This window comes from Microbacterium galbinum (assembly GCF_023091225.1).
GTDB classification, from domain to species: Bacteria; Actinomycetota; Actinomycetes; order Actinomycetales; family Microbacteriaceae; genus Microbacterium; species Microbacterium galbinum.
Genome location: NZ_JAHWXM010000001.1, coordinates 2,315,913 through 2,370,502 on the forward strand (window position 1 = coordinate 2,315,913; position 54,590 = coordinate 2,370,502).

Consider the following 54,590-nt stretch of genomic DNA (forward strand, 5'->3'; position numbering starts at 1 on the left):
TGCTGCCGGTGGTGGGGGCGCCCGGGGTGGTGCCGGTGCCGTTGCCGGTGGTGCCGCTGACGTCGCTGTCTCCGGTGAGGGAGATGGCGTTGCCGGTGACGTCGATGGGTGCGGTGACGGGGGTGGTGATCTGGGTGCCGCCGAGGATGCCGTCGTCACCGGTGGTGGTGCTGCCGGTGGTCGGGGCGCCCGCGGCCGTGCCGTTGCCGGTGGTGCCGCTGACGTCGCTGTCTCCGGTGAGGGAGATGGCGTTGCCGGTGACGTCGATGGGTGCGGTGACGGGGGTGGTGATCTGGGTGCCGCCGAGGATGCCGTCGTCACCGGTGGTGGTGCCGCCGGCGGTCGGGGCGCCCGGGGTGGTGCCGGTGCCGTTGCCGGTGGTGCCGCTGACGTCGCTGTCTCCGGTGAGGGAGATGGCGTTGCCGGTGACGTCGATGGGTGCGGTGACGGGGGCGGTGACCTGGGTGCCGCTCAGAAGTCCGTCATCGCCGGACGTGCTCGTCCACGGTGCCGGAAGCGCCGTGAACTCACCCGGTGCTGCCGGTGCTGCCGGTGCCGCCGGTGCCGCGTCGCCACCCGCGACATCGCTGTCTCCGAGAAGGGAGATCGCGTTGCCCGAAACGTCGACCGGAACCGAGATCGGCGCGATCACCTGGGTGCCGCCGGCGATAGCGTCGTCACCTGAAGTGCTCGGGGCGACGGCATCCGTCGGTGCGGTCGTGGGTGCCGGTGCCGCCGCATCCTGACCCGCGGTTTCGCTGTCTCCGAGAAGGGAGATCGCGTTGCCCGAGACGGTGACCGGCACGTCGACGTGCACGAGCGCCTGGGTGCCCGAGAGCAGACCGTCGACGCCGGTCGTGGTGACCGACGGGGCCGGCGCGGCGGGAGCCGGGGCCGGGGCCGGGGCGGGCGCCGCAGTCTGCTCGCTCGACGAGTCGCCGAGCAGGCTGACGGAGTTGTCGGTGACGGTCACCGGCACCGTGACGTTCACGACGGCCTGCGATCCGGATGCCGTGCCGGAGTCGCCGTTCGTCGTGGCCGCCGGCGCCGGCGCCGGGGCAGGGGCTGGTGCCGGGGCAGGCGCAGGTGCGGGTGCCGGGGCCGGAGCCTGCTGCGCGGAGGAGTCTCCGAGCAGGGAGATCGCGTTGTCGACGATCGTGACCGGGACCGAGACCGGAGCCTCGACCTGGGTGCCCGAGAGGACGCTGTCGTCTCCCGAGGTGTCTGCCGCGTTCGCGGCCGTTGCGCCGAGCAGGGTGATCCCGCCGGCGAGAAGCGTTCCCCACAGGGCCCGCTTGAGGTAAGTACGCATGATGACTTTCTCCTTGACTGGACTGGGGTGTCTGATGTGGGTGCGCGCGAAGATGTGCGCGCGCAGCACGGCATCTGTCGTCCTCGAGGGGACGACGTGACGACCCGTCAGTCGGGGGAGACGTCGGTGTCGGCGACCAGCGACGTCGGCAGGACGTCGTCGGCTGCGCCGGAGGTGCGCTCCTCGGCACGGAGCGCGGGAACTCCCGCGTCGGTCAGACCGGCGGGAGAGACAGCGGATGCTCCGCCGGAAGTGGCGGAGGAAGACGGTGCGAGCGGCCCGCCGAGAGGGGCCGTGGCGGGGCCGGAGGCATGGCCGGACGCGGACGCAGTCGTCACCGGAATAGCGTTCTCGACGGGCGCGGAGAGCGCAGACTCGTCGAGCGGATGCCGGGGCGCGGGCGTGAACGTCGACACGGCGGTGGTGCCCGCAGCATCCGCCGGCACCACGGTCGGAAGGGATGCGAACCCGGGATCGGGGACCACGACGGGCGGAAGCACGACGGGCGGGAGCGACTCGTTCGGGTCGAGCCCGACCAGCACCGGGGGCACCGTGTTCTCGACGACTTCGCCGACGATACCCGTGGTGTCGTCCACGACACCGGTCACATCATCGAGGAGCTTCGTGACGCCGAGGTCGCGGAGCAGCCCGCCGACCACCGGCAGTGCGGCGACGACATCCTGCACGGGATCGACGATCTGCGCCACCGGAGCATCCTGCAGCAGGTCGGCCACCGGTGTGACGACGGCCTGTGCGGTGTCGGTGACGGTCTCGACGACAGGGGTCGAGACATCTCCCACGACGGGCACCTCGGCGACCGTGTCGGTGACGTGTTCGACGACGGCGGGGACGGTCTCGGGAACCGGAGCGACCACCTCGTGCACGACCGGGGCGACGACCTGGTTCACGACGGGCGCGACGACCTGGGTGACGATCGGCTCGGTCACGGCGGTGACGGTGTCGCCGACCGTGGAGACGGTTCCGGTGACGAGGGACGACACTTCTCCGAGAAGGGAGGGGTCTTTCTGCTCGTCGGCCTGAGCGGATCCGCCGCCGGTGAGGACGGTGATCGTCGCCCACGCGAGCGCTCCCAGACCGCCCCACAGGGCGATCGCGGGTACGCCGCGACGGGTTGCTCGAGCGTTCACGTCGACTTCCCCCTCCGAAAGACGATCGTTCCGACGCGCTCTGCGTCGATACCGGGTGACGATACTCCCGGTATATCGCGATGTCCATACCATCTCGCGCCGATCCGATGACACCTTCCGCAGGATTCCGCGCGTGTCGCCGTGTGACGCGCCCGGCGAAATTCCGGCTTGACTTTCCCCAAGTTCTTCACATGTGTCTTCGAGATGAACAAACCTTAAATGTGCAGTTGAAGCCCGTTCTCATCCACAGGGTGGGGAAACAGGAAACCCCCGGTCCAGGCGAAAAAGAAAGTTTGAACTCGGGGTACTCCACCGGGTTATCCACATCCGTTGTGCACAGACTCTCCGGACTTGTTCGCACGCTCTCCACAGAGTTATCCACAGGCCGTGTTGCGTGTGGATAACGCCGCTCGTAGCGTGGGCGAGCGACCCAATGTCGGAAGTCCGTGATGTGCTGCGCAGATGGCCGTTCTCGGCCCGGACGACAGCACGACGCCCCAGGTCCCGGGTGTCGCGGTACCGCAGAACGTCGCAGCGAAGGGAGCAGTGTGTCGATCGCCGACATCTCAGAAGAGCGCATGGGTGGAAGCCCGCGCGGACCGGAGCGCACCCCGCCCCACGACCTCCTCGCCGAGCAGAGCGCGCTGGGCGGCATGCTCCTGTCGAAGGATGCCGTCGCCGACGTGATCGAGACGCTCAAGGGCGCCGACTTCTACGTGCCGAAGCACGAGCTCATCTTCGAGGCGATCCTCTCGCTCTACTCCCACGGCGAGCCGACCGACGTCGTCGCCGTCACCGATGAACTCATCAAGACGGGCGAGCTGGGCCGGGCTGGCGGTGCCGACTACCTCCACTCGCTCACCTCGATCGTCCCCACCGCGGCCAACGCCGGCTACTACGCCGGCATCGTCTCGGAGCGCGCAATCCTGCGCCGCCTGGTCGACGCCGGAACCCGCATCGTGCAGCTCGGCTACGCGGGTGAGGGCGATGCGACCGACATCGTCAACAACGCGCAGGCCGAGATCTACTCCGTCACCGGAACCGAGACCGCCGAGGACTACGTCCCGCTGACGAACGCCGTCGACGCCGCGATCGAGGAGATCGAGGCCGCGAACGGCCGCGACGGTTCGATGACCGGCATTCCGACCGGATTCCGCGAGCTCGACGAGCTCACCAACGGCCTGCACGGTGGGCAGATGATCGTCGTCGCCGCCCGACCCGCCATGGGTAAGTCGACGCTCGCGCTCGACTTCGCGCGCGCGGCATCGATCGGTCACGACTTCCCGTCGATCTTCTTCTCGCTCGAGATGGGTAAGAGCGAGATCGCGATGCGTCTGCTCAGCGCCGAGGGCGCGATCCCGCTCCAGAACATGCGCAAGGGAACCCTCGACCCCCGCGACTGGACCACCGTCGCGGCGACCCGTGGCCGCATCAACGACGCCCCGCTCTACATCGACGACAGCCCCAACATGACGCTCGTCGAGATCCGCGCCAAGTGCCGTCGCCTCAAGCAGCGCGCCGGACTGCGCATGGTCATCATCGACTACCTGCAGCTCATGACCTCGGGCAAGCGCGTCGAGTCGCGCCAGCAGGAGGTCTCGGAGTTCTCGCGAAGCCTCAAGCTCATCGCCAAGGAGCTGCAGGTTCCCGTCATCGCCCTGTCGCAACTGAACCGTGGTCCGGAGCAGCGTCAGGACAAGAAGCCCGCGATCAGCGACCTGCGTGAGTCGGGCTCGATCGAGCAGGATGCCGACATGGTGATCCTGCTGCACCGCGACTCCGTCTACGACAAGGACGTGCGTCCGGGCGAGGCCGACCTCATCGTCGCCAAGCACCGTAACGGTCCGACCGCCACGATCACGGTGGCGTTCCAGGGGCACTACTCACGCTTCATGGACATGGCCCCGGGTGGCGACTTCAACTGATCGGGCGCGCACTCACGGGAACATCTGCCGCAGCAGCTCCCAGTCGCCCGCCTCGAGCGCCCGCGTCGCGATCGTCCGGGCTTCCGGATGGATGCGCGGGCCGAGTTCGGCCCACACCCGCTGAGCCTCCGCGAGGTCCTTCGCGACGACCGCATTGCGCATGAAGTCGATGGCGTCGTAATAGGGCCCGGTCTGCTCGCCGGGCTGGACATCGAACGGGCTGTACGGATCGACCCACGGCAGGGTCGGGTCGGGGCGCAGGTAGAGCACGTCTCCGGGGTTGATGTCGATGCGCACATGATTGTGCGACAGCACCGTCGTGTAGTCGATGCAGAATCGCTCGCCTATCGCGATGGGGCTGTCACCCGGCGCGACCACGTACGCGTAGATCTCGCCATCGTCGTCTTTCAGCACCTCGCCGCGCGCCAGCTCCGATGGCCCCATCTCCACGAGCTCGCCGAGGAGCTTCGAATGGAAGGGCTCGTTGTCCTCGGCCCTGATGTTGATCCGCGCGCTCGCCGTGCACTCGCCCGGTCCGTCGGCGGGCACCGAGATGCCGTCGCCGAGGTCGACCAGACCGTCGTCGGATGCCGGGTCAGCGGTCGGTTTCGGAGACTCGGTCGCGGCGGGAGAGCCCGACCCCGCACCGAACACTCCGGTGACCCAGGTCGTGGCTCCGATCATCGCCGGCAGCGCGAGAACGAGCAGCCCCGTAACGACGGCTGCAGACACGACCATCGTGATCTTCGTCGAACGCTTCATCTTGCTCAGCATCCCATCACCGGCGATAGGGCGCCAGCGCCGGATCGCTGTCGCAGCACCGCCCGCCTACCGCTTCCCCACCCGCACGTACCGATGCTCGGGCCGCCCGGTGGTGCCGTAGCGCAGTCGCACCTCGACCTGGCCTCGCGTCGCGAGGGCCGCGAGGTGGCGCTGGGCTGTCGCGCGCGAGATTCCCACGCGCTCGGCGACTTCGGCGGCGGATGCCTCGTCGTCGTCGCCGAGGCCGTCGAGGATGAGTTGTTCGGTCGCCGAGCGCGAGACGGTCGCGGGCTCGGCACCGCCGGCCATGATCGACATCGCACGGTCGATGCGCTCCTGGGTGAGCGCCGCGTCGCCGCCCAGCAGATTGCGCATGCGGGCGTAGCGGCGCAACCGGTCGACGAGCGCTGCGGCATCGAAGGGCTTGGCGAGGTAGGCGAGGGCGCCGGCGTTGATCGCGCGCCGCACGGTCACGGCATCCGTCGCCGCCGACAGCACGAACGCGTCGCGCTCGGTGTCGGCGACGAAGCGGATGCCGTCGCCATCGGGCAGATACGCATCGACCAGCAGCAGGTCGGGCTGATGCGCGCGCAGCGCCTGGCGCGCGGCGTCGAGCGTGTGCACCGCCTCGAGCGGGGTGAGCCCGGGCACGCTCGCCACCGCGTCGCGGTGCAGGCCCGCCACGCGAAAGTCGTCGTCGATCACGAGCACGCGGATGTCGTCGGTCATTGTTCCTCCAGATGCCGGTCGTCGTCGGGCGGTCGCACCGCAGAAGGGATGCGGGCGCCGAAGACAGCACCATGACCGCCGTCGCCGGAGCCGCCACCACCACCCGGCGAGATCAGCCACACGTCCCCACCGCGCCGACGGGCGAGGTCGCGGGAGAGTGGCAGCCCGTAGCCGTGGCCGTGTACGGGTCCGGCATCCGATGCGTCGGAACCGGAGCGCACGGCGATCGTCTCGGTGGTCGGGGCGAAGGGGTCGCGGTCGGGCGGGGTGATGCCCGCGCCGGAGTCGGCGACCGTCAGCACCAACTCGCTGCCGTCGGTGAGGAGGGTGACCTCGACCCGTCGCGGCTCGACGCCTGCGACGGCGGCACGGATCGCGTTGTCGACCAGGTTGCCCAGCACGGCAGCGACGTCTTCGGCGGCGGTCACCTCTCCGAGCAGGAGCGTGTCGTCGGTGATGACCAGCGCGACACCGCGCTCGCGGGCCGTGACCGCGGTCGCTCCGAGGAACGACTGCAGGAACGGATCGGGCACCCGCTCGATCCCCTCGACATCGCCGCCCACCGACCCGCGGTGCGTGAGCTCGTCGAGGAAGGCGCGTGCCTCACGTCCGCGGTCGGCGTCGAGCAGACCGGAGACCACATGCAGGCGATTGGCGAACTCGTGACGCTGCACCCGCAGTGCCTCGGTCGTCGCGCGCACGGTCTCGAGGCGACCGGCGAGGGCCTCGATGTCGGTGCGATCACGCACGACCACGACCACCCCGAGCGGCCGGGCCTCGCGCACGACCGGGCGGGCATCGAGATACAGCACCCGATCGCCGACCACCGTCTCGGCGCTCGCACCGCGACCGTCGAGCAGACGACGCACGGTGTCGTCGAGGCCGAGTGACGAGACGCGGCGACCGACGGGGGAGTCGAGCTGCAGCATCCGCTCCGCCGCGCTGTTGCAGACGCGCACGACGCCCTCCGGGTCGACCGCGAAGACGCCGTCGCCGACCCCCTCGAGCACGGCGGCCTGATTCTGCACGAGCGCGACGAGGTCTTCGGGCTGCAGGCCCAGCGTCAGCCGCTCGAAGCGGCGCCGCAGCAGAAGCGTGGCCAGGGCGGCCAGGCCGAGGGCCGCGACCCCCGCGACCGCGATCGTCGCGATCAGAGCGGGCAGTTCGTCGAACACGCTCGCGCGCTCGAATCCGACGCTCACCTCCCCGACCGGCGGCTCTCCGGCCGTCGCGTAGATCGGCACCTTCGCGCGCGCCGATTCGCCGAGCGTGCCGACTTCCCAGTCGACGACCTCGGTTCCGCGCAGCACCTCTTCGAACGGGGTCGAGACGACCTGGCCGAGCAGGTCCTGGTTGGGGTGGGCGAGGCGGATGCCGTGATCGTCGGTGATCACGACGAACAGGGCATCGGTGCGATCGGCGACGTCGACCGAGATCTGCTGCAGGGGTCCGCCGCGCAGCGCCGCCGCCTCGGGCGTGCCCGGATCGGCGGAGAACTCGGAGACGAGTTGACGGACATCGGGGTCCTCGGCGAGGGTGCGGGCGATGTTGAGCGCCGTCGCCTCGGACTCGGCGCGCAGCTGCTGCACTCCGAGCCATCCGAAGACGAGGGTGCAGACGGTGACGACCGCGGCGACGGTCGCGAGCTGCACGAGCAGCAGTCGGGTGGCGAAACGCACCGGGGCAACCTCCTCGTCGCGACGTGAGCACAATGCGCAGAACACACGCTACGCGCACAACGTGCAGCAATGCGACATAGCGCGCGCGGCGTCTGCGATCGACCTAGTCTCTCGGGATGCGCCGCACGCGGTGCTCCGCTCTGATGCACGACACGACGAAGGAGTCGATGTGAACGTGGAACCTGGGATCCTGCTCTCCGCCGAGGAGGGCTACGCGACGGCGTTCCTGCCGCCCGAGGGCGTGCTCGTGGCCCTCGGGTTCACGATGGTGCTCGTCTTCATGGCGCTCATCATGACCCGCCGCCTCACCCCGATGGTCGCCCTCATCCTGGTGCCGACGGTGTTCGGGCTCTTCGCCGGCGCCGGTCTCGGCCTCGGCGAGATGATCATCGACGCGATCTCCGACATGGCCCCGACCGCCGCGCTGCTGATGTTCGCCATCATGTACTTCGGCATCATGATCGACGTCGGACTCTTCGACCCGCTCATCCGCTTCATCACCCGGCTGCTCGGCGACGACCCGGCCAAGATCGTGCTCGGCACGGCGATCCTGGCCGGCGCGGTCTCGCTCGACGGCGACGGCTCGACGACCTTCATCATCACCACCTCGGCGATGCTGCCCATCTACCTGAAGCTCGGCATGAACCCGGTCGTGCTCACCTGCGTCGCCGGTCTCATGAACGGCACCATGAACATCGTCCCCTGGGGTGGCCCGACCGTGCGCGCCGCGACCGCACTCGGCCTGCAGCCCACCGACGTCTTCGTGCCGATGCTGCCCTCGCTGGCGGCCGGTCTCATCGTCGCCCTGCTCTTCGCCTGGTTCCTCGGGCTGGGAGAGCGCAAGCGCCTCGGCAGGATCGACCCCGATCGCATCGGCGGCTCGGCGGGCACCGGCTCGAAGGTGTTCCGCGGCGGCAACGCCACCCCCGGCGCCCGGGCCACACTGCGCACCGGCAACATCGTCACCCTCGCCGGTGGCCGCGGAGGCCTGCCGGCGGCGACCGCGCTGCTCGACCGCGAGGACACGGCGATGGCCGACACGATGCTCGACCCGAACCGCGCCACGCTGCGCCCGAAGCTCATCTGGGTCAACCTCGCCCTCACCGCGGCGGTCATGGTGCTGCTCGTCGCCGACATCTTCCCGCTCGCCTACGTCTTCATGGTCGGGGCGGCGGTCGCGCTGGTGATCAACTTCCCGAAGCTCAAGAGCCAGGCCGACGAGATCGTCGCCCACGCCCCGAGCATCGTGGGCGTCGTCTCGATGGTGCTCGCCGCCGGCGTGCTCGTCGGCGTGCTGAACGGCACGGGCATGGTCGACGCGATGGCCGGCTGGATCACGACCGCCATCCCCACCGCGCTCGGACCGTTCCTCGCGGTGATCACCGGCATCCTGTCGATCCCGCTGACGTTCTTCATGTCGAACGACGCCTTCTACTACGGCATCCTGCCGGTGCTGGCTCAGAGTGCCGAGCACTTCGGCATCGAACCCGTCGAGATGGCTCGGGCATCGATCACCGGGCAGCCCGTGCACCTGCAGAGCCCGCTGGTGCCGGCGATCCTGCTGCTGGTCTCGCTCGCGAGCGTCAACCTCGGCGACCACCACAAGAAGGTGCTGTGGCGGGCGTGCGCGGTGTCGCTGGTGATGCTCGCGGTCGGCGTGCTGGTGGGGGCGGTACCGCTCGCGGCGTGACGCCTCGCAGGCAGCGAACCACTCGATCGGCCGGAGTCAAGCCCACTGACTCCGGCCGTTCGAGAGACATAGTGTCGGAGGATCGATCGACATTTCGCGATGAGGAGTACCCGATGACGCTGGAAGTCGTCTCGCCGACGGAGGCTCTGCTCGACGGCCGGTACCTGCTCGAGGACCGCGTCGGACAGGGCGGCATGGCGACGGTCTACCGCGCCGAGGACACGCATCTCGGGCGGACGGTCGCGATCAAGATGATCCATCCGGGAGACGAGGCGAAGGTCTCGGTCGAACGCGCGCACACCGAAAAGGCCCTGCTCGCCTCGCTCAACCACCCGTCGCTCGTGACCCTCTTCGACGCCCAGCTCGACCCGGGGCGGCCGCAGTACCTGGTGATGGAGTTCATCGACGGGCCGACGCTCGCCCAGCGCATGGCGCAGGGGCCGATCCCCTCGCGTGAACTCGCCGCGCTCACCCGTGATCTGGCGCAGGGCCTCGCCGCCGCGCACGCGGCCGGCATCGTGCATCGCGACGTCAAGCCGTCGAACGTTCTGCTGCAGAGGCGTGGGACGCGCAGCGGGGGAGCATGGACGGCCAAGCTCGCCGACTTCGGGATCGCCTGCCTCGTCGACGGATCGCGCCTCACCACGCCCGGCATCGTGCTCGGCACTCTCACCTACATGGCTCCCGAGCAGTTGCGCGACCACGACCCGGGCACACCCGCCGACATCTTCGCGCTGGGCCTCGTCGTGCTCGAAGCGCTGACCGGCGAACCCGGATACACGCCGATCGGCTCGGGCCGCGCCGCCGCGATCGCACGGCTGGCCGGATCGCCGCCGGTTCCGGGCGATGTCGACCCGGTGTGGCGCGATCTGCTCGAGCGGATGACCGCGATGGAGCCCGATCGGCGACCGACCGCCGCGGAGGTGGCCAGGGCGGCGGGCGCGCTCCTGAGCGGGGGCGAGCCGGCGACGAGTCGTGCCGCCGCAGACCGGATTGCTCCGCCCGTGGTGGCCGAAGCGGCGACCGTCGAGGACGGCCGCGCAGGCGCGGATGCCGCGACGGGCCGTACGGCCGTTCTCCCCGCCGAGCGCCCCGCGCGCGTCGGCCGCGGCCGCACGCGCGTCATCGCCGGGGCAGCCGCGCTCGTGGTCGCCGGAGTCTCCGTCGCCGGCGCGATGGCCCTCGCCCCGGACTCGGGCGGCTCGGGAAGTGCGCTCTCGGAGGCCGTGGCCCGTGCGGTCGCTTCTGTCGAGGTCGCGCCCGAGGAGGCTGCACCCGAGGAGGTCGCGCCCGAGGCACCGGTGAGCGACGAGGTCGTCACCGAGCCCGTCGAGCCGTCCGAGTCCGTCGTCGAAACTGACGACGACGGGGAGAACGGCAACTCCGGTCAGGGCGAGAAGGGCACCCCCGGTAACGGGGCCAAGGACAACCCGTCGGATCAGAACGGCAACAAGCCCGACCATGCGGGAAAGCCGGGCAAGGGTTCGGGAGACTGACCTCAGCGCGCGAGCAGCACCACGGCGCCCAGCACCAGCCAGGCGAACATCCCGAGGTAGATGGCGCGCTCGGCGAGGCCGAAGATCGGCCTCAGCGGCCGTACGACCGAGGCGAGGATCGTCACGGCGCTCGCCACGGTCATCACCGAGCCGAGAACGGCCGAGGCGTTCGCAGCGCCGTCGAACCCGGCGGCCGAGAACGCGATGCCCGTCATGAATCCACCGACGGATGCCGCGGCGAACGCCCCGAAGGCGAGCAGGTTGTGTCGGCGCCCCGTGGCGGTGCGGGGTGCGTCCGCGGCATCCATCGGCACCCAGCTGATCGGAGCGCGGGTGAGAGCGAGCGCCGCCAGCGCGATCAGGCCAGGGAGAGTCGACGGGATGCCGGCGGCGAGGAGTGCTCCCGCGAGGGAGACGGCGGCCACCGCGGTCGCGACGGTCTGCGTGCGATACAGGGCGCGCCAGCGCGAGATGCCGTAGGCGCTGACGGGATCGCGCAGGGGAGACAGTCCACTCGGCACGACGTGCAGGGCAACCAGCGCGATGACCGCGACGGCGACCCCGAGCAGGGCGAGCACCGCGAGTGCGGTGGTCATGCGGGCGTGGCCGCCTCGTAGCCGGATGCCGGAACGATCGGCGTGTGCTTCGGCCGCCACACCGACGAATCCCAGGCGAGGATGCCGTACCAGACCGGCGTGAGCAGGATCGCGAGGACGAAGAACACGCCGGGCTTGCCGAACGCCTCCTGGATCTTGAGGCCCGCCATGATCAGGAACACCAGGTAGAGCAGCGTGCCCACGACCGGGATCAGCCCGATCAGCACCCACCAACCCTTCTGCCCGCCGAGTTGCAGCACGCGCCAGGTGTTGAAGAGCGGCACCCATGCGGGCCAGGCCTTCAGCCCGGCCTTGCGGAAGATCCCCATGAGCGCGAATCCGTAGAAGACGTACACGGCCAACCCGCTCACGAGCGACCACACGTACGCCACCGTCAGATCGACGGCCATTGCAGCATCCATCCCTACCCCCCGGTTACCGATATATCGCCTGTGTCGAGCAACAGTATGGCGCAGAACCGCCCGCGGGTCAGCCCTTTCCCGGAAACCCCGTGAGATTCTCTCGCCCACCTCGTCTTCCCAGGTGAGGAACCCCATCGCCTCGCTCGGCTCGTCCCGGAGCCGACCCTGTCGTCCGGCAGGGCCGGGTGAGGGCGGCTTCCCTCCGCCCTCATCCGTCCGGGAGAATCATCGCCATGGATCGTCCGTCGCTTCCCGAGCTCGCCCCAGCCGAGCACCGCGCGCTCAAGGCGCGGCTGACGCCGCTGTTCGTCGAGGCCCTCGCCCCCGAAGACCTGACCGGGATGCCGAAGAAGGCGAAGTTCGTGATGACGGGACTCCGTGGCAAGGCGTTCTCGCTCTCGTCGGAGCGATCGATCGCGATGGCGACGGGGGCCGTGCTCGGCCTCGGGGTCTACGGGCAGACCACGCGCGCGGTGCGGGCAGCCGAGGTCATCACCCGCTTGCCGTTCGCGACGCACCGGGTGCCCGAGGAGATCCACCTCGTGAGCATCGTGCGCTCCGCCTTCTACTTCGCGGTGCGCGACGGGTCGCCCACGGCTTCCCTGCTCGAGGCCGACGTCGCCCGTTCCGTCGCCGTCCGCCCGCACGACAACGTGTTCAACGGTCGGCTGCTGCGCCCGTATCTCGACGAGCCCTTCCCGTACGGCGAACACCGCGACGCCTACCCGGCATGGCATCAGGCCGCGAACTATCTCGACTCGATCCGCGAGTTCATCCGCCTCTGGAGCTACGGCGGGTCGGAGCTCTGGCCGGTCGCGCGGCTCGAGGTCGAGATCGAGCGATACATCGTCGCGATCCACCGCGAGCCCGGACTGGAGCCCGTTCGGGGGTGACCGGCGACCGCCGCCGTGCGGTCAGCTCCGCGTGAGCAGCGTGCGCGCCCAGCCGCGCGCGACGACGAAGGGCTCGGCGAACGTCGCCATGCCGACCGTGACGATCGCCCCTTCGTAGAGGAGCATCATCGCCTGCGCCACGGCGCGGTGATCGCGGATGCCGGCTTCGGCGCAGAGCTCGTCGAACAGGTCGAACAGCCACACCTTCTGGCGAGAGACCTCGGGGAAGACGGGGTGGTCGTCGTTGCCCTCGCCGATCTCGGCGCGGGCGTTGATGGCGCTGCAGCCCTTGGGGCTGTTGTCGTCGGACCAGGTGATCGCGGCGTCGAAGATGGCGAGCACGCGGTCGATGCCCGGCTCGGGAACCCGGGAGAGGTGCGCGGCGACGTGCTCGCGCCAGCGCGCGTCGCGGTGCTGCAGGTAGGCGACGACGAGCGCCTCCTTCGAGCCGAACCGGTCGTAGAGGGTCTTCTTGGTGACGCCGGCGACCTCGGCGATCGTGTCGACCCCGACCGCATGGATGCCGCGCTCGTAGAAGAGCTGCGAGGCGGCGTCGAGCACACGGCGTGCTCCGGGGGTGAGAGGCGCGAGCTCGGGAACGGACGAGGTCATGCAAAAACTATACCAACCTGTATAGTCGGACGCATGAGTAAACAGATCGGTGTACTTCGCGGGCTTCTCACGGCCGCAGCGGCAGCCGCTTTCATCGTCACGTGGAGTTCGGGCTTCATCATCCCGGCCTTCGCCACGGTCGACGTCGCACCGCTCACGTTGCTCGTCTGGCGGTTCGTGCCCCTGGCGATCGTGCTCCTGCTCATCGTCCGCGTCTCGGGGGCCGCGAAGGGCGTCACCCGTCGTGACGTGCGCACGCAGGCGCTGATCGGGCTCTTCGCGCAGTTCGGATACTGCGCCGCCGTCTACGGAGCCGTCGCGACCGGCATCGCCACGGGCACGGTCGCGCTCATCGATGCGGTGCAGCCCCTCATCGTCGCCGTGCTCGTCGGACCGATCCTCGGACTGCGCGTGCGGGGATCGCAGTGGGCGGGCCTCGCCCTCGGCGCCGTCGGTGTGCTGCTCGTCGTGCGCTCGCAGTTCGGGTCGTCGGCCGCACCCCCGATCGCCTACCTCCTGCCGGCCACCGCGATGGTGTGCCTCATCGTCGGCACGTTCCTGCAGCGGCGATCCGCGGTGCAGACGGGGGTGCTCGTGACGCTCGCCATCCACGTCACCGTGACCGCCGTCCTGCTGCTCGTGGTGTCGGCGGCCACCGGGTCGCTCGTGCCCCCGGCATCCGCATCGTTCTGGCTCGCCGTCGTGCTCACCGCCCTGTTCCCGACGCTCGCCGCCTACGGCCTCTACTGGTGGCTGCTGCGACGGGTGGGGATCACCGCCCTGCAGGCGCTGCTGTTCCTCATCGCGCCGGCGACGGCCATCGCCGGCGGCATCCTGCTCGGCGAGCCCCTCACGATCGTGACGTTCGTCGGCTTCGCGCTCTGCGGTCTCGGTGTCGCGGCCGTGCTCCGGGGCGAGGCGAAGACGCGGCGCGAGCAGTCGGCGCTCGCCGCCTGAGGAGCGGCGTCACCTCCGCTCGACCGGCACCAGCTCGACGTCGCGCAGCTCGTCCCCGTCGACGACCGCGGTCATGAGCGTGCAGACGGGCTGGCGCCGACGGTCGGTCGGCGACCCGGGATTGAGCAGGCGGATGCCGCGGGGCGTGCGCGAGTCCCACGGGATGTGGCTGTGCCCGAACACCAGAACGTCGAGTGCGGCGTCCGGGTATGCGAGGTCCATGCGCCGCTCACGGCCCGTGGCCGCACCGGTCTCGTGCACCACGCCCACGGTGAGACCTTCGATCGCCTCGACGGCGAACTCCGGCATCCGCTCTCGCAGGTCGGCACCGTCGTTGTTGCCCCACACCCCGATCAACCGGGCGGCGCGGGCGTCGAGCGTCTCGAACGTCGCGAGGTCGACCCAGTCGCCGGCGTGGATGACGACATCGGCGCGGTCGACCTCACGCCACACGGCGTCGGGCAGGCGCTTCGCCCGCGCGGGCACGTGCGTGTCGGCGAGCAGCAGCAGTCGCGTGGCCACCGGCGGTCAGAGGTCGTTGGGCGAGAGGTCGCCCTCGCCGTCCTCGCCGATCTCGGCGATCACCGGGTCGCCCTCCTGCGTCTCGGGCTGAAGGCCGCTCGACGGCAGGTCCGTCGCGGGGATCTCGTCGTCGTCCGACGGCAGCTCGTCGGGATCGGCTCCGGTGGCCACGACCTCGTCGATGTCGGCACCGGCGTCGAGAGCATCCGTGCGCTCCCACTCGGCCTGGGCCGGGTCGTCGGACGGGTCGGCGAACGAGGTCGCCTCGTCGTCGCGCAGCGGCTGGACGTTCTCGGGGGTCTCGTCGATACGGCTGTCGCTGGAGTCGGTGTTCATGGAGTCCTCCTGAGGGGGCGGTGGTCTGGGTGCTTCCAGCGTGCCGGGGCGGATGCCGCGGCACGACGGGCTTGACGGGCGCGAGCCGTGCGGGGTACCGGCCCTTCGTCTCGCTGCGCTCGCTCAGGAACCGGTGTTCGAGCGCGGTTCCCGAGCGAGGAGCGCAGCGACGAGACGAAGGGCCGCGGCGATCAGGGAGTCGGCATGCCACCGTTCACGTTGAGCGTCTCACCGGCGACATAGCTCGATTCGGCCGATGCGAGGAAGACGTAGGCCGGGGCGAGCTCGGCCGGCTGGCCCATGCGGCCCAGCGGGGTGTCTTCACCGAACTGGTCGATCTTCTCCTGCGGCTGTCCGTCGCTCGGCTGCAGCGGGGTCCAGATCGGTCCCGGGGCGACGGCGTTCACGCGGATGCCCTTCGGCGCGAGCTGCTGGGCGAGGCCCTTCGTGAAGGCGTTGATCGTCGCCTTGGTCGACGCGTAGTCGACCAGGATGTCGGACGGCGAGTACGCCTGGATCGACGTGGTGTTGATGATCGCGGAGCCCGCCGGGAGGTGGGGGAGCGCGGCCTTCGTGATCCAGAACATCGCGTACACGTTCGTCTTGAACGTGTCGTCGAACTGCTCGTCGGTGATGTCGGTCAGCGACTCCTGGTAGATCTGCTTGCCACCGTTGTTCACGAGGATGTCGAGACCGCCGAGGGCTCCGACCGTCTCGGCGACGAGCGTGCGGCAGTACTCGGGATCGCGCAGGTCGCCGGGGAAGGTCGCAACCTTGACGCCCGCTTCGCGCACGATGCCGGCGATCCGGTCCGCGTCCTCCTGCTCCTCGGGGAGGTAGGAGAGCGCGACGTCGGCGCCTTCGCGGGCGAAGGCGATCGCGGTGGCGGCGCCGATGCCGGAGTCGCCACCGGTGATGAGGGCCTTGCGGCCGGTCAGGCGGCCGGAGCCGCGGTAGCTCTCCTCGCCGAGGTCGGCCTTCGGGGCGAGGTCCGCGTCGAGGCCCGGCTCGGGCATGTGCTGCTTCTGCGGCTCGATGTCGGCGTACAGCTCGGCGGGGTTGGTGAAGGTGTACTGGTCACGGGACATGGTGTTCCCCTTCCTTGTTTTCGTGTCGGTCTTTCAGGTGCGGTCGCGCAACAGCTCGTCGGGGACGACGTCGCGGATGGTCATGGCGGCGGTGAGGAACGCGAGGTGACTGAGCGCCTGCGGGGTGTTGCCCCAGGCAGAGCCGTCGTCGGCGTCGATCATCTCGGCGTAGATGCCCACGTCGTTGGCCTGGGCGATGAGTTCGTCCATGAGGGTGAGGGCCTCGTCGTGCCGGCCGACGCAGGCGAGCGCCTCGGCGCGCCAGAACGCGCACGCCACGAACGTCTTCTCCTCGGCATCCGCCCCGCTGTAGCGGTAGAGCAGCGGACCCGCGCCGAGCTCGTCGGCCAGGGCGTCGATCGTCGACGACATGCGCTCCCCGCGATCGAAACCCGACGGCGCGTGCAGCAGCACCGAGGCGTCGAGCTCCTCCGAGCCGGCGTAGAAGACGTACGCCGAGCGCTCGGCGGACCAGCCGTTCTCGTCGATCCACCCGCGGATGCGCTTGCGCTCGGCCCGCCAGCGATCGGCGCTCCCGGGGATGGCACCGGCGTCGGCCAGCGCGACGGCGTCATCGAGGGCCTTCCAGCAGCCCATCTTCGACGAGACGTAGTGTCGCTCCTCGGGGAGTTCCCACATGCCCGAGTCCGGATTGCGCCACAGATCGCACGTACGGTCGGCGATTCCCGCGAGCATCCGCGCCGTGCCGATGTCGAGCACGTTGCCCGCATCGACGTAGGTGCGGCAGATCGCGAGCAGGTCGCCGTAGACGCCGAGCTGCAGCTGGTCGCCCGCGGGGTTTCCGGTCACGACCGGCCCGATGCCTCGCCAGCCCTCGACGTCGTACTCGTGGGGCTCGGGAACGAGCCCGCCGTCGAGCGTGTACATGACGTGGAGCTCGGGGCCGTGGTCGCGGATCGTGCGGAGCATCCACGACAGCGCGGCCTGGGTCTCCTCCCGCAGGCCGAAGCGCACCAGCGCGTGCGCCGTGTAGGCGAGGTCGCGCACCCAGGCGTGACGGTAGTCCCAGTTCTTGCCGCCGGCCGGGTTCTCGGGCAGCGATGTGGTGGCGGCAGCGGCGATGGCGCCCGACGGGCTGTAGATGAGCAGTTTCAAGGCGAGGGCGCTGCGCTGCACCTGCTCGCTCCAGGGACCCTCGTTCGAGAAGACGCGAGACCAGTGCCGCCAGTTCTCGATCGTGCGATCGATGCCGTCGTCGACGTTGTGCGGATCGGGGATGTGGAGGGGTTCGTCGTGCGTGGCCGCGAGGGCGATCAGGTGGCGTGAGCCCGCCGTCGCCGAGAACGCGCCGTCGAGACGCGGCCCGTCGGCTCCGTCGGGATCGGGATGCCGTGGCCCGTGATCGAAGCCCACGACGGCGAACGCCGTGGCGCCGCTGCGCACCACCGGGCCGTGGTCGGTGTTCTCGATCCAGGGTGCCGCCGTGCGCAGCGACGTGCCGGGACGCACGCACCAGCGCATCTCCACGGAACCCTCGATACCGTCGATCCGCCGGGCGAGCTCGGCCCACGGCAGTCGTCCGGCGACACCCGACACCAGGGCGTCCGTGACGCGGACGCGTCCGGCATCCGTCACGAAGGTCGTCTCGAGCACGTTCGTCTCGGGAACATACCGTCGCTCGGTGCGGAACTCGGCGACGGGCCGCAGCTCGAAGCATCCGCCCGTCTCCTCGTCGAGGAGGCGCGCGAACACCGGAAGATCGGTGAGATCGGGCAAGGGGAGCCAGTCGATGCAGCCATCCGAGCCGATCAAGGCGACCGTGCGACCGTCGCCGATCGGAGCGTAGGTCTCCAGGGGGCGACCGAGGGGGGTGGACATATCGCCATCGTGCGCGCGTCGAGCGGATGGGGCAAAAGCCTTGCGTGACGGCCGCTCACTCGCTATCGCGCGGGGGCGGCGTCTGCGCTCGCGATCGCTTAGCAGCAGCGCGTATCGCCCGTCAACGGTCGAGGGCCGATGCGGCCGATTCGGGCGTGGCTCTTAGGCTCGGAGGACAACGAGTCGGCACTGCCGGTTCTGCGTCGGTCGAACCGGACGGCGCGCCTCCTGTTCTCTCTCGGTCAGGAGCGACGCCCCGGGGGGCGGAGCGCTCTGCGCACCTCTCGTCGACTTCGCCGGTCCTCCGTCTCGGGCGACGGAGGACCGGACAGTCTTCCTCCGAGGGGTGATCAGAGTCGATTCGCCCCCGCGTCGAGATCGAAGTCGACGACCCAGTCACCGTCCTCCTCGTCGGCGTCGCCGTCTGCGGCCCGCCGCTTCGGGTAGGAGGGGTGCGAGCGCAGGCGCGCGGCGTGCTCCGAGAAGTCCGGATCGGCGCCCGTGGAGGCGTGCGGTCCGACCAGGACGTCGTTACCCACGCCGACCACGAGCTCGGCCAGATCCTCTTCGTCATCGACGAGGATCGGGATCTGCAGGGCCTGCGATCCTCCCTCGTTCGCGATCTCGGCGGCGAGGATGACCAAGGCGTCCGCGACGTCGTCGGTGGTGACGAGCTGCTGAGCGGCGTAGGAGACGAGTTTCATGGCGTCAGCCTGCCAGGAACCGGGCGAAAGGGGAGCGGGGTTGCGGCGGACGCCGTCGACCGGGTAGCGCCACGGCGACGGCTATTCTCGAACCCATGCCCGCCTACCCCGAGAACCGCACGTTGAACATCGCGGATTCGCTCAACGCGCTGCCCGCGGGGTCGCCGGTGACCGAAGTGGCGCGGCGGCTGCTCGACCTCTTCACCGGGGGCGACATCGCCCCGGGCACGCGTCTGCCTCCCGAGCGCCAGCTCGCCGCGACGCTCGAGGTCGGGCGCTCGGCGGTGCGCGAAGCGCTCGCGGCGCTCGAGATCCTCGGCATCGTCGACGTGCGCCCGGGCTCGGGCACGTACCTGCGGGGATCGGCGAGCGACCTCCTGCCGCAGACCCTGCGCTGGGGTCTGCTCATCGGCGACCGCAACACGGCCGAGCTCATCGAGCTGCGGTCGGGTCTCGAGATCTACGTCGCCCGCCTGGCAGCCGCACGAGCGGATGCCTCGGCCGTCGCCGCCCTGACGACGACCCTCGAGGCGATGCGCGCATCGAAGGACGACTTCTCGGCGTTCGCCGCGGCGGACAGCCGCTTTCACCGCGCCCTCTCGGAGGCCGCCGCGAACGGCACGATCGTCGACATGCTGCACGTCGTGCGGTCGCTGCTGCAGGTGTACTCCGACCGCGCCGTGCACGACACCGAGAGCGTGCTGACCGCGATCGAGGAGCACGATGCGATCCTGCGGGCGGTCGCGGCATCCGATGAGAACGCCGCTGCCGCCGCGATGGCGACGCACATGTCGACCGCGCTGCTGCGTCTGAGCGGCGACGCCGCGGGCTGAGCCGGTTCTGCGGGGCGTCGCCGGCATCGCGCCCGGCTCACGGCGGCACCACTGCGCGTTTGCAATTGGTCAACCGGTTTGCCAATATAGACCCGGGTCCGTACGGCGACCCGACCGACGGCCACCGACAGAGGAGTCACCGTGGACAGCATCCGCACGACGAAGGCGAGCGCGCGATGACCCGACTCTGGAATGCCCCCGCCGACTTCGCCGACGAGATGATCGAGGGCTTCGTCGCCGCCAACCCCCGGTCGGTGCGCCGCGCGAGCGGCGGCGTCATCCGTAGCACCGTGATCCCCGACGGACAGGTCGCGGTCGTGATCGGTGGGGGATCGGGGCACTACCCGGCCTTCGGCGGACTGGTCGGACAGGGCTTCGCGCACGGCGCCGCGATGGGCAACCTCTTCGCCTCGCCCTCGGCCCAGCAGGTCTACGCCATCGCGAAGGCTGTCGACCGCGGCGCCGGGGTCTTCCTCAGCTACGGCAACTACGCCGGCGACGTGCTCAACTTCGATGCCGCGCAGGAGAAGTTGCGCTCCGAAGGCATCCCCACCCGGACCGTCACCGTCACCGACGACATCTTCAGCGCCCCTCCCGCCGAGAAGCACAAGCGCCGCGGCATCGCCGGCGACCTCACCGTCTTCCGCACCGCGGCCGCCGCCGCCGAGGCGGGCTACGACCTCGACGGCGTCACTCGCGTCGCCGCCCTCGCGAACGAACGCACCCGCTCGTTCGGTGTCGCGTTCACGGGCTGCACCCTCCCCGGCGCCCCCGCGCCCCTGTTCGCGGTGCCGAGCGGGCGCATGGCGATCGGCCTCGGCATCCACGGCGAACCCGGCGTCGACGAGACCGACATCCCCACCGCCGACGGCCTGGCGCAACTGCTCGTCGAACGTCTGCTCGACGAGATCCCTGCGGGCGTCTCGGTCGAGGGCGCGCGCGTCGTGCCGATCCTCAACGGACTCGGCTCGCTCAAGTACGAGGAGATGTTCGTCGTCTACCGGCGCATCGCCCAGCTGCTCGAAGCGGCGGGCCTCGTCCTCGTCGACCCGCACGTCGGCGAGTACTGCACGAGCTTCGACATGGCCGGCACCTCGCTCACGCTCTTCTGGCTCGATGAAGAACTCGAACGTCTGTGGGACACCCCGGTCGACGCCCCCGCCTACCGCCGCGGGTCGGTCGTCGCGGCCGCGCAGTCCGACGCGCAGGAGGAAGCGGTCGAAGCGCACGAGATCACGCCCGGTGACAACGCCTCGCAGCAGGCGGCGCGCACCGTGAGCGCGGCGCTGCGGGTGATCGTCGACACGATCGACGCCCACGCCGACGAGCTCGGACGCATCGACGCGATCGCCGGAGACGGCGACCACGGCATCGGTATGCAGCGCGGATCGCACGCCGCGCTCGCCGCGGGGATCGCCGCAGCGGATGCCGGGGCCGGCGCGCGGACCACCCTCGCCGCCGCGGCCGACGCCTGGGCCGACAAGGCCGGTGGCACCTCGGGCGCGCTCTGGGGCGTGATCCTCAATGCCGTCGCCGCACGCCTCGGCGACGCGGGAACACCGGATGCCGCGGCCGTCGCCGCCGGTGTCGCCGAGGGGCTGCGCGGGGTGCAGGAGTACGGCAGGGCCGAGGTCGGCGACAAGACCCTCGTCGACGCGCTGGTGCCGTTCGCCGCGACACTGCAGGCGGGCGCCCGCGAGGGGGAGCGGCTACGGGATGCCTGGGCCTCGGCTGCGGCATCCGCCACCGACGCCGCCGCCGCGACCGCCGACCTGCTGCCGCGGATGGGCCGCGCACGCACCCACGGCGAGCACTCCGTCGGCACCCCCGACCCCGGTGCGATCTCGCTCGCACTGATCGCCACCGCTCTCGGCGAGCTCCTCGCCACCCGGGACTCCGCCCGGGATCTCGCCGTACAGGACTGAAGGAAGACGACATGACCGACCAGCTGCGCCTCGTCATCGGCTGCGATGACGCCGGATTCGACTACAAGGAGATCCTCAAGGGCGACCTCGAGCAGAACCCCGGCGTCGTGTCGGTGGTCGATGTCGGCGTCGACGCCGACGGGCACACCGCCTACCCGCGCGTGGCGATCGCCGCCGCCGAACTGGTCGCTGCGGGCGAGGCCGATCGCGCGCTGCTCATCTGCGGCACGGGTCTCGGCGTGGCGATCGCCGCCAATAAGGTCGCCGGCATCCGTGCCGTCACCGCGCACGACTCGTTCTCGGTCGAGCGCGCCGTGCTCTCGAACAACGCCCAGGTGCTCACGATGGGCCAGCGCGTCGTCGGCATCGAGCTCGCGCGTCGTCTCGTGCGCGAGTGGCTCGGCTACCGGTTCGACACCACCAGCGCGAGCGCCGAGAAGGTCGCCGTCATCGACGCGTACGAGACCACCGGCGCCTGCTGATGCCGCAGGTCACGGTCGGGGTGAGCCTGAAGACGTACTTCGGGCACGAGCGGGCACGCGCCTGGTTCGACGACGTCGCCGCGCGCGTGCGCGACCACGACGCCGTGCGCTCCGGTGCGGTGACGTTCTTCGTGACTCCGACCTATCTGCAGGTGCTGCCCGCGCTCGCCGCCTTCGCCGGTACCCCGGTGCGCGTCGGTGGGCAGGACGTCTCGGCCGAAGAACCCGGTGCGTTCACGGGAGAGGTAACCGCCGCCGAGCTCGCCGAGGTCGGTGCCACGATCGCCGAGATCGGGCACGCCGAGCGGCGCCGCCTCTACGGCGAGACCGATGAGGTCGTCGCCGCGAAGGTCGCCGCCGCGCTGAGGGCCGGGCTGACCCCGCTGCTCTGCATCGGTGAGAGCGAGCGGCAGCTTCCGGCGGATGCCGCGGACGTGGCCGTCGCCCAGCTGCACTCGGCGCTGACGGATGCCCCCGCCGGCGCCGTGATCGTCGCGTACGAGCCGGTCTGGGCGATCGGCGCCCCCGAACCCGCGCCCCACGTGCACGTGCGCGTCATCGCGTCGGCGTTGCGCGCGGCGCTCGACGCCGATGCCGCACGCGACGGATCGGTCGTGATCTACGGCGGCGCGGCGGGACCGGGGCTCCTCACCGCTCTCGGCGATGCGGTCGACGGGGTGTTCCTCGGGCGCTTCGCGCACGACCCCGATGCCCTCGTCTCCGTGCTCGACGAGGCATCCGTCCTGGCCCGTCGTCGCGAAGGCGGCGCCGCATGATCGGCCTCGGCACCTACGCGTACTTCTGGCAGCACTCCGATCGTGCGCCCGAGCAGCTCGGCCTGATCGGCGCCTTCGAAGACACCAAGGCCCACGGCGTCGACCTCTTCCAGATCTGCGACTTCGCGCCGCTCGACACGATGAGCGATGTCGAGGTGCGCGATGCGGCCCGGGCCGCGCGCGAACTCGGCCTCACGATCGAACTCGGCACCAAGGGCATCGTTCCCGAGCACCTCACCCGCTACCTGCGTCTCGCCGAGGTCTTCGACGCGCGACTCGTGCGCGGCATGCTCTACGGCCCCGACTCGCGCCCGACGCTCGCCGAGGCCGAGACCTCGCTGCGCAGCAGCATGCGCGCCTTCGAACGCGCGGGCGTCAGCCTCGCCCTCGAGACGTACGAGCAGGTCGCCACCGCCGACCTCATCGGCGTGATCGACCGGGTCGGCAGCCCCCGGCTGGGCATCTGCCTCGACCCCGCCAACGTGGTCGCCCGGCTCGAGCATCCGCAGACCTGCACCGAGCAGACCGCGCGACTCGTGAAGAACGTGCACGTGAAGGACTTCGCCTTCGCCCGGCAGGACGGCTGGGTCGGGTTCACCTACTCGGGCACCGCCATGGGAACGGGCCTTCACGACTACGCCCACCTGCTCGAGACCGTGCGTCCGCGCGAGCGAGGCATCAACGAGATCGTCGAGCACTGGCTGCCCTGGCAGGGCGACGCCGCGACCACCATCCGAACCGAGCGGGAATGGACCCGCATCACACTCGAACTGCTGAGGAGCACTCCATGACCGACACTTCGACAGCCGCGGCGACCGAGACCGCGACCTACCGGATCGCCGTGATCGGCGCCGGCGGCAAGATGGGCATGCGCGTCTCGAACAACCTCGTGAGGACCGACCACACGGTCTGGTACGTCGAGAACTCGTCGGCCGGCCAGCAGCGCACGCTCGACGCGGGACGCGAACTGACGGATGCCGCGACCGCCGTCGCCGACGCCGACATCGTGGTGCTCGCCGTGCCCGACCTCGCCCTCGGACCGGTGACCGCCGACCTCGTGCCGCAGCTGCGCCCCGGTGCGATCGTGCTCACGCTCGACCCGGCCGCGGCATACGCCGGGTTGCTCACCACGCGCGACGACGTCATCCAGGCCGTCGCGCACCCATGCCACCCGTCGATCTTCCTGCAGCGCGAGACGCCCGAGCAGTGGGCCGACACCTTCGGCGGAATCGCCGCCCCGCAAGACGCGATCGCCGCGATCGAGAGCGACGACCCCGCCAAGCAGGCCATCGTCGAGGCGACCGTGCGCGCGATCTACGCCCCCGTCATCGACGTGCACTGGGTGACGATCAAGCAGCTCGCGCAGCTCGAGCCGACCCTCGTCGAGACCGTCGCCTGCATGATCGGCGCGCTCCTCAACGAGGCGCTCGACGAGACCGTCAAGACCATGGGCGTGCCCGAGGCGGCGGCGCGCAGCATCCTCTACGGCCACACCCAGGTCGCGCTCGCCAACGGTCTGCGCGGCGACAACCCGTTCTCCGACGCCTGCCTGATCGCCATGGACTACGGCCGCGAGTCGATCATCAAGGACGACTGGAAGAAGATCTTCCGCGACGACGAACTCGACAAGAACCTCGCCCGCATGCTGCACCTCGACCACATCGAGCGGTAGGCCGCGGGGCGGTTTCGAAGGGGCGGCCCTTCGTCTCGCTGCGCTCGCTCAGGAACCGGTTCCTGAGCGAGGAGCGCAGCGACGAGACGAAGGGCCGCCCCTTTTCGTGCGCGCACGAGACGAACGGTCGACTCACGCGGAAATGTGACGTCATCGGACGGAACGTCTGTTCACGGTGCGGAACGTCGATAGGCGCCCGGGCGATCTGACGGTTCTATGGGCGTACCCACCGCACGCCCGAGCGATCCAGGAGCCGCCGTCATGTCCGACACCACCGCGCAGAAGCCCGCCCACACCGTCACCACCGAGCCCGCCGCCCATCGCGTGCGCGTGCTCGCCGGAGACGCCGTGCTCGCCGACTCGACCCGCGCCATCGTGCTGCACGAGTCGAACCACGCCGACCGCTACTACCTGCCGCGCGAAGACGTGAACTGGGACCTGCTGCAGGAGACCGCGTCGACGAGCCACTGTCCCGTCAAGGGCGACGCCGACGACTACTGGGCGCTGAAGAGCGACCCCGCCACCGACGTCGCCTGGTCGTACCCGACCCCGTTCGATTACCTGCAGCCGATCGCCGGCCACGTGGCCTTCTACTCCGAGCGCGTCCAGGTGGACGCCGCCGAACTCCTTCCGCAGTAACGCCTCACCCGACCCCAAGGACACCGCCCATGACCGTTCTCTCCTCGCCCCCGACGGCACTTGTGCCGGGGCGCCGCAGGCCCCTGGCGATCGTCGCCGCCCTCAGCGCGACCCTGCTGGCGCTCGCCGGATGCGCGACCGCCACGCCCTCCGACGACACGACGGCGGATGCCGCGTCCGCGGTGTACCGCATCGGCATCAGCGATCCCGGCGCCGAGCTCGACCCGCTGACGGTCGCCGACGGCGACGCGCAGCTGATCACGGGGCTCGTCACGGAGCAGCTCGTGAGCTTCACCGCCGACGGCGAGGCGCTGCCGCGTCTCGCGACCGACTGGGAGGCATCCGACGACGGTCTCACCTGGACGTTCACGCTGCGCGAGGGGGCGACGTTCAACGACGGCGACCCGGTCACCGCCGACGACGTCGTGGCGACGTTCGACGCCCTCATCGGCGACGACAGCATCTCGCCCGCGAAGAGCGCGTTCACCGGCATCCTCGACTCCGTCGCCGCCACCGACGAGGGCACCGTGACGTTCACGCTCGCGCGGCCGTTCTCGGACTTCCCGCGTCTGCTCGCGGGCAACAACACCGGCATCCTGCCCGCCGACTACGAACCCGGCACCTGGCTCGAGAACCCGGTCGGTGCGGGGCAGTTCCTGCTCGAGGACTACGAGGTCGGCCGCAGTGTCACCTACGTCAAGAACCCCGACTACTGGAACGCCGACGAGATCGCCCTCGACGGCATCGAACTGAAGGTCTACAAGGATCCGCAGGCGATCGTGCTCGCGTTCCAGGCGGGGGAGATCGACCGCATCACCGTGTCACCCGAGGTGCTCGCGACCGTGAACGTCGACGACTACGACACCCTCTCGGCGGGATACAGCCACTTCTACGGCATCCACCTCAACGTCACCGAGGCCCCGTTCGACGACGTCACGATCCGGCAGGCGCTGGCCTGGGCGATCGACCGCGATGCGATCGTCGACCTCGTCTTCGGGGGTACGGCCACACCGGGCAACGACTTCCCCGTGCTGCCGGACTACCTGCCCCAGCCGCTCGACATCGAGCAGCGTGCGCAGGATCTCGACAAGGTCGCCGATCTGCTCGACGGGCGCACGGTGTCGTTCACGATCACGACGTCGTTCCAGCTCTACGGCGAGGTGCTGCAGCAGCAGCTCAACGCGATCGACGGCTTCGACGTGCAGCTCGAGGTGCTCTCCGACGAGCAGTACTACGCCGAGGGCGACGACTCTCCCTGGCTGAACGCTCCGCTCACCATCACCAGCTGGGGCAAGCGCGTGCCCTCGCAGTACTACTCGCTCTTCTACGCAGAGGGCGCGGCGTGGAACGCCGCGCACTACGCCAACCCCGACCTGGGGACGCTCGTCACCGACTTCGACGCCACGACCGACGAAGCCGAGCGCGAGCAGCTCATCACCGAGATCTCGCAGACGGAGTGGACGGATGTTCCGACGATCATCCCCGCCCTGGTGCGCTCGGAGGTGCTGCAGAACAAGCGGGTCACGGGCGACTTCATCGCCCCGATCGACTTCTGGTCGGGCTACAACTTCGCCGGCATCTCGATCGCGAGCGAGTGACCCATGACCGTCAGCTTCTCGTCGGGCGGGAACGCCGCGACGGCGTCGTCCGCCCGACGGGGGCTGGCGGTCCTCCGTTCCCGGCACAGCCAGGTGCCGCGACTGATCGGGCAGCGCCTCATCCAGGTGCCGCTCGTGCTGCTCGTGGTGTCGTTGCTGGTGTTCTGGCTGATCGAGGTCGTACCCGGTGATCCCGGTCGCAACGCCCTCGGCCAGTACGCGACCTCCGAGCAGGTGCAGGCATGGAACGAGGCTCACGGGCTGACCGGCTCGCTGGTCTCCCGCTACTTCGCCTGGCTGTTCGGTTTCGTCAAGGGCGACTGGGGCACCAGCCTCATCTACGGCGCTCCGGTGCGAGAACTCGTGCTGGGGCGCCTCGGCAACTCGCTCTTCCTCGGGGCGGTGGCGTTCGTGATCCTGGTGCCGGTGGCTTTCGGGCTCGGCGCGATCCAGGCCCGCCGTGAGGGATCGCGCACCGACCGCACGCTCACGATCGCGCTGATGTCGTTGGCCTCCGTGCCGGAGTTCGTGGTCGGCGTGCTGCTGCTGATCGTGTTCAGCCTGTGGCTCAAGTGGTTCCCGATCCAGTCGTCGATCAGCCTCGACGGCCCTCCGGTCGAGGTGCTGCGGGCGCTCGTGCTGCCGGCGGTGACCCTCGCCCTGGGCTACCTGTCGGTGTTGGCGCGCATGACCCGCACGGGCGTGCTCGACACCCTCGACTCGCAGTACTACCGCACCGCCGTCATCAAGGGGGTGCACGGTCCGCAGCTCGCGGTCGGGCACGTGGCGCGCAACGCGCTCATCCCCACGGTGTCGCTGCTGGGCGTCTACGTCGGCACGCTGCTGGGGGGCAGTGCGATCGTCGAGACGCTGTTCGGTTACCCGGGGCTCGGTGCCCTGCTGGTGTCGGCGACGGTGGAGAAGGACATCTTCCTGCTCGAGTCCGGGGTGATGGTCACGGGGGTCGTCGCGCTGCTCGCGCTCCTGATCACCGACATCGCCCTCGTGCTCATCGACCCGCGCGTGCGCTTCGACGAAGGGGAATGACATGGCACTCACCGAAGCGGTGCGCGGTGCCGACCCGGCCGCGATCGACATCATCGAGACGGATGCCGTCGCCACCGGCATCCGTCGTCCTTCTGGATCGCGTTCGCCGCGGCCGCGTCGCTGGGCCGCTCTCCTGCGCCGCCCGACGTTCGTGATCAGCGCGCTCATCGTGCTGTTCTGGGTCGTGGCCGCCGTGGGGTGGCGCCTCGTCGGCCTCGATCCCTTCGCCGACAGCGGCGCCCGCCTGTCGCCGCCGAGCGCCGAGCACTGGTTCGGCACCGACCGCATCGGTCGCGACGTGTTCGCCCGCGTGCTCGCCGGGGCCGAACCGGCGCTGCTCGTCGGACCGATCGGGGCGGCGCTCGCCACCGCTCTCGGGTCGACGCTCGGCCTCATCGCCGGCTACCGCCGCGGCTGGGTGGACCAGCTCTTCATGCGCGGTTTCGACGTGTTCCTCACCCTGCCGACGCTGATCTTCCTGCTCGTGATCGTCGGCGCGTTCGGCGGCAGCGCGCCGACGATCATCGTGGCGGTGGGCATCCTCTTCGCCCCCGGTATCGCCCGCATCGTGCGCGCCGCCGTGCTCGTCGAGATGGGCAAGCAGTACGTGACCAGTGCGCGCGTGCAGGGAGAGAGTGCGGTGCGGATCGTCTTCCGCGAGCTGCTGCCGAACGTCTGGCCGCAGGTGCTCGTGCAGGCGACGTTGAGCGTGGCCGGCGCGATCTTCATCTCGTCGTCACTGTCGTTCCTCGGACTCGCGTCGGCGCCGCCCTCGCCCGACTGGGGGCTCGCGGTCAACGAGAACCGCACCTACCTGCAGGCCGCGTGGTGGACGCTCGCGTTCCCCACCCTCGCGATCGCCTCGCTCGTGGTCTCCCTCAACCTGATCGCAGACAACTTCCGAGAGGTGTTCCGACGATGACCGAACCACTGGTGAGCGTGCGCGGACTGACCGTCGACTACGAGGTCGAGGGTCAGCGGCGGCGGGCCGTCGACGGCGTCGACTTCGACATCGAGCCCGGTGGATCACTGGGACTCGTGGGGGAGTCGGGGTCGGGCAAGAGCACGATCGCCTTCGCCCTGGCGCGTTACCTGCCGGCGGGGGCCCGGGTGAGTGCCGAGCGGCTGACCGTCGCCGGGCACGACGTGCTCGGTCTCGGACCGCGGGAACTGCGCGAGTACCGTCGAGGCTCGATCGGCTTCGTCTATCAGGAGCCCGCGCGGGCGCTCAACCCCACTCGGTCGGTCGGCAGCCAGGTCGCCGAGACGTACCGCTTGCAGGGTCTGCGCTCGGCGGCGGCGCGGGCGGCGACCATCGCCGCGTTCGCCGACGTCGGCCTGCCCGACCCCGCCTCGTTGGTCCATCGATTCCCGCACGAGCTCTCGGGAGGGCAGCAGCAGCGCGTCGTCATCGCGATGGCGCTCGCCGCGGATCCGCGCCTGCTCATCCTCGACGAGCCGACCACCGGGCTCGACAGCCGGGTCGAGGCCGAGGTCATCGCGCTCGTCGGCCGACTGCGCCGGGAGCGCGGGTTCGCCACCCTGCTCATCAGCCACAACCTGCCGCTCGTCGCGAGCCACACCGAGCGGATCGGGGTGCTCGAGCGCGGCATCCTCGTCGAGCACGGTGAAGCCGCGGGCCTCGTCGAGACCCCGCTGCACCCGTACTCGCGTGTGCTGGTGGAGGCGGTGCCCTCGCTCGACGCGCCGTCGCGCCCCGTCGAGCCCGAACACGCGCAGCCGCTGCTGTCGGTGCGCGGTGTCACGAAGCGCTACGGCGCGCACCTCGCGCTCGACGGCGTCGACCTCGACATCGGCCGCGGCGAAGTGCTCGGCCTCGTCGGCGAATCGGGCAGTGGCAAGACCACGCTCGGCCGGGTGATCGCGGGGCTCGCGCGCTCCGAGGGCACGGTGGAGTTGGACGGTTCGGATGCCGCGGACGCGGTGCCCGTGCAGTTCGTGTTCCAGAGTCCCGACGCCTCGCTCAACCCGCGGCGCACCGTGCGGCAGACGCTCACGCGATCGATCCAGCTGCTGCGCGGAGACACCGACGCCGAAGAGCTCGCCCTCTCGACCGGACTCGCGGGCGACGTGCTCGACAAGCTCCCCGACGAACTCTCCGGCGGCCAGAAGCAGCGCGTCGCGATCGCCCGTGCCTTCGCCGGCCGCAGCCCGCTCGTGGTGTGCGACGAACCGACCTCGGCGCTCGACGTGAGCGTGCAGGCGCGCGTGCTCGACCTGCTCGTCGAGCTGCAGGAGCGCACCGGGGTGTCGTACCTCTTCATCACGCACGACCTCGCTGTCGTCCGCCGCATCGCGCATCGCGTCGCCGTGCTCAACGGCGGACGCATCGTCGAGACCGGAGCGGTCGACGACGTGCTCGGTGCGCCCCGGCATCCGTACTCGGCATCCCTCGTGGATGCCGCCCGCAGCCTGCGCGGCGAGACCACGCGGGGGCTCCGCGACGTCATCGCCGCGTAGGCCCGCGAAGGACCGGGCGCGACCTGCGGGAGGTCGCGCCCGGTCGTCTCCTCGGGCCCTGCGTTGCTGAGCGTGGGCCCTGCGTTGATGAGCGTGAGTCCTGCGTTGCTGAGATTGAGCCCTGGGTTGCTGAGCTTGTCGAAGCATCGCGGGGCGGGACCCTTCGACAAGTTCCGGGACCCGAATCCGAGCGGCCCGCGTTCATAACTCCTCAAGAACGCGTCCGCCGGGCCTTGAAACAGCCGAATCCGGCCCGATCTTCCCGATTCTCCGGAGTTATGCGCGGCCCCTGCGTACCCAACTCAGGACAAACCGAGCTCGGCGGACCGAAATCCATTGTTTCTGGCCCGATTCCGCCCGTTTGTCCTGAGTTAGGACGGCGTCCGCCTGTCGCGCGTACACTCGCGGGACGCATCAGAACATCTCGTCCGCACACGGTCCGCTCGCCCGCGCCGATTCCGGGAACAGGGCGTTCGTGTCCCTGGCGGGCTAGTGCGACCAGGTCTATCCGGTCGGGTACCTCGAGGACCTGCGCCGCGAATGGCCTGACTGACCGAGTCGCGCGAGGGCGTCGGCGATCGCCGCGCCCTCGGCCGCGTCGATGCGGCGCCAGAACTCCACGGCGCGCTCGCGCAGCGCCGGGTCGGTGATCTCGGCGAGCTGCGACACGACCACGCCGCGCAACCTCGCTCGGCCGGGATCGTCGAGCACCCGGCGCACGAGGTCACCCGCCTGGCGGAAGTCGTCGGCGGCGTCCCACTCCCGGGCGCGCGCGGCGAGGTCGTCGTCCCAGCCGGGGGCGGATGCCGTGAACGGCGCGACCGCACGACTCGCGACCCCCTCCTGCACGCGGTGCCGGTGGAAGCGCCAGTAGCTGTCGATGCGCGAGAGCAGCATCGGGTCGGGGCTCGGGCCGATGCCGGGAACGAAGCTCGATGGGGCGAACGCCGCCTGTTCGATCTCGGCGACCTCGTCGTCGGGGTTGCGGTCGAGCACGAGCCGGCCGACCTCGATCAGCGGATACGACGCTTTCGGCCAGGTCTTGGTGAGGTCGAACGCGTTGAACGGGGCGCTGCGGGCGTCGTCGTCGGGCATGACCTGCACCGACAGCGTCCACGACGGATGCTCTCCCCGGTCGATCGCGGCGCGCAGGTCGTGCCGCTGATGGTCGACCTCGGTCTCGTCGATCTCGGATGCCTCGTCGTCGGAGAGGTTCGAGATGCCCTGGTCGGTGCGCAGGTGGTACTTGACCCAGAAGCGCTCGCCGGCGGCACTCACCCACTGGAACGTGTGCGATCCGAAGCCGTCCTGGTGCCGCCACGACCGCGGGATGCCGCGGTCGCTCAGCAGCCACGCCACCTGGTGGGCGGACTCGGGGTTGCGGGTCCAGAAGTCCCAGAGCCGGTCGTAGTCGAAGACCGAGCCGTCGCGGTACATCTTGTGGGCGACGACGAGAGAGGCGAACTTCGCCTCGTCACGCAGGAAGAAGACGGGGGAGTTGTTGCCGACGAGGTCGTACTCGCCGTCGGGGGTGAGGAACTTCACGGCGAAACCGCGCAGGTCGCGCCAGGCCTCGCGGCTGCCCCGGTAGCCGAGAGTCGCCGAGAATCGCACGACGACATCGGTGCGGATGCCGGGCTGGAAGAGCCCCGCGTGCGTGAAGGCGCGCACGTCGCCGGTGGTCTCGAAGAAGCCGAGCGCACCCCCGCCCTTCGAGTGGCGGATGCGCACGGGGACCGGTCCGGGGTCGGCGGCCGGGTAGTCGGCGCGACGTGCGGTGGTCCCCGTGCTCACCGGGTCAGGCCTTTGCGCCGGGGCCGTCGCCCACGGGGCGGATCTCGAGGGAGTCGTAGAACGCGATGTGCCCGCCGATGGGCGTGAACGCGCTGATGGGTTCGGGGTACGACCACGCGACGGGCGAGGCATCCGCACCGTCGGCGAGGGCCCAGTAGTCGCTGGCGACGCCCTTGAACGGGCAGAACGTGGTGTTCTCGACGCGGCGCAGCCGGGTGAGGTCGACGTCGCCGCGCGGGAAGTAGAGCCGCGTGGGCACGTCGACCTCGTGCAGTTCGATGACGTTCGAGCTGGTGGCGATGCGTTCGTCGCCGCTCCAGACCTCCACCGTTCCCTCGTGCGCGGTCAGGTGCACGAGGCCGTCGGTGGCGATGCCGGGGGCGTCGAGCACGGCGGAATCGGTCATGGTGTTCCTCCTTCGGGGTGGCCGGGCGCCGAAGAGGAACGTCGCGTGCTGGATCACGAGCGTCGCGGTGGGTTCGAGCATCTTCTCCTCCTCGGTCGGATGACACGCCCATCAAAGCCCCGTCGCCCGGATCGCGCGACGATGGTTCCTCTCGGTGACGACACATGACTCCGGATGACGCGCGCGGTCTCCGCGTGACCGGCGTTGACGCCCCGTGAACCGCACCGTTCCGCTCGTCGAGGGGCCGCTCTAACGTGGCGCCATGTCAACCCCGCACTCGCCCGCCGGCGTCACCGAGTCCCTGCACATCGGTCTGTTCGCGCACCTCGCCGATCATCGCGGCGCGGTCGAGCAGACGTACCTCGACTACCTCGATCTGTTCGTGCATGCCGAGGGGCTGGGCGTCGGGTCGGCGTGGGTGCGTCAGTTCCATCTGGCGAAACCGGATGCCGGTCGGCTGGGTGGCCTGCCGTCGCCGTTCGTGTTCCTGGGCGCCCTCGCCGCGCGCACCTCGACACTGCGGCTGGGCACGGCGGCGATCACGCTTCCGCTCGAGCAGGTGCTGCGGGTGGCGGAGGATGCCGCGGTGCTCGACGCACTCAGCGGGGGCCGGGTGGAGTTGGGGCTCGCGAACGGCGGACAGCCGCAGACGGCATCCGCGTTCGGCATCCCGCACATCGGCGATCGCACGCAGAGCCGCCGGGCCTATCTCGAGGCCGTCGATCGGCTGGCCGCCGCCCTGCGCGGCGAGGCCGTGACCGTCGACGGCGAGGTGATCGCCCCGGCGCGACCGGACCTCGCCGACCGGATCTGGCACGCGACCCTCACCGCGCAGAGCGCGTACGAGACCGGTCAGCGAGGCGAGGGCGTGCTGATCGGCACCACCCAGGTCGTGCCGGCCGAGGCGTACCACCGGGGTCTCGCCGAGGGGGCGGTGCCGCGGCTCGGCTTGTCGACGTGGATCTTCCCCGGCCGCACGCGTGAGGAGGCCCTCGCCCAGGCCGAGGAGGGGCTGATCGCGAAGTGGCAGTGGGCGCGGGACTTCCTGCCCCAGGCCGACTCGACCGCGCAGATCGCCGAGCGCCTCAACCTGCACTACGGCACGGCCGACGACATCGCGGCGTCGATCGCGACCCACCCGGCGTTCGCCCACACGACGCAGATCCAGTTGCAGCTCGATGGCCTCTACCGTTCGCTCGAGCAGCAGAAGGACGCCCTCGAGCTCTTCACCTCCGACGTCGCACCGGCGCTGAACGCGGCGATCCGCCGCGAGGTGGCCGCATGAGCCGCGCGCCCCTCGTCTTCGCGGCCGGCGTGTTCTACCCGGGCGGCGAGCACATCACCGGCTGGAGGTCGGGCGCCGACGCGTCGTCGTACCTCGACCTCGACTACTGGACCCGCTTCGCGCAGACCGCCGAGTCCGGGCGCTTCGCGACACTGTTCCTCGCCGACGAGCTGTACGTGTGGGATCGGTTCCGTTCGGGCATCGAGCACGGCACCAACGTGCGCCTCGAACCGTTCACGCTGCTCAGCGCGCTCTCGCAGCTGACGACGAAGATCGGCCTCGCCGCCACGGTCTCGACCACCTACAACGAGCCGTATCACGTGGCCCGCAAGCTCGCCTCGCTCGACCACCTCAGCCACGGCCGCGCGGCGTGGAACCTGGTCACCAGCGCGAGCGACGAGGAGGCCCGCAACTTCGGCCGCGACACGCACCTCGACCACGGTATCCGCTACGAGCGCGGCGCCGAGTTCGTCGACGTCGTGAACGGTCTCTGGGACGGCTGGGACGACGACGCCTTCATCTTCGACAAGAGCTCCGGGCGTTACGCCGACCGCTCGAAGCTCCACGTGCTCGAACATCGCGGCGAGCACTTCGCCGTGCGCGGACCGCTCAACATCCCTCGCCCGGTGCAGGGGCATCCGCCGCTGTTCCAGGCCGGGGCGTCGGAGGCCGGCCGAGCGTTGGCGGGTCGCACGGCGGATGCCGTCTTCACCCTCGGCGGTGGATCGCTGGCGTCGGGCCAGAGACTCTACGACGACTACAAGCGGCGGGCGCTCGCCGCAGGCCGCGGGGCCGACGATCTGAAGGTGCTGCCGTGGTTCTCGCCGATCATCGGCGACACCGAAGCGGATGCCGAGGAGCGGTTCCGCGAGCTCGCCGAGCTCACACCCGAGCGGGTGCAGGTCGACCTGCTCGCGCACTACCTGGGCGTCGACCTGGGCGAGCGCGACGTCGACGAGACGTTCACCTTCGACTTCGATCACGAGAACTTCAATCAGTCGAAGTCGGGGTACAAGGGGATCGCCGACCTGCTCGCGCAGCGCCCCTACACGCTGCGGGAGCTGGCGTGGGAGGTGCTGCGCCGCCGCTTCACCGTCGGCACGCCCGACACCCTCGCCGCCCACCTCATCGAGCGGTACGAGAACGGTGCGGCCAACGGGTTCATCCTGATGGCGCCGACCCTTCCCGACACCCTCACCCGGTTCGTCGAGCACATCGTGCCCCGCCTGACCGATCACGGAATCTACCCGGGGGAGTACGCGGGCGACACCCTGCGCGAGAACCTCGGCCTCGCCCGCCCCGCCGGAAGGTACGCCGCATGACCCGTCGACTGCTCCTCGCCGCTTTCCTCTTCCACCCGGGAGGGTCGCACGTCTCGGGCTGGCGTCACGACGACGCCGAGCCGCACCGGCACGTCGACATCGACTACTACGCCGACTTCGCGCAGACCGCCGAGCGCGGCATCTTCGACACGCTCTTCCTCGCCGACGGGCTGTACTTCTGGGATCGCTTCCCCTCGGGGGTCGACCACTACGGTCAGACCCGGCTCGAACCGCTCACGCTGCTGTCGGCGCTCGCCGCGCGCACGAGCCGGATCGGGCTCGCGGCCACGGTCTCGACCAGCTACAACGAGCCGTACCACGTGGCCCGCGCGCTCGCCTCGCTCGATCACATCAGCCGTGGACGCGCCGCCTGGAACCTCGTCACCTCGCGCTACCCCGAGGAGGCCCGCAACTTCGGCGGCGATGCGCACCTCGACCACGCGCTGCGGTACGAGCGCGGGCGGGAGTTCGTCGACGTGGTGCAGTTGCTCTGGGACAGCTGGGCCGACGATGCGATCCTCGCCGATCGCACGAGCGGGCTGTTCGCCGACCCCGAGAAGCTGCACGTGACCGATCATCGGGGAGACCATTTCGCGGTGCGCGGGCCCCTCAACATCGCGCGACCTCCGCAGGGGCATCCGCTGCTCTTCCAGGCCGGCGGGTCGGAGGCCGGGCAGGAGCTGGCGGCGGCGACCGCGGATGCCGTGTTCGCCCGCTCGCTGCCGCTCGCCGAGGCGCAGCGGTTCTCCGCCGGGCTCAAGGCGCGTGTGGTCGCTCACGGGCGCGACCCCGGAGACGTCGCGATCCTGCCGCAGTACCGTCCGGTCGTGGGCGAGACGACGGCGGATGCCCGGGCCGAGGCCGCACGCATCCTCGCGTCGACACCCGACGCGTTGATCGTCGAAGACGTCGCGCACTCGATCGGGCAGGTGCTGAGCGCGGATCCGGATGCCGTGATCGCGCTCGAGTCGGACGCCGGTGCCGCGGGCGGTGTCGCCGCCGGCATCGCCAACGAGTCGAAGTCACCGAACCGGCGCCTCGCGCGGCTGCAGGCGGGGGAGCGCCTGACGGCGCGGGAGCTGTACGCCGAGTCGTTCTGGGAGTCGGTGTCGGTGGGTACGGCGTTCGAGATCGCCGACGACATCCAGGAGCGCTTCGAGACCGGCGCCGCCGACGGCTTCGTCGTGCAGGCGCTCACGCAGCCGACCGGGTTCCGCGAGTTCGTCGACCAGGTGGTGCCCGAGCTCCAGCTGCGGGGCCTCACCCGGCGCGCGTACGAGGAGAGCACGCTCGGCGAGCGGTTCGGTCGCGCGCGGCCCGAGCGGCGGGTGCCGGAGTCGGTGCTGTCATGAGCGGCCTCGGATTCAGCACGCGGCAGTTGCACGCGGGGGAGCGGCACGACGGGCCGCACGCGCCACGAGCGACACCCATCCACCTGAGCGCCGGCTTCGTTTTCGACGACTTCGATCAGGCGCATGCGCGCTTCGCGGGCGCCGACGAGGGCTTCAGCTACACGCGCGTGGGCAACCCCACGAACGCTGCAGCGGAACGTCGCATCGCCGATCTCGAATCGGGCTCCGCGGCGCTGCTCGTCGGCAGCGGACAGGCCGCGGTCGCGACCACGATCCTCGCCCTCGTCTCGACCGGCGACCACGTGCTCTCCTCGTCGAGCATCTACGAGGGCACCCGCGAACTGCTCCGCGACGACCTCGCGCGCCTCGGTGTGACCGTCGACTTCATCGCGGAGCCGAACGACCTCGCGGCGTGGGAGCGCGGCATCCGTCCGAACACCCGTGTGGTGTTCGCCGAATCGATCCCCAATCCCAAGAACGACGTGCTCGACGTCGCCGCCCTCGCCCGCCTCACCCGTCGGCACGCGATTCCGTTCGTCGTCGACAACACGCTCGCGACGCCCTATCTGCTGCGGCCCCTCGAAGACGGCGCCGACATCGTCGTGCACTCGGCGAGCAAGTTCCTCGCCGGTCACGGCACGGTGCTGGGCGGGGTCATCGTCGACGGCGGCACGTTCCCGTGGGCGGCGCACGCCGACGCCTACCCGCAGATCGCCCGCACGCCGGGGCCCGACGGACTCACCTTCGCCGAGCGCTCACCGCACACGGCGTTCCTCGACTTCGCCCGCCGCGTCGCGATGCGGTACGGGCCGGTGCCGTCGCCGCTCAACGCCTTCCTCATCCTGCAGGGGATCGAGACGCTGTCGCTGCGCGTGCAGAGGCAGTCCGACTCGGCACTGCACCTGGCGCGCTGGTTGGAGGGGCATCCGCAGGTCGAGTCGGTCGACTACAGCGGGCTGCCGTCGAGCCCGCACCACGCCGTCGCCCGCCGCTACCTCACGCGCGGATTCGGGGCGGTGCTCGCCGTCACCGTGCGCGGTGGGGTCGACGGGGCTCGCGCCTTCACGAACGCCCTGCGCGTCTTCACCCGCATGACCCATCTCGGCGACGTGCGCTCTCTCGTGCTGCACCCCGCCACCACCACGCACGTGCTGCGTGATGCCGACGAGCTCGCCGCCGCCGGCATCCACCCCGGTCTGCTGCGGTTGTCGATCGGGTTGGAAGACCTCGACGACCTCGTCGCGGATCTCGATCGGGCGCTCGGTGAGGTCGCGGGGGTCGCGGGGACGTCATCGGCGCCGGCGGAGGTGCCGGTGGTGGAGGCGGTCTCGCCGCGGCGTCTGCTCGCGGTCTGAGCGGAGCATCCACCCCGCTTCTCGAAGGGTCCCACCGCGTGCGCACCCCCTATCGCCGCCCGAGCGGGCGGGGTACCGTCGCCCCATGGGACGCCTCATCTACTCCATGATCACGTCGCTCGACGGCTACGCGAGCGGTCCGGACGGCGGGTTCGACTGGGCGCTCGACCCGGGCGTGCACGCCTTCATCACCGAACGGTTCGACGACGTCGGCACCTACCTGTACGGCCGGCGCATGTACGAGACGATGTCGTACTGGGAGACCGCGCACCTCGAGCCCGACCAGCCGCAGGAGGGCATCGACTACGCCCTGAGCTGGCAGAAGGCGGACAAGATCGTCTTCTCGCGCACGCTGGCCGAGGTGTCGAGCGCCCGCACCCGCATCGAGCGCGAGTTCGACCCGGAGGCGGTCGCGCGGTGGAAGGACGAACTGCCGCACGACCTCACGATCGACGGCCCCACGATCGCGGCCGAGGCGATCCGCGCGGGCCTGGTCGACGAGTTCCAGATGTTCATCGGGCCCGGCATCGTGGGCGGCGGGCTGCGGTTCTTCCCCGACGGGGTTCGCCTCGATCTCGACCTGATCGACGAGCACCGTTTCGACGGAGGGCTGATGTACCTGAGGTATCAGGTCGCCGGCGCCTGACGGCGGATCGGGTCAGGGGCGTACGCGCACCGTGCGGGCCTCGAACGACACCAGGTCGCCGTCGTGCAGCTGGCGCCCGCGGCGGCGGTCGACCTCGCCGTTGACCTTCACGAAGCCGTCGATGATCGCCTCTTTCGCGTCGCCGCCGGAGTCGATGAGTCCCGCGAACTTCAGGAACTGGCCGAGGCGGATCACCTCACCGCCGATGGAGACGTCGTCGATAGCGCTCATCCCTGCATCGTATCCGCCCCGGCGCGGGCCTCAGTCGTCGAGGTCGGTGCCGACGACGGCGAAGGCGCTGTCGAGGTCGATGTCGATCGAGCGGTTGTCGCTCGTGAGCACCGACACGTCGTAGGGGCTGACGCTGTCGTCGTCGACGTCGAGGTCGGTGATGAGCCCCTCGGCCTCGTCGAGCGCCGCGGCGACGAGCGAGCGGATGGTCGCCTCGTCGAGGGTCAGCGAGGGCCCGGTGTCGTCACCGTCGGCGGCATCCGTCGACACGATGCTGGTCGCGAGGTCGGCGGTGACGCGCACCTCGGACTCGTCACCGGATGCCGTCTCGAGCGTGACCTCCCACGTACCGTCGCGCTTGGCGTCGATCGAGGTGACCTCGCCGTCGGCGGCGCCGCGGGCGGCATCCGCGATCTCGACGATCTCGTCGGCGGAGTCCGAACCGATGCCGGTCACGGGGCCGCCCTGCTGCGGTGCGCCGTCGTCGGAGCGGTCGTCGCCGCGGTCGTCCTGTCCGCGGTCGTCTCCGCGGTCGTCGTCGTGGCGCTGGCCGTCGGACATCGAGGGGCGGTCGTCGTCGTCGCCGAAGTCGTCGCCGATCGCCGCTCCGATGGCGACGCCGCCGCCGGCGAGCACCACGGCCGCGGCGATTCCTCCGCCGATGAGCAGGGCGCGCTTGCGTCCCGGCTTCGGGGCGGGAGCGGCAGGGGCGGCGGATGCTTCGGCCGAGGGTGCGGTCGGTGCGGGCGTCGTGGCATCCGTCGTCGGGGTCACGGGGACCGTCGGAGCGTCGGGCGTGGACTCGGGCGTCTGGTCGGGGTTCGGGGTCTTGTCGTTCATGGCTTCATGCTCCCGCGACACCGCTGAAGCCACCCTGAAGCGTCCTGAAGCGGTCTTCAGGAACGCGGCTCCGTGCCGCTACCGCGCGAGCGGCAGCGTCACGACGAACCGTGCGCCACCCCAGCGGGAGTCGTCGACGGCGACCGTTCCACCCGAGGCCGCGGCGATACCCCGCACGATCGCGAGCCCGAGTCCGCTGCCGCCGGCGTCGCGGCTTCGCGCCTCGTCGAGGCGCACGAAGCGTTCGAACACCCGCTCCCGCTCGTCGACCGGCACACCCGCGCCGTCGTCCTCGACGGTGACGAACACGTACCCGTCGGCGGGCGCGACCCCGATCGCCACGCGGCCCTGCGCGTGCCGGGCCGCGTTGTCGGCGAGGTTGCGCAGCAACTGCCCGAGCAGGCGCGGGTCACCCTCGACGCGGGCGGCGCGGATGCCGGACCCGTCGACCTCCACCCCCGAGGAGCGCAGTCGCCGCAGCTCTCCGAGCGCGATGTCGTCGAGGTCGACCGGCTCGTGCACCGAGCCGGCACCCTCATCGAGGCGGGCGAGCAGCAGCAGCGACTCCACGATGCCCTGCAGCCGCAGCCCCTCGTCCGACACGACCTCGGCCAGTTCGCCGATGCTCGTGGTCGAGGGGTGGGCCTGGGCGAGCTCGGCGTGCTGGCGGATCACGGCGAGGGGCGATCGCAGTTCGTGCGAAGCATCCGACACGAATCTGCGCTGAGCCGTCGCCGACGCGTCGAGCCGATCGAGCATCCCGTTCATGGTCGACGCGAGTGCCGCGATCTCGTCGGCGGAGTCGGGCACCGCCACCCGGTGGTGCAGGCGTTCGGCGGTGATGCCGTCGACCTCCTCGCGGATGCGACTGACCGGCCGCAGCGCGCGTCCGGTCACGAGCCACGTCGTCACGGCGACGAGCAGCAGCAGCAGCGGAACGGCGACGGTGAGCAGAACCGCGACGGTCGACAGTGTCTCGGCGTCGTTCTCGACCGAGACGGCGAGCACGAGGGTCCGGTCGTCGTCGAGGTCGTCCGAGAGCACGAGCATCGGTTCGTCGTCGATGGTCATCGTGATCGCGTCGTCGGTGACGGGCAGAGCGGTCGAGCCGAGGGCATCCCGCGCCTCTTCGCTGGCGGCGCGCACCGATCCGTCGTCGGCGATGATCTGCACGATCTCGTCATCGAGCCCGCCGAGCCCGCCGAGCCCGTCGGCGCCGTCGGGCCCGCGACCGCCCGGCTGGTCGAGCCGCTCGGCGAGCTCGTCGAGGCGCTGCTCGGCGGAGCGCTCGGTCGCCGAATGGATGCTCCCGCTCAGGATGCCGTAGAACGACACCGCGCCGATCGCCAGCGCCACCGCCACGACGACCGTCGCACCGAGCGTGGTGCGCCCGCGCACCGACCGCCAGCCGCGCCTAGCCACCGTCGGCCGCCAATCGATATCCGGCGCCGCGGATCGTCTCGATGGCCTCGCGGTCGAAGGGCTTGTCGACCTTGCGCCGCAGGTGGCCGACGTAGACCTCGACGATGTTCGGGTCGCCGTCGAAGTCGTCGTCCCACACCCCCTCGATGAGGGTGCGCTTCGAGATCACCTGCCCGCGGTGGCGCATGAGGTATTCGAGCACCGAGAACTCGCGGGCGGTGAGGGTGATCGGCGTCTCGCCGCGCCAGACGTCGTGGGCGGCGGGGTCGAGGCGCAGGTCTCCGGCTTCGAGCACGGCCGGGCGCGCGACCGCCCCGCGGCGCACGAGGGCGCGGATCCGGGCGACGAGGATCGCGAACGAGAACGGCTTCGTGACGTAGTCGTCGGCACCGGTCTCGAGGGCCTCGACCTGGTCCCACTCGCCGTCCTTGGCGGTGAGCATGAGCACGGGCGTCCAGTTCTCCTCGGCGCGCAGCGCCTCGCACACCTTCCACCCGCTCATGCCCGGCATCATCAGGTCGAGCACGATCGCGTCGTAGCGGGTCTCGCGGGCGCGCCAGAGCCCGTCGACCCCGTTGTGGGCGACGTCGACCGCGAACCCTTCGGCTTCGAGCCCGCGGCGCACGGCGTCGGCGAGACGCACCTCGTCGTCGACCACCAGAATGCGCATGCCTCCAGTGTGCTGCCTTTCTGCTGAAGCGCGGCTGAAGTCGGGGCGCGAGGGCTGATCGACGAGCACCGAACCGAGCATCGAGATGCAAGCCCTTCGTCTCGCTCCGCTCGCTCAGGAACCGACACGGGGTCGCTGAGCTTGTCGAAGCGTCCCGGCACGAGGAACCCACCTCACCCGAGGAACGAGAAGAACTCCCGGCGCACGGTGCTGAGATCGGTGCCCTCGCGAGTCGGGTGCACGCGGTTGGTGAGCAGCACGCCGAAGGCGCCCGAGCGCGAGACCGCGAACGCGGTGCCCGTGAAGCCGGTGTGGCCGACGGCATCCGCCCCGCCCATCCAGGCCGCGTCACGCACGCGCAGGCCGACCGCCTGTCCGTACCCGGCATCGGCGGTCGCGGCGGGCGTCGTCATCAGACGGATGCCGTCGGCCGACAGCACGCGTCCGCCGGCGCCGACCCCGTCGTCGCGGATCATGCGCGCGAGCGCCGCCACGTCTTCGACCGCCCCGAAGAGCCCGGCGTGCCCCGCGGGGCGGCCGAGGGCGTGAGCCAACTCGTCGTGCACCTCGCCGCGCACGAGCCCGCGATGAGGCTGCACCTCGGTCGCCACCGCGAGGTCCGCCGAAGGCTGCCAGGTCAACGACGATGCGCCGAGCAACCCCGCGATCTCGGCCACGTGCGCCTCCAACGCCCGCCCCGAGACCCGCTCCACGATCTCGCCGACCGCGATGAATCCGACGTCCGAGTAGCGGTGCATCGAGCCCGGCGACGCGACGAGCGGCGACCGGAGCACCGCCGAGCGCAGCTCCTCCCCGGTGAGTCCGGTCCGCCACATCCGCCCCTCGGCCGGCAAGCCCGACGTATGCGTGAGCAGTTGCCGCAGCGTCACGCCATCGGCCTCCGAGCCGACGGGCACGAACGACCGCACGGGCTCGTCCAGCCCCAGCAGCCCGGCGTCGACGAGCCGCAGCACGGCGACGGTCGTGAACGTCTTGGTGAGCGAGGCGAGGTCGAACAGGTGCGCCGGGGTCAACGGCATCCGCTCGTCATCGGCGGCGGAGCCGAGCACCACCGCACCGTCGTCGATCGACCGCAGCGATGCCCACGCCGACCCCGGGGCGCCGTTCACCACGCGCGACTCACTTGCTCATGCCGGAGGTGAGGCCGTTGATGATCTGCTTGGTGGCCAGCAGGAACAGCACGACCAGCGGGATCGTGGCGATCGTGAGACCCGCGAACAGCTGCGGCCAGTCGGTGGAGTACTCGCCGAAGAAGCGGGTGAGCCCGACGGGCAGCGTGTACGAGTCGCGGTCGCGCAGCAGGATCAGCGGGTAGAAGAAGTCGTTCCACACGGGCACGAAGCGGAAGACGATCACGGTCGCGAGCGCCGGACGCACGAGCGGCAGCAGGATCTGCACGAAGGTGCGGAATGGACCCGCGCCGTCGATGCGCGCCGCCTCTTCGAGCTCGATCGGCAGGGCGCGGAAGAAGACCGTCAGCACGAAGGTCGTGAACGGGATGCCGAGGGCGCCGTACACGAGGATCAGGCTGAACACGTTGCTGGTCATCTTGAGCGAGTCGAGCAGATAGAACAGCGGCAGGATCGCGAGGTGCACCGGCAGCATGAGGCCCGAGAGGAACACCGCCTCGATGCCCCGGAAGAACTTCGCCCGCGCCCGGGCGAACGCGTAGGCCGCGAGCACCGACACGACGGTGGTCACGATGACCGAGCCGACCGTGACGGTGATCGAGTTGACGAAGTAGGTGTCGAAGGATGCCGTGATCCACGCGTTCTGGAAGCTCGTGAACGTCGGCGGCACGGGCAGGCCGAGCGGCTCGGTCGCGATCTGCTGCTGGGTGCGCAGCGAGTTGTTGACCATGAGCAGCAGCGGGCCGATCGCGACGAGCGCGTATCCCCACAGGAACACGTTCGCGAACAGGCGTCCGATGAACGGGGTGTCGTTCGTGCGGCTCGACCGGCGTCGGGGCGCGGCGGGGCGACGGCCCGAGACGATGGCCTCGGTGGTCGGCTCCGGGCGGGTTTCGGTGGCGGTGCTCATCAGAACAGCTTTCGTTCGGCGCGACGCATCGTCGAGGTGATCACGACCGAGATCACCATGATGAAGATGAAGAGGACCGTCGCGAGCGCGGAGGAGACGCCGATCGAGTTCGGGTTGCCCGACTCGAAGGCGGTGCGGTAGAAGAGCAGCATCATCACGTCGGTCGACCCGGCCGGGGCGCCGTTGGATCCGGCGAGGGCGAACGGGATCGCCATCGCCTCCATGCTGCCGATGAAGGTGAGCACGGTGATGATGCCGATCGTGGGCGTGAGCATCGGCAGGGTGATGTAGCGGAAGCGCTTGGCGGCGGTCGCGCCGTCGAGCGACGCGGCCTCCTCGATCTCCTCGGGGATGCCGCCGAGCGCCGCGCCGTAGAGCAGGATCGGGAAACCGAGCCACTGCCAGGCGCTCACGAGCACGATCACCCAGATCGCGAGCTGCGGGTCGCCGAGCCACGGCAGGGCGAGGCTCTCGAGGCCCACGCCGCGCAGGATCGCGTTGACCGGACCGAACAGCGGAGACAGCATGAGCGACCACAGGTAGCCGATGACCATCGGGCTCACGAGGTAGGGGAGCGCGAAGATCGTCTGGAAGAAGCGCTTGGTGCGCTTGCGGCGATGCAGCAGCGTCGCGATGCCGAGGCCGAGTGAGTTCTGGAAGACGAGCGCCCCGGCGAACAGCAGCAGGTTGTGCCCGAACGCGTTCCACAGCTCGGAGGCGTACGGCTCCTTCGTGAGGAGCGTGATGTAGTTGGCGACGCCGGCGAAGCCGCCCTGCTTGGTGCCCTGCCAGTCGAAGAACGAGTAGCTGAGCGCGGCGAGCATCGGGTAGAGGATCAGCACCGCGAAGAGCACGGCCGCGGGCAGCACGAACAGCGCCGCCGTGGGGGTGCTCAGCGCGATGCCCGCGCGGGTGCGGCGTTTCGGGGCGCCCGAGGTGGCGGGGTCGCGCCGGAGGGGGAGGGTCAGGGCCATGGTGTGTCTTTCGCTCCGCGAGGGGGCGCCGGATCGACGCCCCCTCGTGTTCGGATCAGGAACCCGGGGTGAACCAGGTGGAGACCCCGGACTGCAGGTCGGCGCCGAGCTGCTCGGGCGTCTTGTCGCCGAGGAACATCGCCTGGATGTCCGGGCCGAGCACTGCGGTGCCGGTCGGGTCGCCGTAGCGGAAGTCGACGAGCAGCAGGTACGGCGCCGGGTTGGCGGTGTACGCCTCGTTCATCTCCTGCATGAGCGGGTCGGAGTAGGTCACGCCCGGGAGCGCCGAGAACTGGTCGACCTCGTCGGCGACGAGCTGGCCGAACTCCGTCGTGGTCATCCAGTTGAGCAGCTCGGTCGCGGCATCCTGGTTCTCGCTCGCGGCGTTGATGCCGAAGCTGCCGTCGGCGTAGCCCGGGGTGACCGCGTGGTCGAGGGCGCTGCCGGGGGCCGGCGGCACCTCGTACACGCCCCACTCGGTGTCGGGCGCCGAGTTCTGGAACGTCGGCAGGTCGAACGAGCCGCCGGGCCACTGCGCGGCCTGGCCCGAGGTGAACTGCAGCACGGCGTCGGCGACGGCGATCGCGTTGACGTTCTTGTCGAGGTACTTCTGCATGTCCTGCACGATCTGCAGCGACGACACGTAGGCGGGGTCGGTGAAGTCGGTCTCGCCGGCGAGCACCTTCTCCTCGAAGTCGGCGCCGCCGTAGTTGGCCGAGCCCACGATGTCGTGGAACATCGGCAGCACCCAGTCCTCGCGGGCGCCGAGCGCCATCGGCGTCACGCCCTCGTCGAGCAGGGTGTCCTGCAGCTCGATGAACTCGTCCCAGTCGGTGGGCTCCTCGAGGCCCATCTCGTCGAACATCGTCTTGTTGTAGAACATCTGCATGGTCTGGTACGCGAAGGGCACGCCGTAGGTGGCCCCGTCGTCCTTGCCCTGAGCGGCGCGCAGCACGGTCGGGTCGAACTGGTCGAGACCGTCGACGATGTCGTCGATCGGCACGATCTGCTCCGACTGGATCGCGGGCTGGATGCCGCCGTAGGCGCGCAGCATGGCGATGTCGGGTCCGTCGCTGCCCTCGAGGCCGGTGGCGAGGATCTGGTTGTACTCGGTGGGCTGGTAGCCCTCGAACTCGATGGTCACGCCGGGGTGCGATTCCTCGTACTTGTCGAAGACGGCTTCCCACTTCGGCGACGAGGATGCCTGCCAGGACCAGATCTTGAGCGTGACCTCTTCGCCGTCCCCGTCACCGCTGGACGCGGCGGGAGCGCAGCCCGCGACGGCGAGCCCGGTGACGAGAAGGCCCGCGGTGAACGCGAGTCGGGTGGTGCGGTGTCGCATGGGAATCCTCTCGGTTGATGAGAGCCGTCGGACGGGACCGGGGCGCTCTGCTGTGAATGCCTCTGCCCTACTTTGGGCAATGAGTTACAGAAGATCAAGGGCTTTCTGAAAATTCCTTTCACTTATTGATTCGAATCTGCAATCCTTTTGGCGTGACCACCAGCGCGATGACCGCCATCCATCAGAGGCTCTCCGTGCTCACGCCCACGGAGCGCCGGATCGCCTCCCATGTGCTCGCCGATCCGCAGAGCGCGGTCGACAACTCCATCACCCAGCTGGCGCTCGCCGTGGGCACCTCGGTCGCCAGCATCGCCCGATTCACGCAGAGCCTCGGCTTCTCCGGCTACCCCGATCTGCGCCTCGCCCTCGCCACCGAGCTCGACCGCACGGCCTCCGAACGCGAGCGCTTCCAAGTGTCCGAGAGCGATGTCAGTCGCCACGACGACGCCCTCACGACCGTGCGCAAGATCGCCTTCGCCGAGGCATCCGCCATCGAGCGCACCGCGCGCCAGATCGACATCGACGTGCTCGAGACGTGCGTCGGCGCCGTGCGCGGCGCTCGCCGCATCGACATCTACGGCGCCGCGTCGAGCGGACTCGCCGCTCAAGATCTCGAGCAGAAACTGCACCGCGCCGGACTCGTGGCCCAGGCACGCACCGATCTGCATCTCGCGCTCACCGGCGCCGCCCTGCTCGACGAGCGCGACGTCGCCATCGCGATCTCGCACTCCGGGCGCACGCTCGAGATCGTGCAGTCGGCCGAGGTCGCCGCCCGTGCGGGCGCCACCACGATCGCGATCACCAACAACCCGCGCTCGCCGCTCGCGCGGGTCTGCGATCTCGTGCTGTACACCGCCGTCTCCGAGTCGACCTTCCGCTCGGGCGCGATGGCCAGCCGCATCGCGCAGCTCGCAGTGCTCGACTTCCTGTTCACCCGCATCGCCCAGGCCGACTACGACACCATCGCCGACAACCTCCAGCGCACCTTCAACGCCGTCACCGACCACAGAATCGACTGATCACATGCCCGCCCTGCACCTCGGTATCGACCGACTGATCCGCCGCGACATCCGCCCCGATCTGCTCGCCCGCCTCACCGGCGGCAGGATCGGGATGCTGACGAACGACCTCGCACTCACCTCCGGGCTGCTGCGGGGGAGGGAGGCGCTCGCCGCGACGGGCTTCGCGTTCACGCGGCTGTTCGGACCCGAGCACGGGTTGAGCGGGCGGGCGCGCGAGGGAGAACACGTCGGCGACCTGCGCGATCCCGTCACCGGCGTCGAGGTGCGCAGCCTCTACGGCGACGCGGTGCGGCCGTCGGCATCCGATCTCGACGACCTCGATGTCGTTCTCGTCGACCTGCCCGACGTCGGCGCCCGCTTCTACACGTACATCTGGACGATGAGCCACCTGCTCGAGGCCTGCGCCGATGCGGGCGTCGCGGTCGTCGTGCTCGATCGCCCGAATCCGCTCGGCGGGCGGCTCGATCGCGCGGAGGGGCCGATGCTCGACGAGGGCGCGCAGTCCCTCGTCGGCCGCTGGACGATGCCGATTCGCCACGGCCTCACGATCGGCGAACTCGCCCGGCACTGGGTGCGCACGCGCGGCATCGACGTCGAGCTCGAGGTCGTCGAGGTGGCGGGTCTCACCCGTGATGCGGCGATCGGCGGAGGGGAGGGCACCTGGATGCCGCCGTCGCCGAACCTGCCGAGCCCCACCACGACGCTGCTGTACCCCGGAACCTGTCTCGCCGAGGGCGTGAACGTGTCGGAGGGTCGCAGCACCGCCGTGCCGTTCCGCGTGATCGCGGCGCCGTTCATCGACGGGGAACGCTACGCCTCCGCCGTCAACGCCGCGGGCCTGCCGGGACTGGCCGCCGTGCCCTACGGGTTCACCCCGCTCGTGCGCGACCACGCGGGCGAGGCGTGCGAGGGCATCATCCTGCACGTGACGGATGCCGAGGCGCTGCGCCCCGTGTCGGCCGGCGTGCGGTTGCTGTCGCTGATCGAGGAGCTGCACCCGGGCGCGCTCGTCGAGCGCTCGCTCGTGCCGATGCCGGGGGAGTCGGACTGGAGCCCGCTCGAGAAGCTCTTCGGTGTGCGCGGCGCCTTCGCGCAGATCGTCGCGGGCGAGTGGGACGACCCCGCGCGCCTGGCGGTGCCGGACTGGGTGGATGCCGTCGCCGACGACCTCCTGTACGTCTGAGCCCACCCACCCCGCCCCGCACGACTCCGGAGATCCGACGAGACACGCCGCGTCGCGGCATCCGTCCCCCGGCGTGTCGCCCGAGAACTCCGAAGTCGTGCGGGGGCGCGACCGGATCAGCCCAGGGCGATGAGACGGTCGCAGAGTTCCGGGGACAGAGCTCGATCGGCATAGACACGTCGCCGCATGCCCGACGTGAGGGCGTAGTCGGCGGGCGCGTCTCCCTCCCAGACCTGCGCGAGACCCACCCGCTCGAGCGTGCGCCACGACGCGCGGTTGTGGGCGAGCACGCGGGCGGTGACGGGCAGATCGGGGCGGGCGGCGGTCGCCGCGGCCAGGCCCGCACGGCCGACCTCGGTCGCGAGCCCGTGTCCCCAGGCGCCCGGAGTGAGCCGGTAACCGAGGTTCCATGCGGCGGCCTGATGCGGTCGGATCGCAGCCCCGCCGATCCCGATGACCGTTTCGGTGTCGAGGTCTCCGAGGGGCGCGCGCAGTCGCAGCACCCACCAGCCGAGGCCGAACTCCGCCCACGACTTTCCGTGATCGGCCGCGCGAGCCCGGCTCTGGGAGATGTCGGTCTCGACGGCCTCCGGCAGATGCGCCCACGTCGCGGGGTCGGACTGCAGCGCGAAGATCGCGTCAACGGTCCGAGCATCCGCCGAGGCGATGGGAGTGAGGATCAGCCGGTCGGTCACGGTCTCTTCGAACACCTGCCCACGGTACCCGGGCTCGCGCCGCGGTCTACGCGTATGCGCGGGTCAGCTGCCGCACAACTTCGGAGATCCGACGAGACACGCCGCGTCGCGGCATCCGTCCCCCCGGCGTGTCGCCCGAGAACTCCGAAGTTGTGCGGGGGAGAAGCGAGAGCTCCGAAGTTGTGCCGGCGAGAGGCGAGAGGCGAGACCCGAGAGCTCCGAAGTCGTGCAGGAGAACAGCCGGATGCCGTCACTCAGGACGCCGCGAACGCCCTCCGCGCCGCCGCGATCGCGCCCATCGCCCGGGGCCAGCCCACGTAGAACGCCAAGTGCGTGATCGCCTCGACCAGCTCCTCCTCGGTCACGCCGTTGTCGCGGGCGAAGCCCAGGTGGAACTCGAGCTGATCGACGGCCCCGAGCGTGACGAGCGCCGACACCGTGACGAGACTGCGGTCGCGCGGCGAGAGTTCGGGCCTGGCCCAGACCTCGTCGAACAGCACGGCATCCGTGTAGTGGGCGAGGGCCGGGGCGATGTCGCCGACGGAACGCTGCCCGCCCGTCCAGCCGGTCATGCGCCGACCGCCCCGTCGAACTCGGCATCCGTCACGTGCTCTTTCCACGTCGTGGTCGCCGCCGGGTCGTCGCCCGCTTCGAGGATCGCGATGTGCTCCATGAAGCAGCCGGGTGCCGCCGCGTGCCAGTGATCCTGGCCGGGCGGCGTGTAGAGCGTCTGCCCCGGATGCACCTCGATGATGTTGCCGTCGCGGTCGCCGAACCGGGCCACGCCCGAGGTCACGCGCAGGTACTGGCCGCGCGCGTGCGAGTGCCAGGCGGTGCGGGCGCCGGGCGCGAAGCGCACGAGGGCGACGGTCGCGCGCTGGCCCGCCTCGTGCGGGGCGGCGATCACGTCGAGCCAGACGTCGCCGGCGAACTGCTCCGGCGGGTTCTTCGTGGTGGGAACGGATGCTTCGATGTTCATGGTGTCTCCTCTCGAAAGCCGACGGTCAGTCCGTCGTCAGCAGCACCTTGGTCGCACGGCGCTCATCCATCGCCTTGTACCCCTCGGATGCCTCGTCGAGGGGCAGCGTGAGGTCGAAGACGACGCCGGGGTCGATTTCGCGATCCCAGATGAGCTGGATCAGCTCGGGCAGGTAGGCGCGCACGGGAGCGGGCCCGCCGTGCAGGTGCACGCTCGAGAAGAACAGCTCGAAGCCGTCGAGCGAAACGTCGTGCGAGACGCCGACGTATCCGACGTGCCCGCCGGCCCGGGTCGCGCGGATCGCCTGCTCCATCGACTCCTGCGTGCCGACGGCCTCGATCGTGCTGTGCGCACCGAGTCCGCCGGTCAGCTCCTTGATCGCGGCGACGCCGGCATCCCCCCGCTCCTCGACGATGTCGGTCGCACCGAATCTGCGCGCGAGCGCCTGCCGGTCGGCGTGCCGCGACATCGCGATGATGCGCTCCGCACCGAGCTGCTTCGCGGCGAGGATGCCGAGGAGTCCGACGGCGCCGTCACCGACGACCGCGACGGTCTTGCCGGGGCCGGCTTCGGCGGCGATGGCCGCGTACCAGCCGGTGCCGAGCACATCGGATGCCGCGAGCAGCGACGGCACGAGGTCGGCGGAGGGCTCGCCCGGCGTCTTCACGAGGGTGCCGTCGGCGAGGGGGATGCGCGCGTACTGCGCCTGGGTGCCGACGGATCCCATCATCACCTGGTGCACGCAGCGCGACTGGTAGCCCGCCTGGCAGATCTCGCAGGTGTTGTCGGAGGCGACGAATGAGCCGACGACGTAGTCTCCGGGGGCGACGGAGGTCACGGAATCGCCGACGGTCTCGACGACACCGATGTACTCGTGGCCCATCCGCTGTCCGTGCGGGGCGAGGGGCTCGAGGCCGCGGTACGGCCAGAGGTCCGACCCGCAGATGCAGGTCGCGGTGACGCGGATGATCGCGTCGGTCGGCTCGACGATGACGGGCATCTCGAGGTCTTCGGTCCGGACATCGCCGGGGGCGTGCATGACGACTCCACGCATGTGGGTGGTCTCCTTCTCTGAGTGGATGCTTCCCACTGTGCGCCTCGCGCGACGGGGGAGGGAGTCCCTGCGAAGGGGTGTACCGGCAGGGCACCCCTCACGCCTCCCGCAGAGGCGACCTGCGACCTACCCTGAAGTCATGGACAACCGATCCGAGGTGCGCGAGTTCCTGATGACCCGCCGCGCACGGCTCACCCCCGAGGCGGTGGGACTCACCGCCGGCACCAACCGTCGTGTCGCCGGGCTGCGGCGCAGTGAGGTCGCAGCGATCGCCGGGGTGAGCGTGGAGTACTACGCGAAACTCGAACGGGGCGCGCTCGCCGGGGCGTCGGCATCCGTTCTCGATGCGCTGTCGCGGGCGCTGCTGCTCGACGAGGCCGAGCGGGCGCATCTGCTCGACCTGGCGCGCGCCGCCGACGGCGTGCCCGCCAGTGGGCGTGCGCGCCGCCGGGCGACGAAGCAGAGCGCCCCGCGCCCGAGTCTGACATGGGCGCTCGCCGCGATGACGGATGCCGTGGCCTTCGTGCGCGACGCGAACCAGAACCTGCTCGCGACCAACGAGCTGGGCCGCGCGTTCTACTCGCCCGTGATCGGCGATGGCGGGCGCACCCCGAATCTCGCGCGCTTCCAGTTCCTCGACCCCGCGTCGCGGGACTTCTACCCGGACTGGGATCTCTTCGCGAGCATGTGCGTCGGGATCATGCGCGCCGAGGCGGGCCGCGACCCACACGACAAGGGCATGCAGGATCTGGTGGGCGAGCTGTCGACCCGTAGCGAGGTCTTCCGCGCGTTGTGGGCGGCGCACGATGTGCGGATCCACGGCACCGGCACGAAGCGGTTCCGGCACCCGGTCGTCGGTGAGCTGACGCTCGCCTACGAGGAACTCGCGATCACCGCCGAGCCCGGCAACGTGCTCATGATCTACACCGCCGAACCCGGATCGCCGTCGGCCGAGCGGCTGCATCTGCTCGCCTCGTGGGCGGCGGAGCATCCTCCCGTCGAAGTCGCCACCGAATCCGCGTAAGAAAATCGCACCGGTCTCGTCGTAGTACATGGCGCCGTTCCCTCATCGCGCGCCACGTCTTCGGTCCGTCTCCCCGTCGGACCGGGGCATCACGGAGGGGAGGAGGCTGGGGAGCATCCTCCCCTCCCTCTCCGTTTCAGGCCCGCGCGCGGTCAGGGCGCGACGGGGTAGTGGCTCGTGATCGCGATCCGGTTCCAGCTGTTGATCACGACGACGAGCCAGGTGACCGCGGCGATCTGCTTCTCGGTCAGCACGTCTTCGGGCGTGATGCCGCGATCGGGCAGACGCCCGTGGTCGCCGATCAGCGTCACCCGCTCGGCGATGACGAGGGCGGCCTGCTCCTCGAGGCTGAAGTACTGCGACTCCCACCAGCCGGCGAGCACGGCCAGTCGGTCGGCGGTCTCGCCGTGCTTCACGGCATCCGCGGCGTGCATGCGCAGGCAGAACGCGCAGCCGTTGAGCTGCGAGGCCCGCACTTTCACCAGTTCGACGAGCAGCGGGGAGAGCCCGGCATCCGCCCCGGCCTCGGCGGCCGTGCCCGCGAACGCGAGCATCGCCTGGTAGGGAGCAGGGTAGGTCTTGCCGATGTTGACGTGCGACACGTTGTCTCCTTCGTCGGCGCGGGGTGCGCCGTCGAAGTGTTGACGCCGTAGGCGGGGAAAGTGTGACGGACGGTGCGCGTAACTCCGGAAGACCTTGTGCCGCCGGCCCCGATTCGGTCGAATCCGGCCCGAACCCTCCGATTCTCCGGAGTCACGCGCACCCCGCGTCCCCAACTCAGGAAGATCAGGGCTCGGGCGGTCCGAATCGACTGTTCTCGGTGCGGTTTCGCCCGTTGTTCCTGAGTTGGGTACAGCTCCGGTACCGGTCTGAGCCGGTTGCGGTTCATAACTCCTCGAAAACGAGTCTGCGGAGTCCGAAAGCGGTGCGAACTTGGCGGTTCGCCGATGTTCTTCCGGAGTTATGAACGCGCGATCGCCGAGGCCAGCCCCGCGATCAGCGGATTCTCGTCGAGCGGATCGGTGATCACGGCGGTCACGGCGGCGAGATCGAGCACGGGGAAGCGCGAGACCGCGCCGATCTTCTCCTCGCTCGCGAGCACGATCGTCTCGGCGCAGCGCTCGGCGATGGCGCGCTTGGTGACGGCGTCGTCGAGGCTGCCGGTGGTGAGGCCGTGCTCGGGGTGGATGCCGGTGGCGCCGAGGTAGAACGTGTCGGCGGCGAGGTGGCGGATCGCCTCCATCGCGAGCGCGCCCCCGGCGACCATCGAGTGCCGCGACAGCTCACCGCCGATCATGACGACCCGCGCATCGGAGTGCGCGGCGACCGCGAGGGCGATCGCGGGGCTCGGGGTGATGACGGTGAGATCGGCGCCGGACGGCAGCAGACGGGCGAGGGCGAGGGTGGTCGTGCCGGCGTCGAGCACGATGGTCGAGCCCGGACGGATGCCGTCGGCCGCACGCCGGGCGACCCGCTCCTTGCTCGCCGTCGCGAGGCCCGACCGCTCGTCGACGGGGCGGTCGGCGGCGGGCACCGGGAGGGCGCCGCCGTAGACGCGGATGACCTTGCCCTCGTCGGCGAGTTCGCGCAGGTCGCGGCGGATGGAGTCCTCGGAGAGCGCGAGTTCGGCGGCGACGTCCTTCGCGACGACCCGGCCGTCACGGGCGAGGATCTCGAGCAGGTGGGTTTTGCGCTGCGCACCGAGCATTTTGCGTTCCTTCATGAAGTTGCACGTTCTTGCACGGTTAACGCTACAGTCTTCGGCATGAGAACTCCACTGCTGATCCTGATCGCCGGCCCTTACCGCTCCGGAACCGACGGCGACCCCGCGCGCATCGCCGCCAACCTCGAGCGGCTCGAGGAGGCATCCGCTCCGATCTTCCGCCTCGGGCACGTGCCGATGATCGGCGAATGGGTCGCGCTGCCGATCCTGCGCACGCTCGGTCCCGACCGGAGCGCCGAGGAGAGCCTCGATGGCGACGTGATGTACGAGACCGCGCACCGACTGCTGCAGCACTGCGATGCGGTGCTGCGTCTGCCCGGGGCATCCACCGGCGCCGACACGGACGTCGAGATCGCCCGCCAGCGCGGGCTGCCGGTGTTCTTCTCGATCGACGAGATCCCGGCGGCCTGAGCGATTCGAACGCCCCGCGCGGGAACCTAGGCTGGAGGCATGACCAAGAACCTCTGGAGCATCCTCGGCGTCATCGTGGCGATCGTGATCGCCTGGTGGATCGTGAGCGCGCTGTTCTCGATCCTCTGGTTCGTCGCCAAGCTCGCCATCGTGCTGGTCGTCGCGGTCGTGGTCTTCCTCGTGCTGCGCGGGCTGTTCAGCTCGCGGTCGACCGACTGACCGAAGCGTCGGGGAACGCGACACCCGTCAGCTCCTCCGACAGCCGCCAGATGCGCGCGGCATCCGCCTCGCTGCGCAGCCGGGAGTAGAGCGGCTGCTCGGCCGGTGCACCGCCGAGGTGTCCGGGTCCCTTCGGGCCGTAGAGGCGACGGGCCCGGGCATCCGATGACGTCGCCGCGTACAGCGCGGGCAGCGCCGCGGTCTCGGGAGTGCCCAGCAGGATGCCGCGCGCCGAGGCCCAGCGGATCACGCGCACCCCCACGGTGTCGCGTGACCGCCCGAGCTCGGGTCGCGCCGCGAGCAGGTTCGTCGGAGCGACACCCGGGTGCGACAGATTGCTCGTGATGCCCCAGCCGTGGGCCGCGCTGTGACGGTCGAGCTCGAGCCCGAACATCCCGAACGCGATCTTGGACTGGC

Annotated in this window: 56 protein-coding genes (1 of these 56 only partly in view); 26 read left to right on the plus strand and 30 right to left on the minus strand. The window is 70.4% G+C overall.

What is annotated here, in order from left to right:
* The coding region (locus KZC52_RS11040; protein WP_247624089.1) for a chaplin family protein at positions 1 to 1,312 on the minus strand (1,312 nt) is incomplete at its 3' end.
* A gap of 107 nt (positions 1,313 to 1,419) precedes the next feature.
* Positions 1,420 to 2,460: a hypothetical protein gene (locus KZC52_RS11045; protein WP_247624090.1), complete on the minus strand. Its 1,041-nt coding sequence runs from the start codon at positions 2,458 to 2,460 to the stop codon at positions 1,420 to 1,422.
* Between the two features lie 578 nt (positions 2,461 to 3,038).
* Here KZC52_RS11045 and dnaB point away from each other — a divergent pair.
* Positions 3,039 to 4,385 (plus strand): replicative DNA helicase, encoded by a 1,347-nt coding sequence (gene dnaB / locus KZC52_RS11050; RefSeq protein WP_247624751.1) that lies wholly within the window; start codon positions 3,039 to 3,041, stop codon positions 4,383 to 4,385.
* 12 nt (positions 4,386 to 4,397) lie between these two features.
* Here dnaB and KZC52_RS11055 read toward each other — a convergent pair whose 3' ends face one another.
* The 3 genes from KZC52_RS11055 to KZC52_RS11065 all read right to left on the minus strand — a co-directional run bounded on the left by KZC52_RS11055 (position 4,398) and on the right by KZC52_RS11065 (position 7,555).
* On the minus strand, positions 4,398 to 5,147 hold the full coding sequence (locus KZC52_RS11055) for a LysM peptidoglycan-binding domain-containing protein (RefSeq protein WP_247624091.1): 750 nt from the start codon (positions 5,145 to 5,147) through the stop codon (positions 4,398 to 4,400).
* A 66-nt stretch (positions 5,148 to 5,213) separates the two neighbouring features.
* On the minus strand, positions 5,214 to 5,876 hold the full coding sequence (locus tag KZC52_RS11060; RefSeq protein ID WP_247624092.1) for a response regulator: 663 nt from the start codon (positions 5,874 to 5,876) through the stop codon (positions 5,214 to 5,216).
* Entirely contained in the window at positions 5,873 to 7,555 is a 1,683-nt protein-coding gene (locus tag KZC52_RS11065) for a sensor histidine kinase (protein ID WP_247624093.1), read from the minus strand. The genes KZC52_RS11060 and KZC52_RS11065 overlap by 4 nt, the downstream gene beginning before the upstream one ends.
* A 265-nt stretch (positions 7,556 to 7,820) precedes the next feature.
* Between KZC52_RS11065 and KZC52_RS11070 the strand changes: the two genes are divergently transcribed.
* Together KZC52_RS11070 and KZC52_RS11075 are read left to right on the plus strand one after the other, a co-directional pair.
* Positions 7,821 to 9,245 (plus strand): citrate transporter CitH, encoded by a 1,425-nt coding sequence (locus KZC52_RS11070; RefSeq protein WP_247624752.1) that lies wholly within the window; start codon positions 7,821 to 7,823, stop codon positions 9,243 to 9,245.
* A 113-nt stretch (positions 9,246 to 9,358) separates the two neighbouring features.
* Positions 9,359 to 10,741, plus strand: a complete 1,383-nt coding sequence (locus KZC52_RS11075) for a serine/threonine-protein kinase (protein ID WP_247624094.1) — start codon at positions 9,359 to 9,361, stop codon at positions 10,739 to 10,741.
* Between the two features lie 2 nt (positions 10,742 to 10,743).
* On the opposite strand, the gene KZC52_RS11080 is transcribed toward KZC52_RS11075, so the two are convergent.
* Together KZC52_RS11080 and KZC52_RS11085 are read right to left on the minus strand one after the other, a co-directional pair.
* Positions 10,744 to 11,337: a DUF998 domain-containing protein gene (locus tag KZC52_RS11080; protein WP_247624095.1), complete on the minus strand. Its 594-nt coding sequence runs from the start codon at positions 11,335 to 11,337 to the stop codon at positions 10,744 to 10,746.
* The gene (locus KZC52_RS11085) at positions 11,334 to 11,747 is read right to left on the minus strand and encodes a DUF5684 domain-containing protein (protein WP_247624096.1); all 414 of its coding nucleotides are present in this window, start codon (positions 11,745 to 11,747) and stop codon (positions 11,334 to 11,336) included. Before KZC52_RS11085 ends, KZC52_RS11080 begins: the two co-directional genes overlap by 4 nt.
* A 245-nt stretch (positions 11,748 to 11,992) precedes the next feature.
* Here KZC52_RS11085 and KZC52_RS11090 point away from each other — a divergent pair, with 245 nt between their 5' ends.
* Positions 11,993 to 12,652 carry a hypothetical protein gene (locus KZC52_RS11090; RefSeq protein ID WP_247624097.1) on the plus strand — a complete coding sequence of 220 codons (660 nt, stop codon included), beginning with the start codon at positions 11,993 to 11,995 and terminating at the stop codon, positions 12,650 to 12,652.
* 21 nt (positions 12,653 to 12,673) lie between these two features.
* Here KZC52_RS11090 and KZC52_RS11095 read toward each other — a convergent pair whose 3' ends face one another.
* Positions 12,674 to 13,264, minus strand: a complete 591-nt coding sequence (locus tag KZC52_RS11095) for a TetR/AcrR family transcriptional regulator (protein WP_247624098.1) — start codon at positions 13,262 to 13,264, stop codon at positions 12,674 to 12,676.
* Positions 13,265 to 13,297: 33 nt separating this feature from the next.
* On the opposite strand from KZC52_RS11095, the gene KZC52_RS11100 reads away from it, so the two are divergent.
* Positions 13,298 to 14,221, plus strand: a complete 924-nt coding sequence (locus tag KZC52_RS11100; protein ID WP_247624099.1) for a DMT family transporter — start codon at positions 13,298 to 13,300, stop codon at positions 14,219 to 14,221.
* Between the two features lie 9 nt (positions 14,222 to 14,230).
* Here KZC52_RS11100 and KZC52_RS11105 read toward each other — a convergent pair whose 3' ends face one another.
* From KZC52_RS11105 to KZC52_RS11125, 5 genes are all read right to left on the minus strand, one after another.
* Positions 14,231 to 14,743 carry a metallophosphoesterase family protein gene (locus KZC52_RS11105; protein ID WP_247624100.1) on the minus strand — a complete coding sequence of 171 codons (513 nt, stop codon included), beginning with the start codon at positions 14,741 to 14,743 and terminating at the stop codon, positions 14,231 to 14,233.
* 6 nt (positions 14,744 to 14,749) lie between these two features.
* On the minus strand, positions 14,750 to 15,079 hold the full coding sequence (locus tag KZC52_RS11110; protein ID WP_247624101.1) for a sugar ABC transporter ATPase: 330 nt from the start codon (positions 15,077 to 15,079) through the stop codon (positions 14,750 to 14,752).
* 191 nt (positions 15,080 to 15,270) lie between these two features.
* Complete coding sequence (locus KZC52_RS11115) at positions 15,271 to 16,167, minus strand: SDR family oxidoreductase (protein WP_247624102.1); 897 nt, start codon at positions 16,165 to 16,167, stop codon at positions 15,271 to 15,273.
* Between the two features lie 33 nt (positions 16,168 to 16,200).
* A complete protein-coding gene (locus KZC52_RS11120) occupies positions 16,201 to 18,006 on the minus strand; it encodes a glycoside hydrolase family 15 protein (protein WP_247624103.1) in 1,806 nt (601 codons plus the stop codon).
* Positions 18,007 to 18,356: 350 nt separating this feature from the next.
* Complete coding sequence (locus KZC52_RS11125) at positions 18,357 to 18,710, minus strand: hypothetical protein (protein WP_247624104.1); 354 nt, start codon at positions 18,708 to 18,710, stop codon at positions 18,357 to 18,359.
* Between the two features lie 95 nt (positions 18,711 to 18,805).
* On the opposite strand from KZC52_RS11125, the gene KZC52_RS11130 reads away from it, so the two are divergent.
* The 11 genes from KZC52_RS11130 (at position 18,806) to KZC52_RS11180 (ending at position 30,163) form a co-directional block, all read left to right on the plus strand.
* The gene (locus KZC52_RS11130; protein ID WP_247624105.1) at positions 18,806 to 19,543 is read left to right on the plus strand and encodes a FadR/GntR family transcriptional regulator; all 738 of its coding nucleotides are present in this window, start codon (positions 18,806 to 18,808) and stop codon (positions 19,541 to 19,543) included.
* Between the two features lie 176 nt (positions 19,544 to 19,719).
* Positions 19,720 to 21,468: a dihydroxyacetone kinase family protein gene (locus tag KZC52_RS11135; RefSeq protein WP_247624106.1), complete on the plus strand. Its 1,749-nt coding sequence runs from the start codon at positions 19,720 to 19,722 to the stop codon at positions 21,466 to 21,468.
* 11 nt (positions 21,469 to 21,479) lie between these two features.
* Positions 21,480 to 21,950: a ribose-5-phosphate isomerase gene (locus KZC52_RS11140; protein ID WP_247624107.1), complete on the plus strand. Its 471-nt coding sequence runs from the start codon at positions 21,480 to 21,482 to the stop codon at positions 21,948 to 21,950.
* Positions 21,950 to 22,726 carry a triose-phosphate isomerase family protein gene (locus KZC52_RS11145; protein WP_247624108.1) on the plus strand — a complete coding sequence of 259 codons (777 nt, stop codon included), beginning with the start codon at positions 21,950 to 21,952 and terminating at the stop codon, positions 22,724 to 22,726. The genes KZC52_RS11140 and KZC52_RS11145 overlap by 1 nt, the downstream gene beginning before the upstream one ends.
* The gene (locus KZC52_RS11150) at positions 22,723 to 23,517 is read left to right on the plus strand and encodes a sugar phosphate isomerase/epimerase family protein (RefSeq protein WP_247624109.1); all 795 of its coding nucleotides are present in this window, start codon (positions 22,723 to 22,725) and stop codon (positions 23,515 to 23,517) included. Before KZC52_RS11145 ends, KZC52_RS11150 begins: the two co-directional genes overlap by 4 nt.
* Positions 23,514 to 24,398, plus strand: coding sequence for a phosphogluconate dehydrogenase C-terminal domain-containing protein (locus KZC52_RS11155; RefSeq protein ID WP_247624110.1), 885 nt, complete (start codon positions 23,514 to 23,516; stop codon positions 24,396 to 24,398). Before KZC52_RS11150 ends, KZC52_RS11155 begins: the two co-directional genes overlap by 4 nt.
* 261 nt (positions 24,399 to 24,659) lie before the next feature.
* The gene (locus tag KZC52_RS11160) at positions 24,660 to 25,037 is read left to right on the plus strand and encodes a DUF427 domain-containing protein (protein ID WP_247624111.1); all 378 of its coding nucleotides are present in this window, start codon (positions 24,660 to 24,662) and stop codon (positions 25,035 to 25,037) included.
* A gap of 29 nt (positions 25,038 to 25,066) precedes the next feature.
* On the plus strand, positions 25,067 to 26,635 hold the full coding sequence (locus KZC52_RS11165; protein ID WP_247624112.1) for an ABC transporter substrate-binding protein: 1,569 nt from the start codon (positions 25,067 to 25,069) through the stop codon (positions 26,633 to 26,635).
* 3 nt (positions 26,636 to 26,638) lie between these two features.
* On the plus strand, positions 26,639 to 27,682 hold the full coding sequence (locus KZC52_RS11170; protein ID WP_247624113.1) for an ABC transporter permease: 1,044 nt from the start codon (positions 26,639 to 26,641) through the stop codon (positions 27,680 to 27,682).
* 1 nt (position 27,683) lies between these two features.
* Positions 27,684 to 28,604 (plus strand): ABC transporter permease, encoded by a 921-nt coding sequence (locus tag KZC52_RS11175; RefSeq protein WP_247624114.1) that lies wholly within the window; start codon positions 27,684 to 27,686, stop codon positions 28,602 to 28,604.
* Positions 28,601 to 30,163: an ATP-binding cassette domain-containing protein gene (locus KZC52_RS11180; protein ID WP_247624115.1), complete on the plus strand. Its 1,563-nt coding sequence runs from the start codon at positions 28,601 to 28,603 to the stop codon at positions 30,161 to 30,163. Before KZC52_RS11175 ends, KZC52_RS11180 begins: the two co-directional genes overlap by 4 nt.
* A 504-nt stretch (positions 30,164 to 30,667) precedes the next feature.
* Here KZC52_RS11180 and KZC52_RS11185 read toward each other — a convergent pair.
* Positions 30,668 to 31,957, minus strand: coding sequence for a catalase (locus KZC52_RS11185; RefSeq protein ID WP_247624116.1), 1,290 nt, complete (start codon positions 31,955 to 31,957; stop codon positions 30,668 to 30,670).
* Between the two features lie 4 nt (positions 31,958 to 31,961).
* On the minus strand, positions 31,962 to 32,444 hold the full coding sequence (locus KZC52_RS11190) for a DUF427 domain-containing protein (protein ID WP_247624117.1): 483 nt from the start codon (positions 32,442 to 32,444) through the stop codon (positions 31,962 to 31,964).
* Positions 32,445 to 32,625: 181 nt separating this feature from the next.
* Between KZC52_RS11190 and KZC52_RS11195 the strand changes: the two genes are divergently transcribed.
* The 5 genes from KZC52_RS11195 (at position 32,626) to KZC52_RS11215 (ending at position 38,323) form a co-directional block, all read left to right on the plus strand.
* Entirely contained in the window at positions 32,626 to 33,648 is a 1,023-nt protein-coding gene (locus KZC52_RS11195) for an LLM class flavin-dependent oxidoreductase (RefSeq protein ID WP_247624118.1), read from the plus strand.
* Positions 33,645 to 34,970, plus strand: a complete 1,326-nt coding sequence (locus KZC52_RS11200) for an LLM class flavin-dependent oxidoreductase (RefSeq protein WP_247624119.1) — start codon at positions 33,645 to 33,647, stop codon at positions 34,968 to 34,970. The genes KZC52_RS11195 and KZC52_RS11200 overlap by 4 nt, the downstream gene beginning before the upstream one ends.
* Positions 34,967 to 36,322, plus strand: a complete 1,356-nt coding sequence (locus KZC52_RS11205) for an NtaA/DmoA family FMN-dependent monooxygenase (protein WP_247624120.1) — start codon at positions 34,967 to 34,969, stop codon at positions 36,320 to 36,322. Before KZC52_RS11200 ends, KZC52_RS11205 begins: the two co-directional genes overlap by 4 nt.
* Positions 36,319 to 37,677 (plus strand): O-acetylhomoserine aminocarboxypropyltransferase/cysteine synthase family protein, encoded by a 1,359-nt coding sequence (locus KZC52_RS11210; protein WP_247624121.1) that lies wholly within the window; start codon positions 36,319 to 36,321, stop codon positions 37,675 to 37,677. Before KZC52_RS11205 ends, KZC52_RS11210 begins: the two co-directional genes overlap by 4 nt.
* Positions 37,678 to 37,762: 85 nt before the next feature.
* Positions 37,763 to 38,323: a dihydrofolate reductase family protein gene (locus KZC52_RS11215; RefSeq protein WP_247624122.1), complete on the plus strand. Its 561-nt coding sequence runs from the start codon at positions 37,763 to 37,765 to the stop codon at positions 38,321 to 38,323.
* Positions 38,324 to 38,335: 12 nt separating this feature from the next.
* Here the strand turns inward: KZC52_RS11215 and KZC52_RS11220 are convergent, their stop codons facing one another.
* The 8 genes from KZC52_RS11220 to KZC52_RS11255 form a co-directional block, all read right to left on the minus strand.
* A complete protein-coding gene (locus KZC52_RS11220; protein ID WP_247624123.1) occupies positions 38,336 to 38,554 on the minus strand; it encodes an RNA-binding S4 domain-containing protein in 219 nt (72 codons plus the stop codon).
* Between the two features lie 30 nt (positions 38,555 to 38,584).
* The gene (locus tag KZC52_RS11225; protein ID WP_247624124.1) at positions 38,585 to 39,394 is read right to left on the minus strand and encodes a hypothetical protein; all 810 of its coding nucleotides are present in this window, start codon (positions 39,392 to 39,394) and stop codon (positions 38,585 to 38,587) included.
* 78 nt (positions 39,395 to 39,472) lie between these two features.
* On the minus strand, positions 39,473 to 40,816 hold the full coding sequence (locus KZC52_RS11230) for a HAMP domain-containing sensor histidine kinase (RefSeq protein ID WP_247624125.1): 1,344 nt from the start codon (positions 40,814 to 40,816) through the stop codon (positions 39,473 to 39,475).
* Positions 40,809 to 41,486, minus strand: coding sequence for a response regulator transcription factor (locus KZC52_RS11235; protein ID WP_247624126.1), 678 nt, complete (start codon positions 41,484 to 41,486; stop codon positions 40,809 to 40,811). The genes KZC52_RS11230 and KZC52_RS11235 overlap by 8 nt, the downstream gene beginning before the upstream one ends.
* A gap of 173 nt (positions 41,487 to 41,659) precedes the next feature.
* A complete protein-coding gene (locus KZC52_RS11240; protein WP_247624127.1) occupies positions 41,660 to 42,619 on the minus strand; it encodes a serine hydrolase domain-containing protein in 960 nt (319 codons plus the stop codon).
* 7 nt (positions 42,620 to 42,626) lie between these two features.
* Positions 42,627 to 43,547, minus strand: coding sequence for a carbohydrate ABC transporter permease (locus KZC52_RS11245; RefSeq protein ID WP_247624128.1), 921 nt, complete (start codon positions 43,545 to 43,547; stop codon positions 42,627 to 42,629).
* On the minus strand, positions 43,547 to 44,521 hold the full coding sequence (locus KZC52_RS11250) for a carbohydrate ABC transporter permease (protein ID WP_247624129.1): 975 nt from the start codon (positions 44,519 to 44,521) through the stop codon (positions 43,547 to 43,549). Before KZC52_RS11250 ends, KZC52_RS11245 begins: the two co-directional genes overlap by 1 nt.
* A gap of 55 nt (positions 44,522 to 44,576) precedes the next feature.
* On the minus strand, positions 44,577 to 45,863 hold the full coding sequence (locus tag KZC52_RS11255) for an ABC transporter substrate-binding protein (protein WP_247624130.1): 1,287 nt from the start codon (positions 45,861 to 45,863) through the stop codon (positions 44,577 to 44,579).
* Between the two features lie 152 nt (positions 45,864 to 46,015).
* Here KZC52_RS11255 and KZC52_RS11260 point away from each other — a divergent pair, with 152 nt between their 5' ends.
* Positions 46,016 to 46,882, plus strand: coding sequence for a MurR/RpiR family transcriptional regulator (locus KZC52_RS11260; protein WP_247624131.1), 867 nt, complete (start codon positions 46,016 to 46,018; stop codon positions 46,880 to 46,882).
* 4 nt (positions 46,883 to 46,886) lie between these two features.
* Positions 46,887 to 48,068 carry an exo-beta-N-acetylmuramidase NamZ family protein gene (locus KZC52_RS11265; protein ID WP_247624132.1) on the plus strand — a complete coding sequence of 394 codons (1,182 nt, stop codon included), beginning with the start codon at positions 46,887 to 46,889 and terminating at the stop codon, positions 48,066 to 48,068.
* Between the two features lie 116 nt (positions 48,069 to 48,184).
* On the opposite strand, the gene KZC52_RS11270 is transcribed toward KZC52_RS11265, so the two are convergent.
* From KZC52_RS11270 to KZC52_RS11285, 4 genes are all read right to left on the minus strand, one after another.
* Positions 48,185 to 48,778, minus strand: a complete 594-nt coding sequence (locus tag KZC52_RS11270) for a GNAT family N-acetyltransferase (protein WP_247624133.1) — start codon at positions 48,776 to 48,778, stop codon at positions 48,185 to 48,187.
* 239 nt (positions 48,779 to 49,017) lie between these two features.
* Positions 49,018 to 49,335: a carboxymuconolactone decarboxylase family protein gene (locus KZC52_RS11275; protein WP_247624134.1), complete on the minus strand. Its 318-nt coding sequence runs from the start codon at positions 49,333 to 49,335 to the stop codon at positions 49,018 to 49,020.
* Positions 49,332 to 49,742, minus strand: coding sequence for a (R)-mandelonitrile lyase (locus KZC52_RS11280; RefSeq protein WP_247624135.1), 411 nt, complete (start codon positions 49,740 to 49,742; stop codon positions 49,332 to 49,334). The genes KZC52_RS11275 and KZC52_RS11280 overlap by 4 nt, the downstream gene beginning before the upstream one ends.
* Before the next feature lie 25 nt (positions 49,743 to 49,767).
* Positions 49,768 to 50,796 carry a zinc-dependent alcohol dehydrogenase family protein gene (locus KZC52_RS11285; RefSeq protein ID WP_247624136.1) on the minus strand — a complete coding sequence of 343 codons (1,029 nt, stop codon included), beginning with the start codon at positions 50,794 to 50,796 and terminating at the stop codon, positions 49,768 to 49,770.
* 139 nt (positions 50,797 to 50,935) lie between these two features.
* Between KZC52_RS11285 and KZC52_RS11290 the strand changes: the two genes are divergently transcribed.
* On the plus strand, positions 50,936 to 51,820 hold the full coding sequence (locus KZC52_RS11290) for a helix-turn-helix domain-containing protein (protein ID WP_247624137.1): 885 nt from the start codon (positions 50,936 to 50,938) through the stop codon (positions 51,818 to 51,820).
* A 152-nt stretch (positions 51,821 to 51,972) separates the two neighbouring features.
* Here KZC52_RS11290 and KZC52_RS11295 read toward each other — a convergent pair whose 3' ends face one another.
* Both KZC52_RS11295 and KZC52_RS11300 read right to left on the minus strand, forming a co-directional pair.
* Entirely contained in the window at positions 51,973 to 52,422 is a 450-nt protein-coding gene (locus tag KZC52_RS11295) for a carboxymuconolactone decarboxylase family protein (protein ID WP_247624138.1), read from the minus strand.
* A gap of 359 nt (positions 52,423 to 52,781) precedes the next feature.
* Positions 52,782 to 53,543, minus strand: a complete 762-nt coding sequence (locus KZC52_RS11300) for a DeoR/GlpR family DNA-binding transcription regulator (protein WP_247624139.1) — start codon at positions 53,541 to 53,543, stop codon at positions 52,782 to 52,784.
* Between the two features lie 42 nt (positions 53,544 to 53,585).
* Here KZC52_RS11300 and KZC52_RS11305 point away from each other — a divergent pair, with 42 nt between their 5' ends.
* Complete coding sequence (locus tag KZC52_RS11305) at positions 53,586 to 53,954, plus strand: DUF4406 domain-containing protein (RefSeq protein ID WP_247624140.1); 369 nt, start codon at positions 53,586 to 53,588, stop codon at positions 53,952 to 53,954.
* Positions 53,955 to 53,993: 39 nt separating this feature from the next.
* On the plus strand, positions 53,994 to 54,173 hold the full coding sequence (locus KZC52_RS11310; RefSeq protein WP_247624141.1) for a hypothetical protein: 180 nt from the start codon (positions 53,994 to 53,996) through the stop codon (positions 54,171 to 54,173).
* Here the strand turns inward: KZC52_RS11310 and KZC52_RS11315 are convergent.
* A protein-coding gene (locus tag KZC52_RS11315; RefSeq protein WP_247624142.1) for an SDR family oxidoreductase crosses the window boundary here: on the minus strand, positions 54,151 to 54,590 show its end. 529 nt of this gene lie beyond the right edge of the window; the window shows 440 of its 969 coding nt (coding positions 530–969); its start codon lies beyond the right edge, outside the window — the gene reads right to left on this strand; its stop codon occupies positions 54,151 to 54,153. The two genes, KZC52_RS11310 and KZC52_RS11315, sit on opposite strands and share 23 nt — an antisense overlap.

What these genes read in the sequence shown, in the direction of transcription:
- dnaB (WP_247624751.1), top strand. Translation starts at nt 3,039, where the DNA reads ATGGGTGGAAGCCCGCGCGGACCGGAGCGCACCCCGCCCCACGACCTC.
- KZC52_RS11055 (WP_247624091.1), bottom strand. Translation starts at nt 5,147, where the DNA reads ATGAAGCGTTCGACGAAGATCACGATGGTCGTGTCTGCAGCCGTCGTT.
- KZC52_RS11060 (WP_247624092.1), bottom strand. Translation starts at nt 5,876, where the DNA reads ATGACCGACGACATCCGCGTGCTCGTGATCGACGACGACTTTCGCGTG.
- KZC52_RS11070 (WP_247624752.1), top strand. Translation starts at nt 7,821, where the DNA reads ATGGTGCTCGTCTTCATGGCGCTCATCATGACCCGCCGCCTCACCCCG.
- KZC52_RS11075 (WP_247624094.1), top strand. Translation starts at nt 9,359, where the DNA reads ATGACGCTGGAAGTCGTCTCGCCGACGGAGGCTCTGCTCGACGGCCGG.
- KZC52_RS11080 (WP_247624095.1), bottom strand. Translation starts at nt 11,337, where the DNA reads ATGACCACCGCACTCGCGGTGCTCGCCCTGCTCGGGGTCGCCGTCGCG.
- KZC52_RS11085 (WP_247624096.1), bottom strand. Translation starts at nt 11,747, where the DNA reads ATGGCCGTCGATCTGACGGTGGCGTACGTGTGGTCGCTCGTGAGCGGG.
- KZC52_RS11090 (WP_247624097.1), top strand. Translation starts at nt 11,993, where the DNA reads ATGGATCGTCCGTCGCTTCCCGAGCTCGCCCCAGCCGAGCACCGCGCG.
- KZC52_RS11095 (WP_247624098.1), bottom strand. Translation starts at nt 13,264, where the DNA reads ATGACCTCGTCCGTTCCCGAGCTCGCGCCTCTCACCCCCGGAGCACGC.
- KZC52_RS11100 (WP_247624099.1), top strand. Translation starts at nt 13,298, where the DNA reads ATGAGTAAACAGATCGGTGTACTTCGCGGGCTTCTCACGGCCGCAGCG.
- KZC52_RS11110 (WP_247624101.1), bottom strand. Translation starts at nt 15,079, where the DNA reads ATGAACACCGACTCCAGCGACAGCCGTATCGACGAGACCCCCGAGAAC.
- KZC52_RS11115 (WP_247624102.1), bottom strand. Translation starts at nt 16,167, where the DNA reads ATGTCCCGTGACCAGTACACCTTCACCAACCCCGCCGAGCTGTACGCC.
- KZC52_RS11120 (WP_247624103.1), bottom strand. Translation starts at nt 18,006, where the DNA reads ATGTCCACCCCCCTCGGTCGCCCCCTGGAGACCTACGCTCCGATCGGC.
- KZC52_RS11125 (WP_247624104.1), bottom strand. Translation starts at nt 18,710, where the DNA reads ATGAAACTCGTCTCCTACGCCGCTCAGCAGCTCGTCACCACCGACGAC.
- KZC52_RS11130 (WP_247624105.1), top strand. Translation starts at nt 18,806, where the DNA reads ATGCCCGCCTACCCCGAGAACCGCACGTTGAACATCGCGGATTCGCTC.
- KZC52_RS11135 (WP_247624106.1), top strand. Translation starts at nt 19,720, where the DNA reads ATGACCCGACTCTGGAATGCCCCCGCCGACTTCGCCGACGAGATGATC.
- KZC52_RS11140 (WP_247624107.1), top strand. Translation starts at nt 21,480, where the DNA reads ATGACCGACCAGCTGCGCCTCGTCATCGGCTGCGATGACGCCGGATTC.
- KZC52_RS11145 (WP_247624108.1), top strand. Translation starts at nt 21,950, where the DNA reads ATGCCGCAGGTCACGGTCGGGGTGAGCCTGAAGACGTACTTCGGGCAC.
- KZC52_RS11150 (WP_247624109.1), top strand. Translation starts at nt 22,723, where the DNA reads ATGATCGGCCTCGGCACCTACGCGTACTTCTGGCAGCACTCCGATCGT.
- KZC52_RS11155 (WP_247624110.1), top strand. Translation starts at nt 23,514, where the DNA reads ATGACCGACACTTCGACAGCCGCGGCGACCGAGACCGCGACCTACCGG.
- KZC52_RS11160 (WP_247624111.1), top strand. Translation starts at nt 24,660, where the DNA reads ATGTCCGACACCACCGCGCAGAAGCCCGCCCACACCGTCACCACCGAG.
- KZC52_RS11165 (WP_247624112.1), top strand. Translation starts at nt 25,067, where the DNA reads ATGACCGTTCTCTCCTCGCCCCCGACGGCACTTGTGCCGGGGCGCCGC.
- KZC52_RS11170 (WP_247624113.1), top strand. Translation starts at nt 26,639, where the DNA reads ATGACCGTCAGCTTCTCGTCGGGCGGGAACGCCGCGACGGCGTCGTCC.
- KZC52_RS11175 (WP_247624114.1), top strand. Translation starts at nt 27,684, where the DNA reads ATGGCACTCACCGAAGCGGTGCGCGGTGCCGACCCGGCCGCGATCGAC.
- KZC52_RS11180 (WP_247624115.1), top strand. Translation starts at nt 28,601, where the DNA reads ATGACCGAACCACTGGTGAGCGTGCGCGGACTGACCGTCGACTACGAG.
- KZC52_RS11190 (WP_247624117.1), bottom strand. Translation starts at nt 32,444, where the DNA reads ATGCTCGAACCCACCGCGACGCTCGTGATCCAGCACGCGACGTTCCTC.
- KZC52_RS11195 (WP_247624118.1), top strand. Translation starts at nt 32,626, where the DNA reads ATGTCAACCCCGCACTCGCCCGCCGGCGTCACCGAGTCCCTGCACATC.
- KZC52_RS11200 (WP_247624119.1), top strand. Translation starts at nt 33,645, where the DNA reads ATGAGCCGCGCGCCCCTCGTCTTCGCGGCCGGCGTGTTCTACCCGGGC.
- KZC52_RS11205 (WP_247624120.1), top strand. Translation starts at nt 34,967, where the DNA reads ATGACCCGTCGACTGCTCCTCGCCGCTTTCCTCTTCCACCCGGGAGGG.
- KZC52_RS11210 (WP_247624121.1), top strand. Translation starts at nt 36,319, where the DNA reads ATGAGCGGCCTCGGATTCAGCACGCGGCAGTTGCACGCGGGGGAGCGG.
- KZC52_RS11215 (WP_247624122.1), top strand. Translation starts at nt 37,763, where the DNA reads ATGGGACGCCTCATCTACTCCATGATCACGTCGCTCGACGGCTACGCG.
- KZC52_RS11220 (WP_247624123.1), bottom strand. Translation starts at nt 38,554, where the DNA reads ATGAGCGCTATCGACGACGTCTCCATCGGCGGTGAGGTGATCCGCCTC.
- KZC52_RS11225 (WP_247624124.1), bottom strand. Translation starts at nt 39,394, where the DNA reads ATGAACGACAAGACCCCGAACCCCGACCAGACGCCCGAGTCCACGCCC.
- KZC52_RS11235 (WP_247624126.1), bottom strand. Translation starts at nt 41,486, where the DNA reads ATGCGCATTCTGGTGGTCGACGACGAGGTGCGTCTCGCCGACGCCGTG.
- KZC52_RS11245 (WP_247624128.1), bottom strand. Translation starts at nt 43,547, where the DNA reads ATGAGCACCGCCACCGAAACCCGCCCGGAGCCGACCACCGAGGCCATC.
- KZC52_RS11250 (WP_247624129.1), bottom strand. Translation starts at nt 44,521, where the DNA reads ATGGCCCTGACCCTCCCCCTCCGGCGCGACCCCGCCACCTCGGGCGCC.
- KZC52_RS11255 (WP_247624130.1), bottom strand. Translation starts at nt 45,863, where the DNA reads ATGCGACACCGCACCACCCGACTCGCGTTCACCGCGGGCCTTCTCGTC.
- KZC52_RS11265 (WP_247624132.1), top strand. Translation starts at nt 46,887, where the DNA reads ATGCCCGCCCTGCACCTCGGTATCGACCGACTGATCCGCCGCGACATC.
- KZC52_RS11275 (WP_247624134.1), bottom strand. Translation starts at nt 49,335, where the DNA reads ATGACCGGCTGGACGGGCGGGCAGCGTTCCGTCGGCGACATCGCCCCG.
- KZC52_RS11280 (WP_247624135.1), bottom strand. Translation starts at nt 49,742, where the DNA reads ATGAACATCGAAGCATCCGTTCCCACCACGAAGAACCCGCCGGAGCAG.
- KZC52_RS11285 (WP_247624136.1), bottom strand. Translation starts at nt 50,796, where the DNA reads ATGCGTGGAGTCGTCATGCACGCCCCCGGCGATGTCCGGACCGAAGAC.
- KZC52_RS11290 (WP_247624137.1), top strand. Translation starts at nt 50,936, where the DNA reads ATGGACAACCGATCCGAGGTGCGCGAGTTCCTGATGACCCGCCGCGCA.
- KZC52_RS11300 (WP_247624139.1), bottom strand. Translation starts at nt 53,543, where the DNA reads ATGAAGGAACGCAAAATGCTCGGTGCGCAGCGCAAAACCCACCTGCTC.
- KZC52_RS11305 (WP_247624140.1), top strand. Translation starts at nt 53,586, where the DNA reads ATGAGAACTCCACTGCTGATCCTGATCGCCGGCCCTTACCGCTCCGGA.
- KZC52_RS11310 (WP_247624141.1), top strand. Translation starts at nt 53,994, where the DNA reads ATGACCAAGAACCTCTGGAGCATCCTCGGCGTCATCGTGGCGATCGTG.